This is a genomic window from Roseateles chitinivorans, from assembly GCF_002761755.1.
Lineage (GTDB): Bacteria > Pseudomonadota > Gammaproteobacteria > Burkholderiales > Burkholderiaceae_C > Roseateles > Roseateles chitinivorans.
In genome coordinates, this window is the sequence record NZ_PEOG01000024.1 from 1 (window position 1) to 56,364 (window position 56,364).

The 56,364-nt window shown below is 68.6% G+C and carries 55 protein-coding genes (1 of these 55 only partly in view); 30 read left to right on the top strand and 25 right to left on the bottom strand.

Going from position 1 to position 56,364, the window contains the following annotated elements:
• Window positions 1–81: 81 nt before the first annotated feature.
• From CS062_RS10615 to CS062_RS10670, 12 genes are all read right to left on the bottom strand, one after another.
• Complete coding sequence (locus CS062_RS10615) at window positions 82–1,278, bottom strand: EscU/YscU/HrcU family type III secretion system export apparatus switch protein (RefSeq protein ID WP_099861624.1); 1,197 nt, start codon at window positions 1,276–1,278, stop codon at window positions 82–84.
• Window positions 1,279–1,461: 183 nt separating this feature from the next.
• Window positions 1,462–2,097, bottom strand: coding sequence for a protein phosphatase CheZ (locus CS062_RS10620; RefSeq protein WP_099861625.1), 636 nt, complete (start codon window positions 2,095–2,097; stop codon window positions 1,462–1,464).
• Between the two features lie 16 nt (window positions 2,098–2,113).
• Window positions 2,114–2,506 carry a chemotaxis response regulator CheY gene (cheY, locus tag CS062_RS10625; RefSeq protein ID WP_058934552.1) on the bottom strand — a complete coding sequence of 131 codons (393 nt, stop codon included), beginning with the start codon at window positions 2,504–2,506 and terminating at the stop codon, window positions 2,114–2,116.
• A gap of 56 nt (window positions 2,507–2,562) precedes the next feature.
• Window positions 2,563–3,510, bottom strand: a complete 948-nt coding sequence (gene motB / locus CS062_RS10630; protein WP_091722421.1) for a flagellar motor protein MotB — start codon at window positions 3,508–3,510, stop codon at window positions 2,563–2,565.
• A gap of 15 nt (window positions 3,511–3,525) precedes the next feature.
• Window positions 3,526–4,383, bottom strand: a complete 858-nt coding sequence (gene motA / locus CS062_RS10635) for a flagellar motor stator protein MotA (protein ID WP_091722416.1) — start codon at window positions 4,381–4,383, stop codon at window positions 3,526–3,528.
• A gap of 179 nt (window positions 4,384–4,562) precedes the next feature.
• Complete coding sequence (locus CS062_RS10640) at window positions 4,563–5,324, bottom strand: class I SAM-dependent methyltransferase (RefSeq protein ID WP_099861626.1); 762 nt, start codon at window positions 5,322–5,324, stop codon at window positions 4,563–4,565.
• A gap of 10 nt (window positions 5,325–5,334) precedes the next feature.
• Window positions 5,335–5,871 carry a flagellar transcriptional regulator FlhC gene (gene flhC / locus CS062_RS10645; RefSeq protein WP_091722407.1) on the bottom strand — a complete coding sequence of 179 codons (537 nt, stop codon included), beginning with the start codon at window positions 5,869–5,871 and terminating at the stop codon, window positions 5,335–5,337.
• A gap of 48 nt (window positions 5,872–5,919) precedes the next feature.
• Complete coding sequence (gene flhD / locus CS062_RS10650; RefSeq protein ID WP_099861627.1) at window positions 5,920–6,243, bottom strand: flagellar transcriptional regulator FlhD; 324 nt, start codon at window positions 6,241–6,243, stop codon at window positions 5,920–5,922.
• 222 nt (window positions 6,244–6,465) lie between these two features.
• On the bottom strand, window positions 6,466–7,482 hold the full coding sequence (locus CS062_RS10655) for a glycosyltransferase (protein WP_158238744.1): 1,017 nt from the start codon (window positions 7,480–7,482) through the stop codon (window positions 6,466–6,468).
• A gap of 10 nt (window positions 7,483–7,492) precedes the next feature.
• Window positions 7,493–8,029 carry a flagellar transcriptional regulator FlhC gene (flhC, locus tag CS062_RS10660; RefSeq protein ID WP_099861629.1) on the bottom strand — a complete coding sequence of 179 codons (537 nt, stop codon included), beginning with the start codon at window positions 8,027–8,029 and terminating at the stop codon, window positions 7,493–7,495.
• Between the two features lie 62 nt (window positions 8,030–8,091).
• Window positions 8,092–8,415 carry a flagellar transcriptional regulator FlhD gene (gene flhD, locus CS062_RS10665; RefSeq protein ID WP_091722388.1) on the bottom strand — a complete coding sequence of 108 codons (324 nt, stop codon included), beginning with the start codon at window positions 8,413–8,415 and terminating at the stop codon, window positions 8,092–8,094.
• A 250-nt stretch (window positions 8,416–8,665) separates the two neighbouring features.
• Complete coding sequence (locus CS062_RS10670; RefSeq protein WP_099861630.1) at window positions 8,666–9,157, bottom strand: tetratricopeptide repeat protein; 492 nt, start codon at window positions 9,155–9,157, stop codon at window positions 8,666–8,668.
• Window positions 9,158–9,814: 657 nt separating this feature from the next.
• Between CS062_RS10670 and CS062_RS10675 the strand changes: the two genes are divergently transcribed.
• The 7 genes from CS062_RS10675 (at window position 9,815) to CS062_RS10705 (ending at window position 16,580) form a co-directional block, all read left to right on the top strand.
• A complete protein-coding gene (locus CS062_RS10675) occupies window positions 9,815–10,654 on the top strand; it encodes a flagellin N-terminal helical domain-containing protein (protein ID WP_099861631.1) in 840 nt (279 codons plus the stop codon).
• Window positions 10,655–10,946: 292 nt separating this feature from the next.
• Complete coding sequence (locus CS062_RS10680) at window positions 10,947–11,789, top strand: flagellin N-terminal helical domain-containing protein (protein ID WP_099861632.1); 843 nt, start codon at window positions 10,947–10,949, stop codon at window positions 11,787–11,789.
• Between the two features lie 348 nt (window positions 11,790–12,137).
• Complete coding sequence (locus CS062_RS10685) at window positions 12,138–13,007, top strand: flagellin N-terminal helical domain-containing protein (protein WP_099861633.1); 870 nt, start codon at window positions 12,138–12,140, stop codon at window positions 13,005–13,007.
• Window positions 13,008–13,162: 155 nt separating this feature from the next.
• Window positions 13,163–14,590 (top strand): flagellar filament capping protein FliD, encoded by a 1,428-nt coding sequence (gene fliD / locus CS062_RS10690; RefSeq protein ID WP_099861634.1) that lies wholly within the window; start codon window positions 13,163–13,165, stop codon window positions 14,588–14,590.
• A gap of 228 nt (window positions 14,591–14,818) precedes the next feature.
• On the top strand, window positions 14,819–15,253 hold the full coding sequence (gene fliS, locus CS062_RS10695) for a flagellar export chaperone FliS (RefSeq protein WP_091722364.1): 435 nt from the start codon (window positions 14,819–14,821) through the stop codon (window positions 15,251–15,253).
• 111 nt (window positions 15,254–15,364) lie between these two features.
• Window positions 15,365–15,664 (top strand): flagellar protein FliT, encoded by a 300-nt coding sequence (locus CS062_RS10700; protein ID WP_091725004.1) that lies wholly within the window; start codon window positions 15,365–15,367, stop codon window positions 15,662–15,664.
• 178 nt (window positions 15,665–15,842) lie between these two features.
• Complete coding sequence (locus CS062_RS10705) at window positions 15,843–16,580, top strand: flagellar brake protein (RefSeq protein ID WP_158238745.1); 738 nt, start codon at window positions 15,843–15,845, stop codon at window positions 16,578–16,580.
• 126 nt (window positions 16,581–16,706) lie between these two features.
• Here CS062_RS10705 and fliE read toward each other — a convergent pair whose 3' ends face one another.
• A complete protein-coding gene (gene fliE / locus CS062_RS10710) occupies window positions 16,707–17,027 on the bottom strand; it encodes a flagellar hook-basal body complex protein FliE (protein ID WP_254783195.1) in 321 nt (106 codons plus the stop codon).
• A gap of 169 nt (window positions 17,028–17,196) precedes the next feature.
• On the opposite strand from fliE, the gene fliF reads away from it, so the two are divergent.
• From fliF to CS062_RS10785, 15 genes are all read left to right on the top strand, one after another.
• Window positions 17,197–18,918, top strand: coding sequence for a flagellar basal-body MS-ring/collar protein FliF (gene fliF, locus CS062_RS10715; RefSeq protein ID WP_099861636.1), 1,722 nt, complete (start codon window positions 17,197–17,199; stop codon window positions 18,916–18,918).
• A 48-nt stretch (window positions 18,919–18,966) separates the two neighbouring features.
• A complete protein-coding gene (gene fliG, locus CS062_RS10720; RefSeq protein ID WP_099861637.1) occupies window positions 18,967–19,962 on the top strand; it encodes a flagellar motor switch protein FliG in 996 nt (331 codons plus the stop codon).
• Between the two features lie 50 nt (window positions 19,963–20,012).
• A complete protein-coding gene (locus tag CS062_RS10725; protein WP_099861638.1) occupies window positions 20,013–20,870 on the top strand; it encodes a FliH/SctL family protein in 858 nt (285 codons plus the stop codon).
• Window positions 20,867–22,291 carry a flagellar protein export ATPase FliI gene (gene fliI / locus CS062_RS10730; protein ID WP_099861639.1) on the top strand — a complete coding sequence of 475 codons (1,425 nt, stop codon included), beginning with the start codon at window positions 20,867–20,869 and terminating at the stop codon, window positions 22,289–22,291. The genes CS062_RS10725 and fliI overlap by 4 nt, the downstream gene beginning before the upstream one ends.
• 34 nt (window positions 22,292–22,325) lie before the next feature.
• Window positions 22,326–22,796, top strand: a complete 471-nt coding sequence (gene fliJ, locus CS062_RS10735) for a flagellar export protein FliJ (protein ID WP_099861640.1) — start codon at window positions 22,326–22,328, stop codon at window positions 22,794–22,796.
• 34 nt (window positions 22,797–22,830) lie between these two features.
• Window positions 22,831–24,300 (top strand): flagellar hook-length control protein FliK, encoded by a 1,470-nt coding sequence (locus CS062_RS10740; protein ID WP_099861641.1) that lies wholly within the window; start codon window positions 22,831–22,833, stop codon window positions 24,298–24,300.
• A 136-nt stretch (window positions 24,301–24,436) separates the two neighbouring features.
• Window positions 24,437–25,015 (top strand): flagellar basal body-associated FliL family protein, encoded by a 579-nt coding sequence (locus CS062_RS10745; protein WP_099861642.1) that lies wholly within the window; start codon window positions 24,437–24,439, stop codon window positions 25,013–25,015.
• Between the two features lie 25 nt (window positions 25,016–25,040).
• Window positions 25,041–26,042: a flagellar motor switch protein FliM gene (fliM, locus tag CS062_RS10750; RefSeq protein ID WP_091722333.1), complete on the top strand. Its 1,002-nt coding sequence runs from the start codon at window positions 25,041–25,043 to the stop codon at window positions 26,040–26,042.
• Window positions 26,035–26,478 carry a flagellar motor switch protein FliN gene (gene fliN / locus CS062_RS10755; RefSeq protein ID WP_091722331.1) on the top strand — a complete coding sequence of 148 codons (444 nt, stop codon included), beginning with the start codon at window positions 26,035–26,037 and terminating at the stop codon, window positions 26,476–26,478. Before fliM ends, fliN begins: the two co-directional genes overlap by 8 nt.
• Window positions 26,479–26,640: 162 nt before the next feature.
• On the top strand, window positions 26,641–27,006 hold the full coding sequence (locus CS062_RS10760; protein WP_099861643.1) for a FliO/MopB family protein: 366 nt from the start codon (window positions 26,641–26,643) through the stop codon (window positions 27,004–27,006).
• Window positions 27,007–27,019: 13 nt separating this feature from the next.
• Window positions 27,020–27,808 carry a flagellar type III secretion system pore protein FliP gene (gene fliP / locus CS062_RS10765; protein WP_099861644.1) on the top strand — a complete coding sequence of 263 codons (789 nt, stop codon included), beginning with the start codon at window positions 27,020–27,022 and terminating at the stop codon, window positions 27,806–27,808.
• Between the two features lie 29 nt (window positions 27,809–27,837).
• Window positions 27,838–28,107: a flagellar biosynthesis protein FliQ gene (gene fliQ, locus CS062_RS10770; RefSeq protein WP_091722320.1), complete on the top strand. Its 270-nt coding sequence runs from the start codon at window positions 27,838–27,840 to the stop codon at window positions 28,105–28,107.
• Window positions 28,108–28,141: 34 nt separating this feature from the next.
• Complete coding sequence (fliR, locus tag CS062_RS10775; RefSeq protein ID WP_099861645.1) at window positions 28,142–28,906, top strand: flagellar biosynthetic protein FliR; 765 nt, start codon at window positions 28,142–28,144, stop codon at window positions 28,904–28,906.
• Window positions 28,907–29,058: 152 nt separating this feature from the next.
• A complete protein-coding gene (locus CS062_RS10780) occupies window positions 29,059–29,577 on the top strand; it encodes a hypothetical protein (RefSeq protein ID WP_099861646.1) in 519 nt (172 codons plus the stop codon).
• Complete coding sequence (locus tag CS062_RS10785) at window positions 29,561–29,926, top strand: hypothetical protein (protein WP_099861647.1); 366 nt, start codon at window positions 29,561–29,563, stop codon at window positions 29,924–29,926. The genes CS062_RS10780 and CS062_RS10785 overlap by 17 nt, the downstream gene beginning before the upstream one ends.
• A gap of 53 nt (window positions 29,927–29,979) precedes the next feature.
• On the opposite strand, the gene CS062_RS10790 is transcribed toward CS062_RS10785, so the two are convergent.
• The 6 genes from CS062_RS10790 to CS062_RS10815 form a co-directional block, all read right to left on the bottom strand.
• Window positions 29,980–31,296, bottom strand: a complete 1,317-nt coding sequence (locus tag CS062_RS10790; RefSeq protein ID WP_099861648.1) for an ABC transporter permease — start codon at window positions 31,294–31,296, stop codon at window positions 29,980–29,982.
• A gap of 2 nt (window positions 31,297–31,298) precedes the next feature.
• Entirely contained in the window at window positions 31,299–32,468 is a 1,170-nt protein-coding gene (locus tag CS062_RS10795; RefSeq protein WP_099861649.1) for an ABC transporter permease, read from the bottom strand.
• A gap of 34 nt (window positions 32,469–32,502) precedes the next feature.
• Window positions 32,503–33,198, bottom strand: coding sequence for an ABC transporter ATP-binding protein (locus tag CS062_RS10800; protein WP_099861650.1), 696 nt, complete (start codon window positions 33,196–33,198; stop codon window positions 32,503–32,505).
• 35 nt (window positions 33,199–33,233) lie between these two features.
• A complete protein-coding gene (locus CS062_RS10805; RefSeq protein ID WP_199174221.1) occupies window positions 33,234–34,454 on the bottom strand; it encodes an efflux RND transporter periplasmic adaptor subunit in 1,221 nt (406 codons plus the stop codon).
• A 292-nt stretch (window positions 34,455–34,746) separates the two neighbouring features.
• Entirely contained in the window at window positions 34,747–35,394 is a 648-nt protein-coding gene (locus CS062_RS10810; protein WP_099861652.1) for a response regulator, read from the bottom strand.
• Window positions 35,391–36,551, bottom strand: a complete 1,161-nt coding sequence (locus tag CS062_RS10815; RefSeq protein WP_099861653.1) for a hybrid sensor histidine kinase/response regulator — start codon at window positions 36,549–36,551, stop codon at window positions 35,391–35,393. Before CS062_RS10815 ends, CS062_RS10810 begins: the two co-directional genes overlap by 4 nt.
• Before the next feature lie 271 nt (window positions 36,552–36,822).
• Here CS062_RS10815 and CS062_RS10820 point away from each other — a divergent pair, with 271 nt between their 5' ends.
• The 7 genes from CS062_RS10820 (at window position 36,823) to CS062_RS10850 (ending at window position 46,914) form a co-directional block, all read left to right on the top strand.
• The gene (locus CS062_RS10820) at window positions 36,823–37,281 is read left to right on the top strand and encodes a hypothetical protein (RefSeq protein WP_099861654.1); all 459 of its coding nucleotides are present in this window, start codon (window positions 36,823–36,825) and stop codon (window positions 37,279–37,281) included.
• 123 nt (window positions 37,282–37,404) lie between these two features.
• Window positions 37,405–37,767: a response regulator gene (locus tag CS062_RS10825; RefSeq protein ID WP_067068294.1), complete on the top strand. Its 363-nt coding sequence runs from the start codon at window positions 37,405–37,407 to the stop codon at window positions 37,765–37,767.
• Window positions 37,768–37,786: 19 nt separating this feature from the next.
• Window positions 37,787–39,934, top strand: a complete 2,148-nt coding sequence (locus tag CS062_RS10830; protein WP_099861655.1) for a chemotaxis protein CheA — start codon at window positions 37,787–37,789, stop codon at window positions 39,932–39,934.
• 62 nt (window positions 39,935–39,996) lie between these two features.
• A complete protein-coding gene (locus CS062_RS27275; RefSeq protein WP_099861656.1) occupies window positions 39,997–41,901 on the top strand; it encodes a methyl-accepting chemotaxis protein in 1,905 nt (634 codons plus the stop codon).
• 21 nt (window positions 41,902–41,922) lie between these two features.
• A complete protein-coding gene (locus tag CS062_RS10840) occupies window positions 41,923–42,465 on the top strand; it encodes a chemotaxis protein CheW (RefSeq protein ID WP_099861657.1) in 543 nt (180 codons plus the stop codon).
• A gap of 150 nt (window positions 42,466–42,615) precedes the next feature.
• Entirely contained in the window at window positions 42,616–44,718 is a 2,103-nt protein-coding gene (locus tag CS062_RS10845) for a methyl-accepting chemotaxis protein (RefSeq protein ID WP_099861658.1), read from the top strand.
• Window positions 44,719–44,862: 144 nt separating this feature from the next.
• A complete protein-coding gene (locus CS062_RS10850) occupies window positions 44,863–46,914 on the top strand; it encodes a M3 family metallopeptidase (protein ID WP_099861659.1) in 2,052 nt (683 codons plus the stop codon).
• A gap of 81 nt (window positions 46,915–46,995) precedes the next feature.
• Here the strand turns inward: CS062_RS10850 and CS062_RS10855 are convergent, their stop codons facing one another.
• Window positions 46,996–50,367 (bottom strand): EAL domain-containing protein, encoded by a 3,372-nt coding sequence (locus tag CS062_RS10855; RefSeq protein ID WP_158238746.1) that lies wholly within the window; start codon window positions 50,365–50,367, stop codon window positions 46,996–46,998.
• 340 nt (window positions 50,368–50,707) lie between these two features.
• On the opposite strand from CS062_RS10855, the gene CS062_RS10860 reads away from it, so the two are divergent.
• Complete coding sequence (locus CS062_RS10860; protein WP_143742310.1) at window positions 50,708–51,667, top strand: hypothetical protein; 960 nt, start codon at window positions 50,708–50,710, stop codon at window positions 51,665–51,667.
• Window positions 51,668–51,715: 48 nt separating this feature from the next.
• On the opposite strand, the gene CS062_RS10865 is transcribed toward CS062_RS10860, so the two are convergent.
• From CS062_RS10865 to CS062_RS10885, 5 genes are all read right to left on the bottom strand, one after another.
• A complete protein-coding gene (locus CS062_RS10865; protein WP_099861662.1) occupies window positions 51,716–52,921 on the bottom strand; it encodes an MFS transporter in 1,206 nt (401 codons plus the stop codon).
• Window positions 52,918–54,384 (bottom strand): DNA recombination protein RmuC, encoded by a 1,467-nt coding sequence (locus tag CS062_RS10870; RefSeq protein ID WP_099861663.1) that lies wholly within the window; start codon window positions 54,382–54,384, stop codon window positions 52,918–52,920. The genes CS062_RS10865 and CS062_RS10870 overlap by 4 nt, the downstream gene beginning before the upstream one ends.
• Before the next feature lie 41 nt (window positions 54,385–54,425).
• Window positions 54,426–55,409 carry a 2-hydroxyacid dehydrogenase gene (locus CS062_RS10875; RefSeq protein WP_099861664.1) on the bottom strand — a complete coding sequence of 328 codons (984 nt, stop codon included), beginning with the start codon at window positions 55,407–55,409 and terminating at the stop codon, window positions 54,426–54,428.
• A gap of 155 nt (window positions 55,410–55,564) precedes the next feature.
• On the bottom strand, window positions 55,565–56,296 hold the full coding sequence (locus tag CS062_RS10880; RefSeq protein ID WP_099861665.1) for a nitroreductase: 732 nt from the start codon (window positions 56,294–56,296) through the stop codon (window positions 55,565–55,567).
• Window positions 56,293–56,364, bottom strand: partial view of an acyl-CoA thioesterase gene (locus CS062_RS10885; RefSeq protein WP_099861666.1) — the 3' portion only. It continues 384 nt past the right edge of the window; only the last 72 of its 456 coding nucleotides appear in the window; its start codon lies off the right edge, out of view — the gene reads right to left on this strand; it ends in the stop codon at window positions 56,293–56,295. Before CS062_RS10885 ends, CS062_RS10880 begins: the two co-directional genes overlap by 4 nt.

Consider the following 56,364-nt stretch of genomic DNA (forward strand, 5'->3'; position numbering starts at 1 on the left):
CCCCTTGAAGCGAATGCCGAGCGTGCGGAGGCGATTGAGCGGAAAGGGGGCACCGGCCTGGGCCCCGTCGCTCGGTCCCGATCAGGCCGGACGCCCGTCGGCGAAGTGGTCTTCGAGCTCGTCTTCCGGCGGCGTCCACCCTGGCTTCTTGTGCGGATCGAGTTCGTCCGGCACTGCCGGATTCGGCGCGGCCTGCGGCGCCATGCCCTGCCCCTTCAGCGCGGCCTTGAGCTGGTAGACGTAGGCCAGCACCTGCGCCACCGCGCCGAACAGCGCGCCGGGGATTTCACGGTCCAGTTCGGCATGGGCGTACAGGGCGCGGGCCAGCGCTGGCGCCTGCAGCACCGGCACCTTGCTCTCCTTGGCGATGTCGCGGATCTTGAAGGCCAGCAGGTCCAGGCCCTTGGCCACCACTCGCGGCGCGCCGAACTTGGTTTCGTCGTAGGCGATCGCGACCGCATAGTGGGTGGGGTTCATCACCACCAGGTCCGCCTTGGGCACTGCCGCCAGCATGCGGCGCTTCACGAGTTCGCGGGCCTTGTGGCGCATTTTGTGCTTCATCTCGAGGTTGCCTTCGGCTTCCTTGAGTTCGTTCTTGGCCTCCTCGCGGGACATTTTGAGCCGCTTCAGGTAGAGGTGGCGCTGCAGCGGCACGTCGATGACGGCGAACAGCGCCAGGCAGAGGCCCAGCATCATCAGCCCGCCCATCAGTTGCTTGCCCGCGAAGGCGAGCGCGGATGGCAGCGGCACGGACATGATTCCGACGAAGCCTGCGATGCGGTCCTTCAGCGCGATCGCGCCGACGATGCCCAGCACCAGCGACAGCAGCACGGCCTTCAGCGCGGTGGTCAGGTTCTGCCACTGGAACAGCCGGCCGAAGCCGGTCACCGGGTTCAGGTGGGTGAACTTCGGGGTCAGCGGCTTCATCGTGAAGTTCCAGCCGCCCGAGGCGATGTGGGCCGCGATCGCGGCCATCGCCAGGATGAGCATCGCCGGCAGGCCCAGCAGGAAGCCTTGCCAGGTCAGCGAGGACAGCCGCTCGGTCATCATGCCGGCGGCGCGCAGTTGTTCGGCATCGAAACGCAGCGCCCCTTCGAGCATGTGCTGCAGCGTGTCGACCGCATACGGCGTCGATGTGGCGAACAAGGCGGCCCCCGTGGCCATGACCGCGAAATGCGGCAGGTCCCGGGAACGCGGCAGCTGGCCCTCCTTGCGCGATCGTTCGATCTTTTTCTGCGAGGCGGGTAAGTTGCGGTCTTGTGCGTCTGAATCGGCCATGTGCGCAATGAGGAAGCCACGGCCCCATGCCGCAGCGTCGCCATTGTTCGGCCGCGAGCCGCCTGGCCTTGGCCCGATAAGCGGCGGAAATCAGCCGGTCTTCTCGGCCGCGCAGAAAGCAGAAACCCGCGCCAGGGCGCGGGTTTCGTGGGGGCGGCGCCGGCTCTCGGCCGGCCCGGGCGGTCAGAAGCCCAGCGAAGCCAGCAGATCGTCCACTTCGGACTGGTTGGCCACCACGTCGGTGCGGCCTTCGTGGCTGACGACCGGACCCTGCAGGATGCTCGGGTCGACCTTCTCGCGCTGCTCCGGCGGCACCACCGAGACCAGCAGCTTCACCAGCGAATCTTCCAGGTCGTTGGCCAGGGTCACGACCTTGGCGACCACCTGACCGGTCAGGTCATGGAAGTCCTGCGACAGCATGATGTCGGTCAGGTGGGTGTCGATCTTGGAGGTCGAGGACTCGACCTCCTTGACGAAGTTCAACACCGCGCCCGAGGCCACCGCGCGGACCGGGTCCGCTGTGATCGCCTGGGCCATCGCATTGGCGGCCTCGGTGATCTTGGCGTGTTCGGCCTTCGCCTGGTCGACCGAGTTCAGCACCTTGTTGGCGGCGTCGGCGGTCTTGTTGGCGATGTAGGTCAGGCGGCTGCGCGCGTCGGGCAGGCCGTCGGTGGCGACCTGCAGCTTGGGCATCACGCCCAGCTGCTGCATCGTGTCGTGCAGCACCCGGGTGATCGTGCCGATCTGCTGGAACACCTCGGGAGAGACGATCAGCGGTTCGTTGCTCTGCGACAGTTTGGCCAGTTCTTCCATCTGCATGGTGGACTCCCCAGCATCAGGCCGCAGCGGCCAGCTTCTGCATGATCTTCTGGACCTTTTCCTCCAGCGTGGCCTTCGTGAACGGCTTCACGATGTAGCCCGCCGCGCCGCTCTGGGCGGCCAGGACGATGTCTTCCTTGCGGGCCTCCGCCGTCACCATCAGCACCGGCAGGTGCTTCAGCGAGGCATCTTCCTTGATGGCCTTGAGCAGCTCGAAGCCATTCATGTTGGGCATGTTGATGTCGCTGACGACGAAATCGTATTTCGCCTGTTTCAGCATGCTCAGGGCCTCGACGCCATCTTCCGCCTCTTCGGCGTTGTTGTAGCCGATCTCCTTCAGCAGACCGCGCACGATCCGGCGCATGGTCGAGAAGTCGTCGACGATCAAGAATTTCATGTCAGTGCTCATGGCGTTCCTCTGAGGGGACTGGAGGGCTTTGTTCGGGCTTGTTCGAATTCGGACCGTTATCGGCCGGAGGGCGCGGAACTTGAGGCCTGCGGCGCGCTCGCCGCGGGATTCGCAGTGTCCTCGTCCTCATCGGGCAGGTTCTTCAGCACCGCATCTTCGGCATCGCGATTCATCACGATGATGCTGATGCGGCGATTGACCTGGGCATTGGGGTCTTTCGTGTCCAGCAGCTTGCTCGACGCCAACCCCTGCACGCGAAGGACCCGGGCATCCGGCAAACCGCCTGCCACCAGCTCGCGCCGCGAGGCATTGGCCCGGTCCGCCGACAGTTCCCAGTTGCTGTATCCGCGCTCGCCCGCAGAAAACGGCTGTGCATCCGTATGACCCTCCAGCGTGAGCCGGTTGGGCACCTCGGACAACACATTGCCGAGTTCCTGCAGCAATTCGCGCATATACGGCTTCACCACCGCGCTGCCGCTGTCAAACATCGGACGATTATTCTCGTCCACGATTTGGATCCGCAAGCCCTCGCGGGTCATGTCGAGCCGGATTTGCCCACCTAATGCCGCAATTCGGGGGTTGTCCGCGATGATTTTCTCGACCTTGTCCTTCAATTGCTGCAGGCGCACCCGCTCGGCGCGGCGCTGCTCTTCCTTGAGGGCCTTCAGGTTGATGGTTTTCCGAGGGGATTCGACGTCGCCGGCCTTGACCTGGCCGGTCTGGCGGGTCAGGTCCTGACCGCCGCCCTTGATGATGTGCGAGGCGTCGCCCGAGCCCGAGCCGCCGAACATCGCCACCTTCAGCGGCGAAGCGAAATAGTCCGCGATGCCCTTCTTGTCGCCCTCGGTCGTGGAGCCGAGCAGCCACATCAGCAGGAAGAACGCCATCATCGCCGTCACGAAGTCCGCGTACGCGATCTTCCACGCGCCGCCGTGGGCGGCATGGCCGCCCTTCTTGACGCGCTTGATGATGATGGGCTGGAGTTTCTTGGCGTCACCGGCCATGGCGAATCACTCCGATCACTTCTTCTTCACGTGGCCTTCGAGCTCCGCGAAGGTCGGGCGCTCGGTCGAGTACAGCACCTTGCGGCCGAATTCGATCGCCACCTGCGGCGCGTAGCCCTGCATCGAGGCCAGCAGCGTGGTCTTGATGCACTGCAGTTCCTTGCCAGCTTCGTCGACCTTGGCTTCCAGCGCACCGGCCAGCGGCTCGGCGAACGCGTACGCCAGCAGGATGCCCAGGAAGGTGCCGACCAGCGCCGAGCCGATCATTCCGCCCAGCACCGCCGGCGGCTGGCCGACCGAGCCCATCGTGTTCACCACGCCGAGCACCGCCGCGACGATGCCGAAGGCCGGCAGGCCGCCCGCCAGGCGCTGCAGCGCGATCACCGCAAGGAAGGCCTCGTGGTGGTGGGTGTCGATCTCGGCGTCCATCAGGGACTCGATCTCGTGCGCGTTCAGGTTGCCGGAGACCATCATCCGAAGATAGTCGGTGATGAACTCGGCCACATGGTGGTCGTTGCCCACCGTCGGGTATTTCTGGAACAGCGGCGAGCTGTGCGGATCCTCGACGTCCTTTTCGATCGACATCAGGCCTTCCTTGCGGGCCTTCTGCAGGATGTCGTAGAGCAGCGCCAGCAGCTCCATGTAGCGGGCCTTGGTGTACTTGCTGCCCTTGAAGCAGTCGCCCAGGCCCTTGAGCGTGGCTTTCATGACCTTGGGCGGATTGGTGGCCAGCATGCCGCCGATCGCCGCGCCGAAGATGGTCGTCATCTCGAAGGGCAACGCATGCAGCACCACGCCGATGTTGCCCCCGTGCGCGATGAACACGCCGAAGATGCAAGCCAGGGCCAGCAGCCAACCGATGATGACAAACATGGAATTCGTTCCGTCCTGAAGTAACCGCCGCGTCCCCTCGCGGTCCGGGCCATCTCATCCCTTATCGACCGGCTCCCCGTCCGCTTGAGCCCCGGCCTGTGACGACCGGTGTGCCGCGCGGACGCCGGTCGGGCGTCGCTGACTGATTGCGTTCGATGTGGGCGGCGTGTTCCGGGCGCTCAGGCCTGGAGTTCACGCACCCGGTAGACATACAGCCGGTGGCGGGTGCCGGTGTCCAGCTGGGCGAAGACCGGCTGGCCCGGCAGCGGGAAGTCCAGGCTCGCCAGCCAGGCGCCCGGCCGCATCTCGGTGCGCGCCTTGTCGAGCGCGCGCGGCATCGATTCGGGTCGCTGGAACAGGTAGACCAGGTCCATCTCGCGCCACGACTGGGCCCACAGGTCGCCCCGGGTGATCTCGGCCCAGGGGCAGCGCAGGCGGGCCAGCAGCCACAGGACGCCACTGTATTCAATGCCCGAGAAGCGCAGGCCCGGATAAGCGCGGCGAAGAGCCACCAATCCATCGCCCAGTCCGCAGCCGGCGTCCAGGACGCGCGCGCCTTCGTGCAGCTTCACACGCTCGGGGAGCGCACGCAGCGCGTCGTGGGGCGTCGGGTACAGCGGCGCATCGTTCCAGCCGCGCCGCGGATAGGCCAGCACCAGCACGGCCAGCGGTATGAGCCAGATCCAGGCCGGCAGGTCGGTCCCGGTGAACAGCAGCGCCAGTGGAAAACCGGACGCCACGATCAGCCGGCGCCAGGCCTGGCGGTGGAGTCCGGCGAGGATCAGGCCCAGGCCCGAGGCGACGATCGCCGCCGGCCAGTCCGGGCCGAACAGACGCCAGACGGCGAAGCAGGCCGCCCAGCTCAGCAGCGCCAGCGCCGGCCAGCGCAGGCCGCCTGGGGCGGCGTCGCCGGAGGCGGCATGAGGAAGTCGCGCGCCCATGGTGGCGACCTCAATGCATCTGGATGCCGCCGGCCGCCTTGCCCTTGCCGGCACGCGCCGGCGGGTTGCACAGGCCGCAGACGTAATGCTTGGCCACTTCATGCGGATGGGTCACGAAATGGCCGCCGCACTTGCTGCACTTGGTCATCGTCAGCATGCCGTTGTCGACGAACTTCACCAGGCGCCAGGCGCGGGTGACCGACAGCAACTGCTCCAGGTTCTGGGCTGCGGTCTGCTCCTGGTACAGCTGGTAGGCCTTGATGACGACATCGATCTCGTCCATCTCGGCGACCTTGTTCAGGTACTCGTGGATGTTGAGGAACAGGCTGGCGTGGATGTTGGGCTGCCAGGTCATGAACCAGTCGGTCGAGAACGGCAGCTGGCCCTTGCTGGGGCTCTTGCCCGAGACTTCCTTGTACAGGCGCAGCAAACGCTCGTAGCTCAGGTCCGTCTCCGATTCCAGCACCTGCAGGCGGGCGCCCAGGTGGATCAGCGTCACGGCGCGCTCGATCTGCTTGGCTTCGGTCAGGATGGACTTGGTGCGCATGGCGGTGTCTCCGGGCTTCAGTTCTGCGGTCTGGCGTCGATATCGAACTCAGGCGGCTTCCTGATGGCGGCCGGCCAGCAGGATGGAAGCATGCAGGCGGGACACGCTGTCGTTCGCGGCCGGCTTGCCGTGCGAGGTCAGCAGGCCCCACACCAGATCGTCGTCCATGCGGAAGCGGCACAGCAGCGTGTTGCCCGAGGCAATCTTCAGCATCTGCGCGGCGCTCAGCGTGTTCAGCAGCGTCGCGGTCTCTTCCGAGATGCCCAGACGATACAGCGCCTGTTCACGGTCCGCGCGGATCAGGCTCTGAGCCAGCATCAGGTACGACAGGTTGGCTTCGCGGATCTCGGCGAGGATTTGGTCGGCGTTCATCGTTCGGCTCCTGGGGTGTGGGGTGCTGATGTCGTTTCGTTTCAGCGTGAGACGAACTGTAGAGATCCCGACACGCAACCAACATCAGGTCGCTTCCATGTAAAGGTTAGGGAGCGCGCCGACGCGTTTGTCAGATCAATTCCTACAAGATGCCGGATCAGCGCCATGGCTCGGGCGCTTTTTCCTTGTTTGCTGGGGACTTCTGCCCTCCGACGCTCTTCTCTACCGAGGACTTGGCGGGAAGGCGGCGCGGAGCAACTCAAGGTTGTAGGCGGCAAGGTGGCTGCCTCGCCCAGCGACGGCGCCCGGCTGGTCCGGACGCTCGCCAATTTCAAGGCATCGCGTCCAAGCGTCGTCGATCATCGGAACCAGGACCTCCGCCTGCTCCGGCTGGTCCGCCGCCCAATCCAGCAGCAGATCGCCCAGCGCGAAGAAGAAGTCCGGCGACTCTGCACATAGCTGCAGTTGCGTTTCGGCGAAAACCATGCCGTCGGCATGGCGCTTGAGGGATTTCAAGCCGAACAGTCGGCGGGCCACCAAATCGGGCCACCACGCCGGCATCAGGGGCATGTCCGCAAGACGATCCGAAGCGGTGGCGAAGGCGGTTTCGGCATCGGCGAAGCGCGCGTAGACCGACAAGTCCTTGCCCAGCTGATACCAGAGATAAGGGTTGCTCGGCGCCTCGTCGATCGCCGCTCGGAGCAGTTCCTCGTTGCGGCCCTGCTTCACCTGAAGCCGTTCCGGCAGATAGCCGTCGTGCGCGACCTGGAGTTCCAGCGGCCGTACCGGCAGCGCATGCGCCGGCTGCTCGTGAATTCGTCCGGTGTAGCGGACGGTCCCGGGCAGCACGCGGCTCAAGCGCGATCGGGCGGTGCCGCCGTCGAAGTGGTCCTGCAGGACGATCGTGCCGACGAACTCCGGCGGCGTGGCGCGCAGCGCCTCGAGCGCCGCGCCACTGCCCTCCCCGATCAGCCATTCGTCGGCGTCCAGCACCAGGTGCCAGTCCGCGCCCGCGGCATCGAGCGCCGCATTGCGCGCGGCGGAGAAGTCGTCGATCCAGGGGAAATGCGCGACGCGCGCCCCGGCGGCCTGCGCCAGGCGGACGGTGTCGTCGGTGGAGCCGGTGTCCAGCACCAGCGCGTCGTCCACGAAGGGACGGACGCTGTCGAGCAGGCGGCCGATGGTCGCCGCTTCATCGCGGGCGATGACGACCAGGCAGGTGCGCCAGCGCGAGGCCATGCCGCGCCGCTCAGTGCATCTGGATGCCGCCGGCCGCCTTGCCCTTGCCGGCACGCGCCGGCGGGTTGCACAGGCCGCAGACGTAATGCTTGGCCACCTCATGCGGATGGGTCACGAAGTGACCGCCGCACTTGCTGCACCGGGTCATCGTCAGCATGCCGTTGTCCACGAACTTCACCAGGCGCCAGGCGCGGGTGACCGACAGCAGCTGCTCCAGGTTCTGGGCCGCGGTCTGCTCCTGGTACAGCTGGTAGGCCTTGATGACGACATCGATCTCGTCCATCTCGGCGACCTTGTTCAGGTACTCGTGGATGTTGAGGAACAGGCTGGCGTGGATGTTGGGCTGCCAGGTCATGAACCAGTCGGTCGAGAACGGCAGCTGGCCCTTGCTGGGACTCTTGCCCGAGACTTCCTTGTACAGGCGCAGCAAACGCTCGTAGCTCAGGTCGGTTTCCGATTCCAGCACCTGCAGGCGCGCGCCCAGCTTGATCAGCGTCACCGCGCGTTCGATCTGCTTGGCTTCGGTCAGGATGGACTTGGTGCGCATGGGGGCTCCGGAAAGCGTGTCGGATGGTCTCGGGCGGCAATCGCGTTGCCTGGATCCTGGGATCAGGCGGCTTCCTGGTGGCGGCCGGCCATCAGGATGGAGGCGTGCAGGCGGGAGACGCTGTCGTTGGCGGCCGGCTTGCCGTGCGAGGTCAGCAGGCCCCACACCAGGTCGTCGTCCATGCGGAAGCGGCACAGCAGCGTGTTGCCGGAGGCCATCTTCATCATCTGGGCCGGGCTCAGCGTGTTCAGCAGCGTCGCGGTCTCTTCCGAGATGCCCAGGCGGTACAGGGCCTGCTCGCGGTCGGCGCGGATGAGGCTCTGGGCCAGCATCAGGTACGACAGGTTGGCTTCACGGATCTCGGCAAGGATCTGGTCGCTGTTCATCTCTGGGCTCCTGGGCGGTTGCGTTGCTGCGATGGAATGAATTCTGAAGAAACCCCTTTTTTCGCGACATCAGGTTGCTGGCATACATGAGCTACGAAGGCCGCCGACCGTCTTGTCAGACAGATTCCTACACGCTGACAGGCTCCCAAAGGAAAACCGCCGGACGAGGTCCCGTGAACACGGGCTCGGCGGCGGTTTCTGGCGGAGACAGCCTGTCAGGCCGCCCCCGCGAGCGGGATGTCGGGACGCCTCAGGCGGCTCGCAGGCGCAGCAGCTCGGACTCGACGATCGCCATCAGTTCCGGCGAATCGCGGCGCAGCATTTCCAGCGCCTGACCTTCATTGAGGATGGACAACACCTCGATGGCGGCCTTGACCTCGCCCAGTCCGGACAGTGCGAAGCCCAGCGTGTAGAGCGACGGCGCATGCTGCGGCGACAGCTCGACGGCGCGATGCGCATACAGGGCCGCCTCGCGCAACTGACCCGAGGCCAGCAGCAGCGCGCCGACGTCGGACAGCAGGTCCACGCTCATCGGCGCCATCTCCAGCGCATTGCACAGCAGCGCGACGCCGTCGCCGATGCGCCCCTGCGCGGCCTGCGCATACGCGGCGTTGCGCGCCTGGGCCAGCAGCAGGCGAGCCTCGCCCGAGCCCGGACGGATGCGTCCGTGAATTTGTTCCTCGATCGACGCGTCGATCATCGACACGGCGGACCGTGCCTCGGTTTGCGATTGCAGCGGCATAGATCTCTCCATGGTCGTTGGGACTCGTCGATCGAGTCCGATCTCGATGCCGAGACCGGTCCCGGCGAAGGTGGCGGATGCGGCGCCGCGCCTTGTCGGCCGCGCCGGAAGGCACTTTAGGGCGGCACCCCCGTGATCGAGCGCACGAAAAGCGCCGCCATTCCCCCTCAATCCCGCCGTGGAGCGGCCGTTAACCCCTTCATGTCCGTCGCCAGACCGACACCCGGGCACGAGTCCGGGTCGAAGTCAAACGACAAACAACGCGTTGCAAGACCTGCTTATCTCCGGATCGAAAGTCTTGACAAATTGCCCTTAAGTTCTAAGGCGCGGGGGCCGATAACCAAAACAACGGGGCTGCTGAACGCAGCGACAAGCCAGCAAGGACCAGGAGTCCAACGGCAAGTCGAAGCAGGCAGGCGGCACGTGGTCCGGTTAGAAGGCCTGACGTTCTTGGCAACCCGATGAGGGGGTGGGACGGCAACGGTTGACTAGCGTCGGACTGGGACCGAACCGGGAAATGGCCCGGCAGGTTCAGCAGGAGCATCCGAGATCCTCGGCCGGTTCGCCTCACGGCGGGCTGGAGGATCGGAGGACTCAGGCGCTCATGTGTGGTTCGGCGCTTTTGCCGGTATTTACGTATAGCTGTTAGGAGCAATCATGGCCCAAGTCATCAACACCAACCTGCTGTCGCTCAACGCCCAGCGCAACACCAGCACGAGCGCCAGCTCGCTGGCCGTCTCCATGCAGCGCCTGTCCTCGGGCCTGCGTGTCAACTCCGCCAAGGACGACGCCGCCGGCCTGGCGATCGCCGACCGCATGAACGCGCAAGTCCGCGGCATGAACGTGGCCCAGCGCAACGCCAACGACGGCATCTCGCTGTCGCAGACGGCCGAAGGCGCGCTGTCCAAGGTGGGCGACTCGCTGCAGCGCATGCGTGAACTGGCGGTGCAGGCCCGCAACGCGACCAACACGACGTCCGACCTGGACTCGATCGGTCAGGAATATGCGCAGCTGGGCTCGGAAATCCAGCGCGTGCTGGGCGGCACGACCTTCAACGGCCGCGCCATCCTGGCCGGCGATTCGGGCACGCAGACCTTCCAGATCGGCGCCAACACGACGGCCAACGACTCGGTCGACGTCACGACGACCAACATGACCACGGACACGACCATCACCGGCGTGACCGGCGGCGCGATCACCAACGCGTCGACGACGGCCGACCTGGCCACCGTGATCGACAACATCGACGCGGCGATCAAGACGGTGTCCGGCGAGCGTTCGAAGCTGGGTGCCTCGCAGAACCGCTTCGACGCGATCGTGTCGAACCTGCAGATCTCGGTCGAGAACCAGACCGCGGCCCGCAGCCGGATCATGGACGCCGACTTCGCCTCGGAAACCGCCAACCTGAGCCGCGCGCAGATCCTGCAGCAGGCCGGCAACGCGATGATCGCCCAGGCCAACCAGGCGCCCCAGCAAGTGCTGGCCCTGCTGCGCTGATCCTCGTCAGCCAGACGCCCGCGAGGGGGACTGCGGTCCCCCTTCTCTTTCCCCATCCCGCGCGGGTGGTGAAAGAGAAGTGCTCGCCCGCCATGGCACAACTTCACGCCCGGGACGGGCGGTTACACGCTTTCTTTTCAAGAAGGCCTCAAGTCCATTCCCTGCCGGCCCGATAACTGCATCAACGGGTCCGCAAATCAACAGCAAGGGCCACGTGGTCCGGCTCAGTCGGACAGTTTTTCAAACGTCCGACCGAGACCGCGAAGGTCTTTGAATTCGAAAGGAATGGATCATGGCTCAGATCATCAACACCAACCTGCAATCGCTGAACGCCCAGCGCAACCTGTCGTCCTCGCAGTCCTCGCTGTCGGTGTCGATGCAGCGCCTGTCTTCCGGCCTGCGCGTCAACTCCGCCAAGGACGACGCCGCTGGCCTGGCGATCGCCGAACGCATGAACGCGCAAGTGCGCGGCATGAACGTGGCGGTGCGCAATGCCAACGACGGCATCTCGCTGGCGCAGACGGCCGAAGGCGCGCTGTCCAAGGTGGGCGACTCGCTGCAGCGCATGCGTGAACTGGCGGTGCAGGCCCGCAACGCGACCAACACCACCTCCGACCTGGACTCGATCGGCAAGGAATACGCCCAGCTGGGCCAGGAAATCGGCCGCGTCATCGGCGGCACGACCTTCAACGGCAAGGCCATCCTGGGCGCCGATGCCGGCACGCAGACCTTCCAGATCGGCGCCAACACCAGCGCGAACGACTCGGTGGACGTGGTCACGAACAACATGACCAACGACGCGACGATCACCGCCGTCACCGCTGGCGTGATCGACAACGCCTCGACGCCGGACTCGCTCAAGACGGTGATCGACAACATCGACGCGGCCATCACCACCGTCAGCGGCCAGCGCGCGATCCTGGGCGCCTCCCAGAACCGCTTCGACGCGATCATCTCCAACCTGCAGGTCTCGGTGGAGAACCAGACCGCCGCCCGCAGCCGGATCATGGACGCCGACTTCGCCGCGGAAACCGCCAACCTGAGCCGCTCGCAGATCCTGCAGCAGGCCGGCAACACGATGGTGGCGCAGGCCAACCAGCTCCCGCAGCAGGTGCTGTCGCTGCTGCGCAGCTGATCCCGGCGCCGGCCACCGCTGGCCGGCCCCTCCCCGGTTGACTCCTCAAGCGCCGGTCCTCGAGGCCGGCCTTCCCAAGGCTCCGCAACCGTCCCCCGGGACGGCTGCGGGGCCTTCTTTCATTGGCTTCGTAATGGACGGTTTTCCGCCCGTTAATCGGCCAATCGGCGTTGCAGCACCTTTCGCACAATGGCACCCATCGAGCATGAAGTACCGCTCGACCACCGGTCCAACCGGCAGATCCGAACAATGACTGCGATGGCGCAGCGAGGATCGGCAGGCGAGGTCGGGAACCGACCCACCTAACCGGGATCGCAGCCAGGACAGGATCTCCGCAGGAGTGCATCAATGCCACAGACCATCAACACCAACATTGCTTCGCTGAACGCGCAACGCAATCTGAATTCGTCGCAGTCGTCGCTGGCGACCTCGATGCAGCGCCTGTCGTCAGGCCTGCGGGTGAACTCCGCCAAGGACGACGCGGCCGGCCTGGCCATCGCCGAACGGATGAACGCGCAAGCCCGCGGCATGTCGGTCGCGATGCGCAATGCCAACGACGGCATCTCGCTGGCGCAGACCGCCGAAGGCGCGCTGGGCAAGGTGGCCGATTCGCTGCAGCGGATGCGCGAACTGGCGATCCAGGCCCGCAACGCGACCAACGCGGACAGCGACAAGGATTCGCTGGACAAGGAATTCGGCGAGCTGGCCAAGGAAATCCAGCGGGTCACCGCCGGCACGACCTTCAACGGCAAGTACATCCTGGGCCAGGACGCGGCGCTGCCGCAGACCTTCCAGGTCGGGCCGAACACGACGTCCAACGACGAGATCACCGTCACGACGCCCAACATGTCGGCCGACGCCACGATCACCCAGGTCTCCGGCTCGGACACCAGCGGCGCCGGCCGCGCGGTGATCGACCGCACCGCGGACGCGGCGGCGATCGCCACCGTGGTGGCCAACATCGACACGGCGCTGGATACCGTCAACAGCCAGCGCGCAACGCTGGGCGCGACGCAGAACCGCTTCGACGCGGTGATCTCCAACCTGCAGGTGGCCTATGAGAACCAGACCGCCGCCCGCAGCCGGATCATGGACGCCGACTTCGCGGTCGAGACCTCCAACCTGAGCCGGGCGCAGATCCTGCAGCAGGCCGGCAACGCGATGGTCGCGCAAGCCAACCAGCTGCCGCAGCAAGTGCTGTCGCTGCTCAAGGGTTGATAGAAAAACGCAATCAGGGCGCCAGGCCTCCGTCCTAAAGTCGGATCGCCTGACGCCGATATGCAAGACAGGGCCTCACGCAAGTCACGCGAGGCCCTGTCGCGCATGGGGCTTCCGGCCAGGGAGCCGGAACACGGTCACAGGGAGTTCGAACGATGGCAAGCATCACCTCCGCCGGTCTGGGCAGCGGTCTGGACGTCGAGAGCATCGTCACGAAGCTGGTGTCGCTGGAAAAGCAGCCGATCACCGACCTCCAGGCGCGCACCGACACCATCAAGACGCAGATCTCCGAGTACGGCAAGATCAAGAGCGCCTTCAGCGCGATGCGCGACGCGGCCGCCAAGCTGGCCAATCCGACGACCTGGTCCGCGCTGACCGCCACCTCCTCCGACACGACGATGGCCACCGTCATCGCCGGGGCCGGCTCGGGCGCCGGCTCCTACGCGCTGGACGTGGCCAACCTCGCCTCGGCGCAGTCGCTCTCGAGCAAGGGCTTCGCCAACAACGCGACGGTGGGCTCCGGCTCGATGACCATCGAGCTCGGCCAGTGGAGCGGCACCAACAACTCGACCTTCACCAGCAAGAACGGCGCGACCCCGGTCAGCATCTCGATCGCGTCGACCGACACGCTGGCCAACATCCGCGACAAGATCAATGCCTCGGGCGCCGGCGTGCTGGCCTCGGTCGTCACCGACGCGACCGGCTCGCGCCTGGTGATCCGCTCCCGCGACACCGGCGAGGCCAACGGCTTCCGCATCACCACCGCCGATGACGACGGCAACGGCTCCGACGCCGACGGCCTGTCCGCGCTGGCCTACGACCCGACCGCCTCGATCTCGTCGATGACGCAGAACACCGCGGCCAGGAACGCCAATCTGACGATCAACGGCCTGGCGATCAGCTCCGCCTCCAACAACATCGAGGGCGCCGTCGACGGCCTGACGATCAACCTGCTCAAGACCGGGCAGTCCACCGTCACCGTCGGCCAGGACAAGGACAGCGTCAAGAAGGCGATCAACGACTTCGTCACGTCGTACAACAGCCTGATGACGCTGATGCGCAACGACACCAAGTACGACGACGCCAACAAGACCGCCGGCGCGCTGCAGGGCGACAGCACCGCGGTCGGCCTGCAGAGCCAGCTGCGCAACATCACCGCCGCGGGCAGCACGCTGGGCGGCAAGTTCGGCCGCCTGTCCGACCTGGGTCTGGACATCGGCGCCGACGGCACCATCAAGGTCAACGACACCAAGCTGACCAGCGCGCTGGGCAGCATGAGCGACCTGAAGAACCTGTTCATGGGCGTCGACACCGCCAACCCGAACAACAACGGCATCGCCACCCGCTGGCGCGCCTTCGCCGACCAGGTCACCGGCTTCGACGGCTCGATCACCACCCGCACCACCGGCCTGCAGTCGCGGGTGACGGCCAACAACAAGCGGGTGGACGAGCTCAACGACCGCGCCGCGGCCTACGAGAAGCGGGTACGCGCCCAGTACACGGCACTGGACACGCAGATGGCCAAGCTCAACGACATGCAGAGCTACGTCAACAAGATCACCAGCATGCTGGGCAGCAGCTGAGGCCGGGGGGGCGCGGTGTCCCGGGGAGCGTCGCCCTCGGAACTGGACCGTCGCCGCCGCCCTTCTCCGGCGCTTCGAAAAGACCGCCGACAAGCCTCCTCACGGAGGCTTTTGTTTTTCTTCATCCGGGCAGAATTTCGAGACAAATTCGACACGGGGGAGGCTCAAGTTGGGCCGGCGGGGGCCGAAAACTGATTCAAGCACTACAGCACACCCCAGCAGCACATCATGTACGGCAACTCCTCCCCCTTCGCTTCCCACGGTCAGCGCGCCAGCAGCATGTACAACCGCGTCGGCGTGGAAACGGACGTGATGACCGCGTCGCCGCACCGCCTGGTCACCCTGCTGCTGGACGGCGCCTTCGATTCGATGACGCAAGCCATCGGCGCGATCCGCACCGGCAATGTCGACGCCAAGAACCGCAGCCTGAGCCGCGCGGTCCGCATCCTGGACGAGGGCCTGAAGGCGGCCCTGAACCTGGAGTCGGGCGAGCTGGCCATGGACCTGCGCGACCTGTATGCCTACATCTGCATGCGGCTGACCCATGCCAACCTGCGCAGCGACGATGTCGCCGTCGAGGAATGCGTGAAGCTGCTGCAACCGATCCGCGAAGCCTGGGCCAGCATCGCCCCGGCCGCTGCCGAACAACGCGTCGCGGCCTGATCCCGGCCCCGCCCCCACCCGCCTGACGACTTGAGAAGTTCCATGTCCAAGTACACCGCCAAGCCCCAATCCCCCGCCGCCCACGCCGCCCCGACGACCCCGGACCGCATCATGAGCACCCAACTGTTGAGCTACTACGAAGCCATCGAGCAAGCCAGCGCCGACATGCTGAGCGCCGCCCGCTCGGGCAACTGGGACGAGGTGGTCAAGCTCGAAGGCGCCTGCGTGCTGCTGATCTCGCAACTCAAGCACGCCGCCGGCAGCCAGCAACTGGGCCCGGACGAGGCGCAGCTGAAGACGCGCATCATGCAGCGCATCCTGGTCAACGACGCGGAGATCCGCCACCTGGCCGAGCCGTGGCTGGAGGACCTGGACCAGCTGATGAAGGGCAAGTCGAAGACGGTGCACTGACCGGCCCGACGATCGACCCGCGATCGACCGCCCCGGCGATTCGAGACTTCGGTCACGCGACCGGCACCGGATCGTCCGCCAGCGCCGCGATCGGCCCCTCGAACGGATGGGGTCGGCGCGGCGTTTGCCTTGGGGATGCGGGAGAATTTTTTCGAACGATTGCAGCCGGAAGCTGGCCTTGAGCGACCTGAAAGTCCCTGCCCCTCCCGCCGATGCCGCCGACGCCGATTACCGGCTGGACGCGCCCGGCGAGATCATGAACTGGCTGCGCGAGCTGCTGCAGTCGCAGGCGCGCCTGCAGCTGTCCACCCCGGCGGGCGAGGCGATCCACACGGTGCTGCGCGCGCTCGATACGCCACGGGGCATGCTGACGATGGAGGCGCCGCAGTCCGGCGACACCCTGGCGCCGGTGCTGGCGAGCGATGAACTGGTGGCCACCGCCTACCTGGACCGGATCAAGCTGCAGTTCGATCTCTCCGGGCTGGTGGCGATCCGCGGCGACGGCGCCGAGGTGCTGCGCGCACCGGTGCCGCTGCGGCTCTACCGATTCCAGCGGCGTCAGGCCTACCGGGTGGCCTCGGCCGGGCAGCTCTATCCGGCGCTGAAGCTGGCCAATGCCGACCTGCCCCGGATCCGCGTGGTGAACGTGAGCGCCGGCGGCGTCGCGCTGCATTGGCCGGCCAACGTGGTCCCGGTGCCACGGGCGGGCGAGGAGATCGCCGGCACGCTGGAACTGGAGCGCGAGGTCAGCTTCGCGACGCTGCTGCGGGTCCAGCATCTGACGGAAGGCGAACAAGGCGGCCCGCACCAGGCGGGCTGCGCCTTCGTCTCGCTGGCCCCGACCGCCGCCCGCGCGCTGCAGGTCTTCATCGACCAGGCGCAGAAACGCGAACGGCTGATGCGACGCAGCAGCTGAGGGCGGCCGCAAGAACCGGACCTTGATGACGCCGTTGGGTCGGCAGATCCGGCCCGGCGGAATGACAAAAGCCGCCCTTGGGCGGCTTTTTTCGTCCGATCGGCGCTGATGCGCGCCGTCAGGGCGTCAGACCTGCATGTTCATGATTTCCGAGTACGCCGACACCAGCCGGTTGCGGACCTGCAGCGTCGCCTGGAAGCCGATCTGGGCCTTCTGCATGGCGACCATGGTTTCCTCCAGGCTGACGGTGGGGTTGTCCAGCTGGACCTCCCGCTGCAGTCGCGACGCCTCGTTCTGCTGCGTGCTGACCGACTTCAACGCCGAACTCATCGCGTCGGCGAAGCTCGTGCCGCCCGGCGCGGCCTTGGCCACCGGCTGACCCTGGGGGGTCAATCCGGCACGGGCCACCGCGCTGGCGAAGTCGAAGGGTTTGAGTTTCAGGTCCACGGCATGCATCGTACGGAAGCCGCCGCCGGCCATAGCTCCGAACTGGGGGGGCTTCTTCGGCCTGTTCCGAACATTCTTGAGGGCACCGATCGAAATAATCCTGACCTGTGCCGAGGCGTCCGCCTGGGCGCGCCCCGCCGATCGTTCGACCCCAGCCGTACACCGCCCCATGGACAACGCCCTGAGCAGCCCCGCCGCCGCACTTCCCGAGGTGCAGCAGACCGCCAAGCCGGCCGGCCTGCCCCAGCGCCTGGCCGCGATGCCCACCAAGAGCAAGCTGATGCTGGGCGGCGGCGTCGCCGCGCTGCTCGCGGTGATCGTGGCGATGTCGATGATGACGGCCAAGCCCGACTTCCGCCCGCTGTTCTCCGGCCTGTCCGACAAGGACGGCGGCGCCGTCATCGCGCAGCTGGCGCAGATGAATGTGCCCTACCGCAACGAGCCGGGCGGCACCATCATGGTCCCCGCCAACCAGGTCTACGACCTGCGGATGAAGCTGGCCTCGGCTGGCCTGCCCAAGGGCGGCATTGTCGGCTTCGAGCTGATGGACAAGCAGTCCATCGGCCAGACCGCGTTCAACGAACGCCTGAACTTCCAGCGCGCCCTCGAGGGCGAGCTGACCCGCACCATCACCGCCATGGCCGACGTCGCCGATGCGCGCGTCCACTTGGCCATGCCGCAGCAGAACGGCTTCTTCCGCGAACAGCAGAAGCCCAGCGCCTCGGTCATGCTGACCCTGCGCGGCGGTCGCACCCTGGACCGCGCCCAGATCGCCGGCATCGTCCACCTGGTGTCGTCGTCGGTGCCGGAACTGAATCCCAAGGCGGTCAGCGTGCTGGACAGCACCGGCGCCCTGCTCTCGCAGAACCCGGACGGCAATGCCACCGGCCTGGACAGCCAGCAGCTGCAGTACAAGCAACAGGTCGAAGCCAACCTGAACAAGCGGATCGCCGAGCTGCTGGAGCCGGTGGTCGGCCGTGACAACCTGCGCTCGACGGTCACCGCCGACGTCGACTTCAACCAGGTCGAGTCCACTGCCGAGGAGTACCGCCCCAACCAGGGCCCGAACACCCAGAGCGCGGTGCGCCGCCTGACCTCGGAAGAACAGTCCGGCGGCACCGCCGGCGTGCCCACCGGCGTGCCGGGCGCCACCACCAACCAGGTGCCGCCGCAGGCCGCCGCGCCGATCAACGGCCAGGCCCAGCCGCTGCAGCCGGCCGGTCAATCCGGCGGCACGCAGAACATGCGCCGCAACAACGACACCCAGTTCGAGCTGGACCGCACCGTGCGCGTCACCCGCAATGCGATCGGTCAGGTCCGCCGGCTGAACGCGGCCGTCGTCGTCAACCAGAAGACGGTCACCGACAAGAACGGCAAGACCTCCAGCCAGCCGCTGTCCGAGAACGAGATCCAGAAGCTGGATTCGCTGGTCAAGGAAGCGCTGGGCTTCTCGCAGGAGCGCGGTGACTCGGTCAAGGTGATCAGCGCCCCGTTCGTGTCGGACAAGGTCGAGCCCGCCGACGTGCCGCTGTGGCAGCAGCCCTGGCTGCGCGACATGGCCCGCGACGCCACCGTCCCCGCCGCCCTGGTGCTGATCGCGCTGATCGCCGTGTTCGGACTGGTTCGCCCTGCTCTCAAGGCGGCTTTCCCGCCGCCCGCCGAACAGAAGGACGACACTGCCGGGAACAACGCGCTCAACGTGGTCGAGAACGAGCAACTGGCGCTGGGCGGTCCCGGCGGCCTGCCGGCCCTGGAGGCGCCGATCTCCAACGACAAGCTGGAGCGGGCCCGCCTGCTGGCCAAGGAAAACCCGGTCGCGGTGGCCAACATCATGCGCGCCTGGGTCAACGGCGAAGAGCTGGAAACCTCCCCGGCCGGCGGCCGCCGCTGAGCGGCTTCGCCGGGAACCCCGCCTCAGGATCGATAGAGAGACATCACCATGGACGACAAAGGCGTCGAAGACGCGGCCATCCTGCTCATGTCCCTCGGCGAGGAGGAGGCCTCCGAGGTCTTCAAGCACCTGTCGCCGAAGGAAGTCCAGAAGCTCGGCGAGACCATCGCCAAGATGAAGGTCGTGCCGCGCGACCGCGTCGAGAAGGTGCTGGACAAGTTCGACCTGGTCGCCGAGTCGCAGAGCACCCTGGTCAGCGACACCGACGAGTACGTCCGCGCCGTCCTTCGCAAGGCGCTGGGCGACGACAAGGCCAACCTGCTGCTGGACCGGATCCTGCAGGGCTCGGACGTCTCCTCGATCGAGTCGCTGAAGTGGATGGACCCGGGCTCGGTCGCCGAACTGCTGCGCAACGAGCATCCGCAGATCGTCGCGGCCATCCTGTCGCACCTGGACTTCGACCAGAGCAGCTCGGTGCTGCGTGTCTTCACCGAGCGCCAGCGCAACGAGGTGCTGATCCGCATCGCCACGCTGGACGGCATCCAGCCGATGGCACTGAAGGACCTCAACGAGGTCATGGGCCAGATCCTGGCCGGCGGCGAGCGCATGAAGAAGTCCAACCTGGGCGGCGTCAAGACCGCGGCCGAGATCATCAACATGATGGGCACCAGCGTCGAGGCCTCGGTGCTGGACTACATCCGCGAAGCCGACTCCGACCTCGCCCAGAAGATCATGGACAACATGTTCACCTTCGACGACGTGGAGAAGATCGACGACCGCGGCATCCAGGCGGTGCTCAAGGAAGTGCAGTCGGAATCCCTCATCGTCGCGCTCAAGGGCGCCGGCCCGGAACTGCGCGAGAAGATCTTCCGCAACATGTCCTCCCGCGCCGCCGAGACGCTGCGCGAGGACCTGGAATCGCGCGGCCCGGTGCGCCTGTCCGAGGTCGAGGCCGAGCAGAAGGAAATCCTCAAGGTGGTCCGCCGCCTCGTCGACGAAGGCCAGATCGTGCTGGCCGGCGGCGGCGACGACCAGTTCCTGTGATCCCGGCGCCCCGTCCCCCACGCCCTCGATAGCGACCGACACCCGAACCGATGGTCACCCGCCCGCCCCGCCAGGTCCCGCCGCCGCCCCGCCCCGAGGGCGACGCGCCGCGTGGCAACACCTACAGCCGCATCATTCCGCGCGAGGAGCTGTCCGGCTTCGCCGCCTGGAACCCGGGCACGCTGGACGGCGCCGCGCCGCCGCGCAAGCCGTCCGTCAGCGCGCCCGCGCCGGTCGAGCCGCCGCCGCCCCCGCCGCCGCCCGGTCCGAGCGTCGAGGAACTGATGCAGCAGGCCCGCCAGGCCGGCTACCAGGATGGCTACCGCGACGGCATGGCCGCGCTGGACGCGTTCAAGCAGAGCTTCGCCAAGCAGATCAGCGCGCAGGTCGGGCAGCTGGTGGCCAGCTTCGACCAGGACCTGACCGCGATCGAGCAGGACATGGCCGAGGCGCTGGCCCGCACCGCCGTCGAGCTGGCCCGCCAGGTCGTGCGCAGCGAGCTGTCGACCGCGCCGGAACTCGTGTCCAAGGTCGCGCACGACGCCGTCGAGGCGCTGCTGATCAATGCGCGCCATGTCCGCGTGCGCGTGCATCCGGACGACCTGCCGCTGGTGCTGGACGGCGCCGGCCAGGAACTGCGCGCCCGCGAGGCGCAGGTCATTCCCGATCCCTCCATCGCCCGGGGCGGCGTCAAGGTCGATGCCGACATCTGCAGCGTCGACGCCTCGCTGCCGGCGCGCTGGCAGGCCGCCGTCGGCGCGCTGGGCCAGGCCTCCGTCTGGGAGGACCGCCGCAGCGCCGCCGAGGTGGCCCAGGAATCGCGCCTGGACTTCCGGACCGACCCGACCCCCAGCCAGTACGGCGGCCTGCCGCACGGCTACCAGAACAGCGGGGACCGCGAGCCATGAGCAGCCGCACCGACCGCTGGGCCCAGTATTTCGACGACCTGCAGGCCTTCGCCGGCAACGCCCCCGCGCTGGAGCCGCAGGGCAAGCTGGTGCGCGTGGCCGGCTTGGTGCTGGAGGCCACCGGCGTGAAGGTGCCCGTCGGATCGGTGTGCGAGATCCACATGCCCTCCACCGCCGCGGCGCCGCGCCGGGGCCAGCGACCGGTCACCGCCGAGGTGGTCGGTTTCTCCGGCGACCGGGCCTACCTGATGCCCACCGACGAGATCCAGGGTCTGGCCAGCGGCGCCATGGTGCTGCCGCGCCCCGCCGCCCTTCATGGGCCGGTGCTCGGCGAGGAACGTCATCCCTGGCGCCGCGACGAGGATCGCGGACTGCACTTGCCGATGGGCGACGGGTTGCTGGGACGCGTCGTCGACCCGCAAGGGCACCCGCTGGACCGCGGCGGCCCGCTGGTCGACGTCCGCGATGAACCGATGGTGCGTCGCCCGATCAACGCGATGGACCGGGACCCGGTCCGCCGCCCGCTGGACACCGGCGTGCGCGCGATCAACTCGCTGCTGACCGTCGGCCGTGGCCAGCGCCTGGGCCTGTTCGCCGGCACCGGCGTCGGCAAGTCGGTGCTGCTCGGGATGATGGCCCGCTACACGCAGGCGGACGTCATCGTCGTCGGCCTGATCGGCGAGCGCGGCCGCGAAGTGAAGGAATTCATCGAGGACATCCTGGGCGAGGAAGGCCTGCGCCGCAGCGTCGTCGTCGCCGCGCCGGCCGACGCGCCGCCGCTGCTGCGGATGCAGGGCGCGACCTATGCGACCGCGGTCGCCGAGCATTTCCGCGACCGCGGCCAGCATGTGCTGCTGCTGATGGATTCGCTGACCCGCTACGCGATGGCGCAGCGGGAAATCGCGCTCGCCATCGGCGAACCGCCGGCAACCAAGGGCTATCCGCCCTCTTGTTTCGCCAAATTGCCGCAACTGGTCGAACGCAGCGGCAACGGCCTGGCGGGCGAGGGGTCGATCACCGCCTTCTACACGGTGCTGTCGGAGGGCGATGACCAGCAGGACCCGATCGCCGACGCCGCCCGCGGCATCCTGGACGGCCACATCGTGCTGAGCCGCGAGCTGGCCGAGAGTGGGCACTACCCCGCGATCGACGTCGAACGCTCGATCTCCCGCGTCATGACCAGCGTCGCCGACAAGCGGCATGTCGAACTGGCACGCCGATTCCGGCAATTGCTCGCGAAATACAACAAGGCGCGCGACCTGATCCAGCTCGGCGCCTATCAGCCGGGGCACGATCCGGAACTCGACCTGGCGGTGCGCCTGCATGGCGACATGGACCGATTGCTCCAACAAGACATGCATTCCCCCGCTTCTTTGAACGATTGCCTCAACCAGTTGACCGCCACACTCAACTTTGCGTGATAGCTGCCGACATCCGTGAAGCGAGGTCATCGACATGAGTAGTTCCAACTTGCAGGCCCTGACCGTTCTCCTCGAACGCGCGGAGGCCGAGCGCGATGAAGCGTTGCGTCATCTGCAGGAGGCGCAGGCGCGTGCCAACGCCGCCCGCAACCAGCATGACCAGTTGGCGCAATACCGCACGGACTACCGCAGCCGCTGGTCGCAGGAATTCGCACAGCGGACTACGGTCCAGTTGCTGGGCTGCTATCAGAACTTCGGCCAACGGCTGGATCAGGCGATCGGCCAGCAGAGCGGCATCGCCGACTACGCCGACCAGCGCCTGACCGCCGCCCGCGACACGCTGCGCGAGCGCGAACTGCGGGTCGCCTCGGTCCGCAAGCTGATCGAGCGCCGTCGCGCCGAGACGCTGCGCACCCAGCTGCGCCAGGAACAACGCGCCACCGACGAACAGGCCGCCCGTGCGGCCTCGCGCGGCGGCAACCCGATGTCGCGCCTGGTCGCCTGAGCGCGATCCGGTCGCCGGAACTCCTTTCCCCGTCATGACGCAGATCCAGAACACCCCCGCGATGCCGGGCGGGCTCGGCGCGATGCCGTCCGCCCCCGCCGGCCGCAAGGATGGCGGCTCGGCCGACTTCTCGCGCCTGCTGAACCAGAGCAACCAGCAGTTGCAGCAGCAGTCCGCGCAATCCGCCCGGTCGACCATGGCCCAGTTGCAATCGCAGCAACTGGCAACCCAGCAGGCCCAGTCGCAGCAGCAGGCCCGCCAGCTGGAAGCCCAGCAGCTCGACGCCCGCCAGCAGGCGCAGCGTCAGGACGCGGCGCCCGCACCGAAGCCGGCCGGCCCGCCCGCCCGCTCGCCGGAGAACACGGCGGCGAAGGAAGAGAACAAGCTGGCGGCCCGCAATGCCGCCGCCCGCCAAAGCGCGAACAAGGCCGAGGACGCGAAGGCGCCGGCCCGCGCGAATGCGGCGAATCGCGCCGATGCGTCGGCCGCCGCGGATCAGGCCGATGCGGCCGATGCCAGCGACGCGACGGACGCCACGGCGACCCACGCCGCCGACGCCCCGCGCTCGGAGCGCGTGGAGGGCCAGGACGCCGAAGGCCAGGACCGGAAGGTCGCCAAGGACACCAAGGACAGCGGCGCCGCTTCCGCCGAGCAGATCCTGGCGATGCTGCGCGGCGACGCGCCGGCCGAACCGAAGGCGGCGCGCGGCGTCGCCTCCGGCGACGAGGCCGGCAGCGAGGCCCTGACGGGCGGCGCGCATGGCCACGGCAAGCCGCTCACCACCGGCGACGCGCTGCGCGAGCGCCAGCAGCTCCAGCGCGAGCTGAGCCAGGCCGCGGCCGGCCAGGCGGGCACCGGCGACGGCAAGGACGCGTCGACCCGCACCGAGGCCCTGCAGGCCGCCGCCGGCGGCGCTCATGAGATCGCGATGGCCGATGGCGCCGCCAAGGGCCCGACCCCGAGCTTCGAGGCCTTGCTCGCGGCGGCGCAGCAGGCCGCGCCGGCCGCCGGCACCGCGGGTGCCGACGCTGCGGCGGCGGCCCCGGCCCCCAGCGTGCCGCTGAGCCAGCCGATGGACAGCCCCGACTTCGCGCCGGAACTCTCCGCCAGCGTCAGCCTGCTGATCCAGGACGGCATCCACGAGGCCCAGCTCCAGCTGAACCCGGTCGAGATGGGCCCGGTGTCGATCAACATCCAGCTGGACGGCCAGCAGGCGCAGGTGAATTTCCATGCGCAGCAGGCAGCCACCCGGGAGGTCCTGGAACGCAGCCTGCCCGATCTGGCGGCCGCGCTGCAGGCCCAGGGACTGACCCTGAGCGGTGGCGGGGTGTTCGCCCAGACCTCCTCCCAGGGCGGACAGAATCGCGGTGACGGCAGCCCGGACGGCGCGTCGAACGGCAACGGTCGCCGCGGCGGCCGCGGTGAGGACGACGGCGCCCTCGCCGCCGCCGGCCGGAGCGAACGGCGCACCGCGCCGCGCGGGCTGGTCGACCTGTACGCCTGACGGTCCGCGAGTCTGACCGGAATCCGCCGCCTTTTCGCGCGTTGAGCGCGGGGGCGGCGCTTCACAATGGGAGCCATTGCCGGATCGTCAGGTCCGGTTCCCCGCCAGATCCATTTTTTTCATCATCGGAGCGCCCATGGCCACAGCCGCCGCAGGCAACGACGCCGCCGTCAAGGGTGGCGGCAAGAAGAAGCTGATCATCATCATCGCCATCGTCCTGGTGGTGGTGCTGGTGGGCGTCGCCGCGTTGCTGATGATGAAGAAGAAGTCCCATGCCGAGGACGAGGAAGGCGCCGCCGAGGAAAAGCCCGCGGCCACCGCCCACGTCAAGCCCGGCACGCCGCCGACCTTCGTCCCGCTGGACCCGTTCACCGTGAACCTGGCCGACAAGGAAGTCGACCGCTTCGCGCAGATCGGCATCACGCTGGAGGTGGCCGATCCCAAGTTCGCCGACCAGCTCAAGGCCTACATGCCGGCGATCCGCAACAACGTGCTGATCGTGCTGTCCCACAAGACCTCGGCCGAGCTGCTCAGCGGCGAAGGCAAGGAGAAGCTGGCCCGCGAGATCCGCCGCGAGTCGGTGCGTCCGATGGGCATCGAGCTCGACGACGAGGAAGAGGACGAAGACGCCGCGCCGAAGAAAAAGAAGAAAAAGAAGCGCCCGGTCGAGAGCCCGGTGACGCAGGTGCTTTTCTCCACCTTCATCGTGCAGTGAGCGGACCTCCCGAAGGGATCAGGCGATGAATCAGCAAATCCTGTCGCAAGACGAAGTCGATGCCCTGCTCCAGGGCATCACCGGCGAGAGCCAGAAGCTCGAGGCCGAGGAGGTCCAGACCGGCGGCATCCGCGAGTACAACCTCGCCAGCCAGGAACGGATCGTCCGTGGGCGCATGCCCACGATGGAGATCATCAACGAGCGCTTCGCGCGCAACATCCGCATCGGGCTGTTCAACTTCATCCGCAAGAGCCCGGAAGTCGCCATCGGCGGCATCAAGGTGCAGAAGTACAGCGCCTTCCTGCGCGAGATCGTGGTGCCGACCAACTTCAACATCGTGTCGGTCAAGCCGCTGCGCGGCAGCGGCCTGATCGTCTGCGACCCGACGCTGGTGTTCGCGGTGATCGACTCGCTGTTCGGCGGCATCGGCAAGTTCCACACCCGCATCGAGGGCCGCGACTTCTCCGCCACCGAGCAGCGGGTGATCCTGCGCCTGGTGGAAGTGATCATCCAGGAGTACCTCAAGGCCTGGAAGGGCATCTACCCGCTGGAGCTGGAGTACCAGCGCTCGGAGATGCAGCCGCAGTTCGCCAACATCGCCACGCCCAGCGAGATCGTCGTGTCGACCTCGTTCACGCTGGAGATCGGCGAGACCAGCGGCACGGTGTACTTCTGCATTCCGTACTCGACGCTGGAGCCGATCCGCGACGTGCTGTACAGCACCACGCAGGGCGACTCGAGCGAACCCGACCGCCGCTGGGTCAACCTGCTCAAGCACCAGATCCAGTCGGCCGAGGTCGAACTGGTGGCGGAGCTGGCCAAGGCGCCCGCGACGGTGGAACAGCTGCTGGCCTTCAAGCCGGGCGACTTCATCGAGCTGGACCTGGAGCAGATCATCCAGGCCAAGGTGGACGGCGTGCCGGTGTTCGACTGCCATTACGGCACCTCGAACGGCAAGTATTCGATCAAGATTGAAAAGATGCTGACCGGCCCGGACGCCGGCTGGCTGGGAGCCCGCAATGGCTGACAACACCCCGATGGACGAACAGGACGCGATGGCCGCCGAATGGGCGGCGGCGCTGGCGGAAGCCGGCGGTGGCGGCGGCAGCGAGGTCGCGGCGGAAGTGCAGCCGGTGGCCGAGCAGGTCGCGCCGGCGGCCTTCACCAACTTCGCGCCGACCCCGGGCAACCTGCCGGGCAGCGACATCAACATGATCCTGGACATTCCCGTCCAGCTGACCGTGGAACTGGGCCGCACCCGCATCCCGATCAAGAACATCCTGCAGCTGGCGCAGGGCTCGGTGGTCGAGCTCGACGCGCTGGCCGGCGAGCCGATGGACGTGCTGGTCAACGGCTACCTGATCGCGCAGGGCGAGGTCGTGGTCGTCAACGACAAGTTCGGCATCCGCCTGACCGACATCGTGACGCCTTCGGAACGGATGCGCCGCCTCAGCAAGGCCTGACCCTCCGAAGCTGCTCAAACGAAAGGGCTCGGCGAGCGAGCAGACGGTGTGCTGGCTAGGCGCCGCGCGGAGCCGGACTTCCTGTCCGGCGAGCAGCGGCAACAACGCCAGCGCGCCGTCTGCGACGCTCGCCGGGTCCTTTCGTCGTCATAATTCGCGACCATGAACAATAGCCTCGTCCCGTTGCTCTGGTTCCTGGCCATCCTGGCCTTGATTCCAGTCGTGCTGTGGCTGCTCAAGCGCACGCCGCTGGGCGGTGCCGCATTGGGCGGGCAGTTGCGCACCGTGGCGCAGCTGGTGATCGCGCCGAGCCAGCGCATCGTGATCGTCGAGGTCGGCCAGGACGAGGACCGCCAGTGGCTGGTCCTGGGCATCACCGGCCAGCAGATCCGCACGCTGCATGTGATGCCGCCGCAGGCGGACGCTGGCGCCGCGCTGCAGGCGGCGCAGCCGTCGTTCTCCTCGCTGCTGAAGCGCAACCTCGGCGGCAGGCACGCCGATGGCCCCGGCCCTCACACCTCGACCTGATCGGGCACGGCGCATGACGGTCTCGAACTCCCCTTCCCCGGCACGGCGCAAGTTGCGCGCGCTGGCGCTGCTCGCCGCGCTCGGCGGCCTGGGCGCCGCCGCATGGGCGCAGCAAGGCGGCGGCGCGCCGGCCAGCGTGCCGCTGATCATTGGCCAGGGCGCAGGCGGCAACAGCTACTCGGTGCCGATCCAGACGCTGCTGTTCTTCACCGCGCTGGGCTTCCTGCCCGCGGTGCTGCTGATGATGACCGGCTTCACCCGGATCGTGATCGTGCTGTCGCTGCTGCGCCAGGCCCTGGGCACCCAGGCAGCGCCGCCGAACCAGGTGATCGTCGGGCTGTCGCTGTTCCTGACCTTCTTCGTGATGAGCCCGACGCTGGACCGCGTCTATGCCGAAGCCTGGCAGCCCTATCAGAGCGGCCAGATCGGCTTCGAGGTGGCGCTGGACCGCGCGCAGGTGCCGATGCGGTCCTTCATGCTGAAGCAGACGCGCCAGTCCGATGTCGCGCTGTTCGCGCGGCTCGCCAAGCTCGAGCCGAATATCGCCCCCGAGAACGTGCCCTTCCGCGTGCTGGTCCCCGCCTTCGTCACCAGCGAGTTGAAGTCGGCGTTCCAGATCGCGTTCCTGATCTTCATCCCCTTCCTGGTGATCGACATGATCGTCTCCAGCGTGCTGATGAGCCTGGGGATGATGATGCTGTCGCCGGTGCTGGTGTCGCTGCCCTTCAAGCTGATGCTGTTCGTGCTGGCGGACGGCTGGAACCTGCTGCTGGGCTCGCTGGCGGCCTCGTTCGCGCAATAGCGGCGATCCGAGATCCGGAGGACAAGGACATGGATGCTCAACAGGTCTTCACCATCGGCCAGCAGGGCCTATATGTGCTGCTGATGGTGGCGGCGCCGATCCTGCTGACGGTGCTGGCCGTCGGCGTGCTGGTGTCGGTGTTCCAGGCGGCGACGCAGATCAATGAATCGACGCTGTCCTTCGTGCCGAAGATCGTCGCCGCGGTGCTGGTGCTGGCGATCGCCGGGCCCTGGATGATCACGACGCTGGTCGAATACATCCAGCGCACGCTGCAGAGCATCCCGCAGGCGCTGGGCTGAGGCGCTCGCCGACGCGCGTACTTCGCCGTTCCCGATGATCTCCTTCAGCGAAGCGCAGCTGCTGGCCTGGATCAATCCGATCCTGTGGCCCTTCATTCGCACGCTGGCGCTGTTCGCCGGCATGCCGGTCTTCAGCCAGCGCCAGGTGCCGACGCGGGTGCGCATCGGCCTGGCGCTGTTCATCGCGGTGGCGGCGCAGCCGTCGCTGCCGGCCATGCCGGTGATCCCGCTCGACTCGCTGCCGCAGCTGCTGACGGTGGTGGCGCAGCAGTTGCTGATCGGCCTGGCGATGGGCTTCGCGGTGCGGGTGGTCTTCGCCGCGCTGGAATTCGCCGGGGAGCTGATCGGGCTGCAGATGGGGCTGAACTTCGCCGGCTTCTTCGACCCCTCGACCGGCTCGCAGGGCACGTCCTCGTCGCGATTCCTGGGCTCGATGGTCGCGTTCCTGTTCGTGGCGATCAACGGGCACCTGATGCTGATCAATTCGCTGGTGGAGAGCTTCCAGGCGTTCCCGGTCGGCGAGGAACCGTTCCGCTTCCTGCGCGTGGCGCAGCCCCAGGTATGGGGCGCGGAGATCTTCCGCATGGGCCTGTGGATCGCGCTGCCGCTGATCACGATGCTGATGTTCGTGAACCTGGTGCTGGGCATCATCTCGCGGGTGGCACCGCAGCTGAACGTGTTCTCGGTGGGTTTCCCGCTGACGGTCAGCATCGGCCTGGTCGGGCTGGTGGCGACGCTGCCGCTGATGCATCAGCCGTTCATGGTCGCGCTGGAGCGGATGCTGGCGGCGTTCAATTGATCCGCCCTTCCGGGGCGCCTCCTTCGAGGGCCCCACTTCTTGCTTGTCATCCCCCCGTTTTCGACTTGTCCGAGTCATGACGCACGCCGGGCGTGTTTCGAGAATGGCCGCCTTCTCAACGACTGGCGGATCGATCCGCCCAAGGAAGGCTCATGTTGACCATGCAAGAGCGACCCGTGCCCGCTGAGGCCGGGCCCACCCTGAAGGTGCCGGAAGGTTGCTGGGTGTACGAGGACGACTGGACCCGATGGCCCAGCTCGATCTATGAATGCAATCCCAACGAGTGGCCGTACAACCTCGAGGCGCCGAAGGGCACCCCGACGTTTCACGAGATCATCGGATGGTTCCTCGGACGGCGTCCGCAGATCTCGCCACCGGACCTCTCCGCGCTCCTGTCCGGCATCGAGCAGTGCGCGGCCGACAAGACGCTCACCGCTCAGGTGGAGATGGATCCAGAGTCCGGCGACTATCAGCTGCGACTCGCGCTCTACGCATGCCCGCGGCGCAAAGGTCACCTGCTTGCCCCCATGCTGGAGCAGATCTGGTCCGTCGACGGACTGGGGCCGGTGCGCGACGCGCTCTTTCCCTACGTTCGGCTGGTCGCGGAGGACGGCAACTTTCCACCCCTGCCGGACTCCGAGGAAGGAGCGCCCGATGATCTTTCAGCCTGAAGCCCTTCTGAAGCTCGCCGACGAACTCGCGCTGCGCCCCGACGAGGCCAGTCTGCGGAGCGCAGCGTCTCGCGCCTACTACGCCGTGTTCCTGATCGGCCGGGCCATTGCCAACATTCACTCCCGATCGCCGGATGTGCATGCGAAGACACAGGATCACTTTCACCAGATCGGCTGCAAGTCGATCGCCGATCTGCTGGGAGAACTTCGACAACGGCGCAATGCGGCGGACTATCGCGTCCACCGCCGGTTCACGCGAGAACAGGCGTTCGTCGCATTGGCGGACGCGCATGAAGCACATCGGGCCCTGCAGTCGCTTCCAGCCACCCGGCGACCAGCCCGCCCCTGATGCCCGCCGGGCCAAGCCGGCCGATGCTTCCCAGCACCGACCGGCGCGTCAGGTCACAGCTCGCGCAGCGCCGTCGTCACCGGCACGCTCGCGGCGCGCACCGCCGGGAACAGCCCGCCGATGAAACCGATGGCCAAGGCCCACTTCAGGCCTTCCCACAACAGCTGCCCCGATACCCGCAGCTCGAAGCTCAGCTTCCCGACTGAACCCGCCGCCATCGTCGACGCCGCATGGCCGTTGAACAGCAGGTAGGCAATCCCGCCGCCGATCAATCCGCCCAGCGCCGCCAGCAGCATCGTCTCCAGCATCACCGCCACCACCACCGGCAAGCCGGGGAAGCCGATCGCGCGCAGCGTGGCGATCTCGCGGGCGCGCGTGGCGACCGCCGCGAACATGGTGTTCAGCGCACCAAACACCGCGCCCACCGCCATGATGCTGCCCACCACGATGCCGATGATCCGCAGGATCTTCGTCATCTGCTCCGACTGCTTGGCGAAGAAGGCCAGCGTCGTCGTCGCATCCACCTTCAGCTGCGGATTGGCCTCCAGCGCGGCCTTGAAGTCCTTGAACGCCGCCGCATCGGTCAGCTTCACCGTCACCGAATTGCGGCTCGCGCCGCGGCGGTAGGTCTCGGCCACCACCGGCGCATCGGCCCACAGTTCCGACTCCATCGAGTCGCCCGACGCGAACACGCCGGTCACCGTCCACATCTGGCTGCCCAGCCGCAGTTGCTTGCCCGGTTCCAGGCCCTCGAACTGCCGCGCCGCGCCCTGCCCGACGATCAACTCCTTGAGTCCGGGCTGGAACTTGCGCCCGCTGATGATCTTGACCTGCGGCCGCACCGCGAAGGCTTCGTCGCCCACGCCGCGCATCTGCACGCTGCCTTCTTCGTCCGTCTTGGTGCCCTTGACCGGCAGGTTGGCCGCGACCACCGTCTCGGCCGACACCAGCGGCTCGCCCTTGGCGCTCTTGGCCACGCCCGGCGCCTGCGCGATCTGCGTGATGTCGTCGCGCGACATCACCGACGCCACCTCGGCCGCCGAGGCGCCGCGCAGCACGATCGCCGTGTCCTCGCTGCCGGACTTGCGCAAGGTCTCGGCATAGCCTTCGGCCATCGCCAGCAGCGCCACCAGCACGCCGACGACGCCGGCGATGCCCACGACGATCACCGCCGACGAGCCCAGCCGCTGCGGCAGCGTGCTCACGCCGACGCTGGTCACCGATCGCGCCTGCGCGCCCCGCCGCGTCAGCAGCATCCACAGCGCCAGCAGCACGGCCAGCGCCAGGGCGCCGAACCACGGCAGCATCACCCACGCGGCCAGCACCAAGGCCAGCAGCAGCACCAGTCCCAGGTTCTTCAGGAATTTCATGCTCAGGCCCTCCTCGCCAGCGCGTCGGTGATGTTCAGCCGCATCGCGTTGAGCGCCGGCAACGCGCCGACGATCACCCCGAACAGCACCATGAAGCCCACGCCCATGGCCCAGCTGTTCAGCCCGGCCGCCGGCAGGTTCAAGGAACCGCCGCTGCCCGCGCTGATGATCGGCCCCAGCACGCTGGCCAGTCCCAGGCCGATCACACCGCCGATGACCAGCAGCAGGATGGACTCCGCCAGCACCATCGCCAGCACGCTGTGCCCCGAGAAGCCGATCGTCTTGAGCACCGCGATCTCGCTGGTGCGCTCGCGCACCGCCTGCATCATCGTGTTGCCCGACAGCAGCAGCAGCGTGAAGAACACCGCGCCCATGATCGAGCTGACGATGAGCCCGATGTCGGCGACCTGCTTCATCCACGAGGCCATCGCCGCCTGCTCGGTCTGGGTGCGGGTCTCATGGTCCGAGTTGGCCGAGATCGCGTCGATCGCCTTGGCCACCCGATCCGCCTGATTCGCGTCGGCGACCCGCGTCACATACCAGCCGACCGATCCCTGGTTGTAGGGTGTCGTGTCGTCGAAGTACTTCCAGTTCAGCAGGAACATCTGGTCGTACCAGCCGCCGGACTTCTTGTCCGCCGCGTGGATCAGGCCGACGATCTCGAACTGCCAGTTCTTGCTGCCGTTGCGGTCCGGAAAGATCGTCGACTGCAGCGGGATCTTGTCCCCGACCTTCCAGTTGAAGCGCCTGGCCAGGCCCTCGCCGACCAGCGCGCCGATGCGGGTCGAGGCGAAGGCCTGCTTGGCCTGATCGGTGACGACCATCTCCGGATAGGCGTCCAGGTAATTGGGCGCCACCGCGAAGCTGAAGACCTGGTTGTGCGGGTCCTGGTAGGCGCCGCCGAACCAGTTCGCGTAGGTGACCATCTTGACGCCGTCCACCGCCTGGATGCGCTGGGTCAGCGCCATCGGCAGCGTCTGGATGAAGGACAGCCGCGAGCCGGTCTGCAGCCGCGACGCGCCATTGGCCGACTGGCCGGCCTGGTCGAACGAGGTGCGGACCGCGTCCAGCAGCCCGAACAGCAGGAACGCGGTGATGATGGACACCAGCGTCAGCACCGTCCGCAGCTTGCGCCGGAACAGCGCCGCCCAGATGAGATGAAGGTATTTCATGACGACCCCTTGTCGTTGCCGTGCCGCGGCGGGCTCAGGCCACCGCGTGGGCGACCTGCTCGACCAGCGTGCCCTTGTCCAGGTGCAGCGTCTGGCGCGCACGCTCGGCGGCCTTCGGGTCGTGGGTGACCATCACGATGGTCTTGCCGTGGTCGCGGTTGAGCGCCTGGAGCAGCGCCAGCACGTCCTCGGCGGACTGGCGGTCCAGGTCGCCGGTCGGTTCGTCGCAGACCAGCAGCGTCGGGTCGGACACGATCGCCCGGGCGATCGACACCCGCTGCTGCTGGCCGCCCGACAGCTCGGTCGGCTTGTGGCTGGCGCGGTCCGACAGGCCCACCAGCGCCAGCGCGATCGCGGCGCGCTTCTTGCGCTCCGCCGCCGACAGCTTGGTCAGCAGCAGCGGCAGCTCGACGTTGCGCTGGGCGGACAGGGTGGGCATCAGGTTGTAGAACTGGAACACGAAGCCGACCTTGGCCGCGCGCCACTTGGACAGCTTGGCGGCGCTGAGCTGGTCGATGCGCTCGCCGCCGATGGCGATGCTGCCGCCGCTGGGCTGGTCCAGGCCACCGATCAGGTTCAGCAGCGTCGTCTTGCCGGAGCCCGACGGGCCCATCAACGCCAGGAAGTCGCCCTGGGCGACGTCCAGGTCGATGTGGTGCAGCACCTCCACCTTCTGCTTGCCGCGGGTGTAGACCTTGGACAGGTCACGGATCTCGATCAGGTTGCTCACGGTGACTCCTCGCTTCAACGGTTCATGCACTTCGTTCACTTGGCGGCGGTCAGCTTGATCGCGCCACCATCCCGCAACTGCTCCGGCGGATTCAGCACCAGGGGCTCGCCGGCCTTCAGGCCCTCGAGCACCACCGCCTGATCGCCCACCGGCGTTCCCTGCTTCACCTTGCGCGCCGCGGCCTTCTGGCCGACGACGACGAACACCACGTCCGCGCCGTCCCGCGTCACGACCGCGGACCGCGGCACCAGCACGCCCGGCGGCGGTGCGGCCTGCGCCTGGGTCTTGCCGGCGAGGAAGGAGACCCGCACGCCCATGTCGGGCACGACGCGCTGGTCCTTCTTCTCCAGCGCCACCCGCACCTTGACGGTCGCCTTGCCGCGATCCGCCGACGGCACCACCGCGATCACATGCGCGGGGATGCGCCAGTCGGGATAGGCATCCAGCACCGCCTCGGCCGGCATGTCGGACTTGACCTGGCCGATGTAGGCCTCGTTGACGTCGACGTCGACCTCCAGCGAATCCATGTCGACGATGGTGCCGACCCCGGTGCGGGTGAAGCCGCCGCCGGCGGACAGCGGCGAGACGATCTCGCCCACCTGCGCCGCCTTGGCGGTGATGACGCCGGAGAACGGCGCCTTGACCACCGTGTAGTCGAAGTTGACCTGCGCCTGCGCCGCCTGCGCGGCGGCGGCGTCGGCCTCGCGGCGGCGCGCCTCCAGCTGCGCCGCGGTCGCGGTCACCGCGGTGCGCGCCTGCTCGGCCAGTTGCCGGGTCGTCATGCCGCTCAGGGCCAGCTCGTCCTGGCGCCTGAGGTCGGACTGCGCCTGGACCAGCTGCGCCCGCGTCGCCTCGATGTTGGCCTGGGCGCTCTTGACGTTCGCCCGCGCCATGTCCAGCGCCGCGCGCAGCGCATGGTCCTCGAGCCGGGCCAGCACCTGGCCCTTCTGGACCTTGTCGCCCTCCTCGAACAGCACCTCGGTCAGCGTGCCGGTGATCTGCGTCGAGACGGTGGCCGCGCGCCGCGCCGTCACATAGCCGGTGGCCTGCAGCACCGCGTTGCCCCCCGCCCCGCCGCGCGCCTGCGCGTTCGCGGTCTGGACCTCGGGCACCTGGGACTGCGTCCACCACCACCAGCCGCCAGCGCCCAGCAGCGCCAGCACGATCAGCACCGCCCCCAGGATCCAGACCCAGCGCGGCGGCCCGCCGTCATGGTCCTCTCGCTCGTTGCCCTGGATGCGCAGCTCTTTCAACAATGCGGTATCGATGACGGCCCCCTGTGTTCAATCCGGGGCGCATTCTCCGAGGCGCCCCCGCCTCGTCAAGACTCGCTTGCGATGAATGGCGGCTGGCGGGCGCGAATGTCCCCTGAAGACGACGAACGGGACGCGCCGGTTTCGACGGGTGCGTCCGTCTTGGACTTCGGATCGCCAGGCGCGGGCTCTCCACGGGGCATGGGGGATCCCTCCTGGACCCCCAAGCCCCATGCCGGCCCCACGCTCGCTCGTTGACTTCCCCCTATTTGGGCCACCGGGCGATGCGGGGGGATCAGCTCTCGACCAGTCCGTTGCGGATGGCGTAGACGGTCAGCTCCGAGTTGTTGGACAGCGCCAGCTTCTCCAGGACCCGGGCACGGTAGACGCTGACGGTCTTGGGGCTGAGCATCAGCTCCTCGGCGATGTCGGACAGGCGCTTGCCCGAGGCGATCATCACCAGCGTCTGCAACTCGCGGTCCGACAGCTTCTGGTGGGCCTGCTCCGGCGCCGGCGCCGTCAGGCTCTCGACCAGCATCTGCGCGATCTCCGGCGTCACATACTTGCGACCCTGCGCCACCGTGCGCACCGCCTGCACCAGCAGCTGCGGGTCGCCGCCCTTGTTCACATAGCCGAAGGCGCCCGCGCGCAGCGCGCGGATCGCGTACTGGTCCTCGGGATACATCGACACGATCAGCACCCGCGTCGTGGTGCCCTCGTCCTTGAGCACATGCAGCACGTCCAGGCCGCTGCGGCCCGGCATGTTGATGTCCAGCACCAGCACGTCGCACTGCTTGTCGGCCGGCAGGGTGCGCATCAGGCTTCGCAGCTCGCCGTAGTCGCCGGCCTCGCCGACGACCTCGATGTCGGGCGCGTCGGACAGCGTGTCGCGGATGCCGCGGCGGATCAGCGCGTGGTCGTCGCAGAGGATGACTTTGATCATAGGGCGCCCCAGGAGGAGGGGTCATGGCCGGTACCGACGGAGAGCGGCTCGCCGTCCTCGTCGAACTCGAAGTCGCCGATGACGCCGCGCAGCGGCACCGACAGGATCAGGGCCGTGCCATGGAGGCCGCTGCTGAGGTCGACCCAGCCACCCACCGTGGCGGCGCGCTCGCGCAGGCCGCGGATGCCGAAGCTGCGGGCCTTGCTCAGGTCACCCGGCGCGATCCCGTGGCCGTTGTCCTTGATCTCCAGCGTCAGCACGCCGCCCTCCATGCTCAACTCCACCTCGACCCGGGTCGCGCCGGCATGCTTGGACACATTGGTCAGGGCCTCCTGCGCGCAGCGGTAGGCCACCAGCGGCACGCCGGCCGGCAGCTGGAACTGGTCGCCCACATGCCGCACCGAGGTCGCGATGCCGGTGCGGCGCTCGAAGCGGGCCGCCAGCCACTGCACCGCTGCCAGCAATCCTTGTTCCAGGATCGCCGGACGCAAGTTGTGCATGATGCGCTGGCTCGATTCGATGGCGCTGGTGACCGTCTCCAGCGCCGACTGCACCCGCTGCTGCACGTCCTCGTCCTTGCTGTGGCGGGCGATCCACGCCAGGTCGAACTTCAGCGCCGTCAGCGAGCCCCCCACGTCGTCGTGGATTTCGCGCGCGATCGCCGCCCGCTCCATCTCGACGCTGGTCTGCAGGTGCCCCGCCAGCTCGTGCAACTGCTGCTTGGACTTGAGCAGCTCGCGGTCGGCCTCCTGGCGGGCGAGTTGCGCCTCGCAGGACTCGATCGCATGCAGCAGCGCCGGCGCCAGCCGCGCCAGGTTGTTCTTGAGCAGGTAGTCCGACGCCCCGGTCCGCATCGCCGCAACGGCAGTGTCCTCGCCGATCTCGCCGGACACCAGCACGAACGGGAGCACCAGTTGCCGCTGCTTGATCATGTCCAGCACGACGAGCCCCGAAAACCCCGGCAGGTTGTAATCGGAAATCACCGCATCCCAGGTCCGGTCGAGGGCGGCCTCGATATCAGGCAGCGTGTCCAGCCGCGTGACTTCGAAGCGCAATCCGGCCCGTTGCAACTGGGCCAGGATCAGCTGGTGATCCAGGTCGGAATCCTCGATATGCAGCAGGCGCAGACAGCGCTCGGCCAGGGGGAGAGTCGGCATGGGCGCGAGTATGCCAAGTTTGTCGCGCATCCCTCATCTGCGCAGGAGACCCCTAGGTTTTATTCATCTGGAAACCGTAGAGTCTTGGGTTTACCCTTATCGAGATTTGTCAGCGTCCAGTCGATCAGAGCTAATGGGGCTACTTTGCACGGTTAGTCCCGTCGACAGATGCGTGGCAAAAGCCGAAGATTCTTGCCAGCCGACAAGTCCGGGCGCATGTTTGAGTTGGGCAGACATGACGACGCACCAGGACGCCCTATGTGGAGCCAAGATGCATATCGATGAGACGTCGGTCGAGCCGGAAGGCAGCGGACTGATGCCGCTGCTGGCCGCTGCCGAGCTGCAGGACCATCTGATGACGGTCAACAACGATCTGGAGCGCCTGCAGCGTCTGCTGGACGATGCCTGCGAAGCCCTGTCGACGCATTTCTTCGGCGCGTCGGGCCTGGTCGACCAGATGCGCGAGCGTCTGCCCGACGCCCGGGACCAGGACGCGCTGCAGCAGCTGATGCTGCATCTGGCCGGCGCGATCACCGCGCTGCAGTTCCAGGACATGTCGACCCAGCTGATCGCGCACACCAGCCAGCGGCTGCGCAATTGCTCGGACCAGTTGGCCCGCGACACCTTCGGGGAGGACGAGGACGGCATGGCCGTCGTCGAGACCGCCCCGCTGCGTCCCAATCCCGTCACCCAGGACGAGATGGACGCGGGATCGATCGAGTTGTTCTGACGATGTTCCGTCGTTCCGTCCGTTAGGTCACGAAAACACCGGCCGCTGTCGGCAGACCGCCGTCAAGGTCCTCAAGAATCTTCAGGTCCACCCGAAAACCGCTTGTCATCCGGAGAACCAAAAATGCCCTCGATCCTCGCCGTAGACGATTCGGCCTCCATGCGCCAGATGGTCTCGTTCACCCTCAAGAATGCGGGTTTCAACGTCGTGGAGGCGGTGGACGGGCAGGACGCCTGGGAGAAGTCGTCGCAACGCGATTTCGACCTGGTGCTGACCGACCAGAACATGCCCCGGATGGACGGGATCAGCCTCACCAAGAAGCTGCGCGACAACCCCAAGTTCAAGACCACGCCGATCCTGATCCTGACCACCGAGTCCAGCGACCAGATGAAGCAGGCCGGCCGCGCCGCCGGTGCCACCGGCTGGCTGGTCAAGCCTTTCGACCCGGCCAAGCTGATCGAGGTGATCGGCAAGGTGATCCGCTGAAGGCGAGCTGGAGAGATTCATGGGAGATATGACCTCCGAAGGCGCAAATCTCGGCGCGGGCATCGACCTGAGCCAGTTCTACCAGGTCTTCTTCGAGGAGGCCGGCGAGAACCTCGACAACATGGAACAGCTGCTGCTGAACCTGGACATCGAGAACCCGGACGATGAGCAGATGAATGCCATCTTCCGCTGCGCCCACTCGATCAAGGGGGGCGCGGCGACGTTCGGCTTCAACGACGTGGCCGAGCTGACGCACCAGATGGAGACGCTGCTGGACAAGCTGCGGCGTCATGAACTGGCCCCGACCTCGCAGATGGTGGACGTGCTGCTGCAGTCGGGCGACGCGCTCAAGGCGCAGCTGGCCCGTCATCAGGGCTCGGGCGCCGACGCGGTGGACACCTCGGACCTGCTGAGCAGCATCCGCACGCTGGTCGAAGGCGGCACGCTGGACGGCTCCCGCGCGCCCGCGGCCGCGCCGGCCCCGGTGGCCGCGCCCGCCCCGGCCCCCGCCGCGGCGGCCCCCGCGCCGCTGAAGTCCACCGTGCGCCAGCTCGAGCTGCTGGTCGGCCCGCTGAACAACACGGCGCAGGCCGACAACCTGGTCGAACTGTTCAAGGAAATCACCGACCTGGGCACGATCGAGCCGCTGGACGGCGGCATTCCGGCCGACGGCATGCGCCGCTTCAAGGTCCTGACCAGCAGCACCGACAACGACCTGCTGGACCTGTTCACCTTCCACGTCTCGCGCGAGCAGGTCAAGCTGATGCCGCTGACCGAGGGCTTCGGCTTCCACGAAGGCGCGCCCGGCGCGCCGGTGGAGACCAAGAAGGACGAGGACCCCGGCTACGGCTTCTTCGACGACGCCCCCGGCGTGCCCGAGGCCACCGCCGCCGAGTCCAAGGCCGCCGAAGCCGCCAAGGCCAACGTGCCGGTCCCGGCCGCCAAGCCGGCGGCCCCGGCCCGCACCGACGTCGCCCCGCGCGCCGGCGGCGGCGCCAGCCCGGACCAGTCCACGCTGCGCGTGTCGGTCGAGAAGGTCGACCAGCTGATCAACCTGGTCGGCGAGCTGGTGATCACCCAGGCGATGCTGGCGCAGAACAGCCGCAACCTGGACCCCGGCCTGTACCAGCAGCTGGCCTCCGGCCTGGCCGACCTGGAGCGCAACACCCGCGACCTCCAGGAATCGGTCATGTCGATCCGCATGATCCCGATGTCGGTCGTGTTCAACCGCTTCCCGCGCATGCTGCGCGACCTGGCGGCCAAGCTCGGCAAGAAGGTCGAGCTGGTCACCCAGGGTGAGGCCACCGAGCTGGACAAGGGCCTGGTCGAGAAGATCACCGACCCGCTGACCCACCTGGTGCGCAACAGCTGCGACCACGGCATCGAGTCGCCGGCCGACCGGCTGGCCAAGGGCAAGCCCGAGCAGGGCACGATCACGCTGGTCGCCTCGCACCAGGGCGGCTCGATCGTGATCGAGGTCCGCGACGACGGCCGCGGCCTGAATCGCGAGAAGCTCATCAAGAAGGCCCGCGAGAAAGGCATCGACGCGCCCGACACCATGACCGACCAGGAAGTGTGGGGCCTGATCTTCGCGCCGGGCTTCTCGACCGCGGACCAGGTCACCGATGTCTCGGGCCGCGGTGTCGGCATGGACGTGGTGAAGAAGAACATCACCTCGCTGGGCGGCACGGTGGAGATTGACTCCGCCGAGGGCTACGGGATGAAGGTCTCGGTGCGGCTGCCGCTGACGCTGGCCATCATGGACGGCATGAGCGTCGGTGTCGGCGAAGAGGTCTACATCCTGCCGCTGTCGTCGGTGGTCGAGTCCTTCCAGGTGCAGGCCGACACGATCAAGACCGTCGGCGGCTCCGGCCGCGTGGTCGAGGTCCGCGACGAGTACATGCCGGTGGTCGAGCTGGAGCAGGTGTTCAACGTGCCGCGCTTCGACTTCGAGCATGTGAGTTCGATCATGGTCGTCGTGGAAGCCGAAGGCGGCCGCGTCGCGCTGCTGGTGGACGAGCTGCTCGGCCAGCAGCAGGTGGTGGTCAAGAACCTGGAGGCGAACTACCGCAAGGTCACCGACGTCTCCGGCGCGACCATCATGGGCGACGGCCGCGTCGCGCTGATCCTGGACGTGGGCAGCCTGGTGCGCCGCTCGCGCCATTGAGCGCCATTGAAAGAACGTGGGCGTCGGCCAGGCGGCCGATGCCGAACGCATAAGAGGTAGACATGAATTTCAGCGCGTTGATGCGTCAATTCAGCATCCGGACCCGCATGATCGGCGCGATCGGCATCGTGCTGGCGCTGCTGATGGTGGTCGGCAGCGTCGGCCTTTTCGGCATGCAGTCGATGCGGGGCCAGACCCAGGAGTTCCTGGAGAAATCCGCGACCCGCGGCCAGCGCGTGGGCGCCCTTCACGGCGCGATGGGAGAAATCCGTCGCTACGAGAAGGACATGATCATCAACTACGAGAAGCCCGAGGTGGTGAAGCAGGCTCACGCGGCCTGGGACAAGTCGCGCAAGGCCGCGGCCGAGCACCTCGATGCCATCGCCGCGCTCAGCCCGGAAGACGACAAGGCGGTGCTGCTGCAGATCAAGGCCTCGCTGGAGACCTACGCGCAGAAGGCGGCCAACGTGGTGTCGCAGCTGGAAGCCGGCGCCTATGACCACGCTGCGGTGGCGGACCGGCTGCTCGGCCCCGCCAAGGACCAGGTCGCGCAGGCCGAGAAGCAACTCGAGGATGTCGAGAAGCGCATGCAGGCGCAGGCCGAGGACATGCGCGCCGGCATCGAGAAGACCCAGGGCGGCGTGCTCTGGACCTTCGGCCTGGTGCTGGTGTTCGCCGCGATCGTCGTGGTGCCGCTGACGCTGCTGAACATGCAGACCATCTGCACGCCGCTCGCCGAGGCCGAGGCCCTGGCCGAAGCCATCGCCGAGGGCGACCTGTCCCGCGCGATGAAGCCGGTCGAGGGCGTGGACGAGGCCTCCAAGCTGATGCGCTCGCTGCACCACATGCAGGAAGCGCTGCAGGCGATGGTCGGCCAGCTGCGCACCGCGGCCGATTCGATCCGCACCGCCTCGGTGGAGATCGCCTCCGGCAACCAGGACCTTTCCAGCCGCACCGAGCAGACCGCGTCCAACCTGCAGGAAGCTGCGTCCTCGCTGGTGCAGCTGACCGGCACCGTGAAGCAGACCGCCGACTCGGCGCGCACCGCCAACCAGCTGGCCTCCTCCGCCTCGGGCGCGGCGGCCAAGGGCGGCGAGGTGGTGAGCCAGGTGGTCTCGACGATGGACGAGATCAACGCCAGCTCCAAGCGCATCAGCGACATCATCGGCACGATCGACGGCATCGCCTTCCAGACCAACATCCTGGCGCTGAACGCGGCGGTGGAAGCCGCCCGCGCCGGCGAGCAGGGTCGCGGCTTCGCGGTGGTGGCGGGCGAGGTCCGCTCGCTGGCCCAGCGCAGCGCCGAGGCCGCGCGCGAGATCAAGACCCTGATCGGCGCCAGCGTCGAGCGCGTCGAGACCGGCTCGCGCCTGGTCCAGGAAGCGGGCTCGACGATGAGCGACATCGTCTCCAGCGTGCAGCGGGTGACGGACATCATCGGCGAGATCACCGCCGCGTCCAGCGAGCAGAGCGACGGCATCAGCCAGGTCAACCAGGGCGTGAGCAACCTGGACCAGATGACGCAGCAGAACGCCGCGCTGGTGGAGCAGTCCGCCGCTGCCGCCGAGAGCCTGAAGGACCAGGCCGAGCGCCTGGGCGCCGTGGTGGACCGCTTCCGCGTGTCGGGCAGCACCGGCGCGCTGTCGGCGATCGCCTTCACCGCGAAGTCGTCGCCCTCTTCGTCGTCTTCGTCGACGTCCTCGTCTTCGGGCGCCACGGCCCCGTCGACGACGTTCACCGCCAAGCCGGCCCCGTCGTTCAGCGCCGCTCCGGTGCCGGCCGTCAAGCCGGCGGCGGCCGCGAAGCCGCTGTCCTCGCCGGTCAAGGCCGCCGCCAAGCCGGCCCGGGCCGCGCTCAAGCCCGCCGCTCCGAAGCCCGTGGCGCCGAAGTCGGCGCCCGCCCCGTTCACTCCGCCGCCGGCTGTGCCGGCCACCACCGCCGCCGACGGCGACTGGGAAACCTTCTAATCCGCTGCACGAGGTCAACACATGGAAATCGTCCAACAAACCGGCACGCAAGTCGTGCAAGCGAACTCCGGCGCGCTGGTCCCGCAAGGCGCCAGCGCCGCGCCCGCCAGCGGCGAGTACCTGACCTTCCGCCTGGGTCAGGAGGAGTACGGCATCGACATCCTGAAGGTGCAGGAAATCCGCTCCTACGAGCAGCCGACCCGCATCGCCAACGCGCCCGACTTCATCAAGGGCGTGGTGAACCTGCGCGGCGTGATCGTGCCGATCGTCGACCTGCGCCTGAAGCTGGGCTGCGCCACGGCCGAGTACAACAGCTTCACCGTCGTCATCGTGCTGAACGTCAAGAACCGCGTCGTCGGCGCGGTGGTCGACTCGGTGTCTGACGTGCTGGAACTGAACCGCGACGTGATCCGTCCGGCGCCCGAGCTGAGCTCCAGCGCCGTCAACACCAGCTTCATCATGGGCATCGGCGCGGTCGCCGAGCGCATGCTGATCCTGATCGACATCGAGGGCCTGATGTCCAGCGCGGACATGGGCCTGATGGATGCGATGACCACCGCCTGATCGAACGAACGCCCGGCACCGACCGGGCGTTTTTCCAGGTCGGCACGCGTCCTGCCCTTGCAGGGCAAGCGACGCGCGAGAGAGCGAATCGTGGAGGCACGCGCCAGAGAGCGGGACACGCCCGGCGCCGACGAGCCAAGGAGCCCGTTCATGTTCGACTCGATCAAGACCCGACTGATCTCGCTGGGCGTGGGCATCGTCGCCCTGACGCTGCTGGCGATCACCGTCGCCAACTACCTGACCGTGCGCGGCCACACCCGCCAGCAGGTGTCCCAGGCCCTGGATGAGCTGGCCGCGGCGCGCGGCGACGCGATCCGGCAATGGGTGCGGGCCCAGCGCGACATCGTGGCCTCGCTGCAGCCGGCGGTCGGCGCCGCCGACCCGGTGCCGTTGCTGCAGCAGGCGGCCCGGTCCGGACGGCTGGAGGCGGCCTACGTCGGCTTCGCCGACAAGAAGATCGTCTTCAACACGCCGCAGAACCTCCCCGCGGACTACGACCCCACCGGCCGCCCCTGGTACACCGGCGCCGCCTCCGCCTCGGGCACCATCCTGACGGCACCCTACATGGACGCGTCCAAGGGGCGGCTGGTGGTGACCTTCGCGGCCGCGGACAAGACCGGCGGCAGCCCCCGGGCGGTCGTCGCCACCGATGTGTTCCTCGACGATGTCGTCGCCACGGTCCAGGCGATCAAGCCGACGCCGGGCGGCTTCGCCTTCCTGATGTCCAAGGACGGGAAGATCGTCGCGCACCCGGATGCCCAGCTGGCGCTGAAGCCGGCCACGGCGATCTCCGAGCAGTTGACGCCGCAAGCGCTGGCGACCGCGCTGGACCCGCAGGCCGGCTGGGCCGAGGCGCGGGTCGCCGGGGACGCCTTCCTGATCAGCGGCACGCCGATCGCGGACACCGACTGGCAGCTCTTCGTCGCGGCGAAGGAGGACGAGGCGCTGGCCTCGCTGGGCGCGCTGCTGCGCACCGCGGTGATCACGGCGCTGGTCATGATGGCGATCGCCGCGCTGGCGATGACCGGCACGATCAGCGCGATGCTGCGCGGCGTGGACCGCGTGCGCGCCGCGCTGGACGACATCAGCGCCGGCGACGGCGATCTGACCCAGCGCCTGCCCGCGGGCGGCCGGGACGAGGTCGGCCGCATCGCCTCGTCCTTCAACCTGTTCGCCGAGAAGATCCAGCGCATCCTGCTGGACGTGCGGGCGGCCAGCAACTCGATCACCACCGCGTCCAGCGAGATCGCGATCGGCTCGCAGGACCTGTCGCAGCGCACCGAGGAAACCGCCTCCAACCTGCAGCAGGCGGCTTCGTCGATGGAGGAGCTGACCGCGACGGTGCGCCAGACCGCCGACGCGGCGCAGACGGCCAATCAGCTGGCGTCCAGCGCCTCGAGCGCGGCGGCCCGCGGCGGCGAGGTGGTCGGCCAGGTCGTCTCGACGATGGACGAGATCAACGCCAGCTCCAAGAAGATCAACGACATCATCGGCGTCATCGACGGCATCGCCTTCCAGACCAACATCCTGGCCCTGAACGCGGCGGTCGAGGCCGCGCGTGCGGGCGAGCAGGGACGCGGCTTCGCGGTCGTGGCCAGCGAGGTGCGCTCGCTGGCGCAGCGCAGCGCCGAGGCCGCCAAGGAGATCAAGGCGCTGATCGGCGCGAGCGTGACCAGCGTCGAAGCCGGGTCGCGGCTGGTGCAGGCGGCGGGCGCGTCGATGAACGACATCGTGCACAGCGTGCAGCGGGTGACGGACATCATCGGCGAGATCACCGCGGCGTCGACCGAGCAGAGCGCCGGCATCGCGCAGGTCAATGACGCGGTCGTGCAGCTGGACCGGATGACGCAGCAGAACGCGGCGCTGGTGGAGGAATCGGCAGCGGCGGCCGAGAGCCTCAAGGACCAGGCGCACCGGCTGACCGAGATCGTGTCGGTGTTCCGGCTGGGGCAGGAGACGATGGAGGGGGTGAAGCGGGCGGCGCCGGCTCAGGCGGCGGCGCGCGCTCCGGCGGCGAGACCGGCCCCATCGGTCACGTCGCTCCCCTCGGCATCGACCGTGCCGGGCGCGGTGGCGAAGACGGCCTCGCCGCAGCCCGCGCCGATGAAGACGGTCCGGCCTGGGGCGAATGGTGCCGCACATGGCGCCGTCAAGCCGCCGGCGTCGAAGCCGACGGCTGCGGCTCCGGCGGTCGCGACGCCCGCGCCGCGTCCGGCGCCAGCCGCCGACGACGGCGACTGGGAAACCTTCTGACCGCGGACGACAATCCCGCCTCGTGATGGGGAAGCCCCGGACTTGATAGTCCGGGCCCTGTCCCCACGATAGAAAGCTCCCGCGCTCACGCGCGCGAAAGGCTGAGACACTGTCCCGGACTTTCGCCAGATTCACGAGGCCTGCATGACCGACACCTCCGCCGCAGCGAACCCGCTGCTCTCCCAAGCGTCGCTGCCCGACTTCGCCGCGATCGACCCGTCCCACATCCAGCCGGCCATCACCGAACTGCTCGCCCAGGCCCAGCAGGCGCTCGAGCAGGTCACGGCGCCCGGCGCGCCGGCCGACTACGAACGCCTGTCCCGTACCCTGAACGTCGCCACCGAGCGGCTGGGCACCGCCTGGGGCGCCGTCGGCCACTTGAACGCGGTCGCCAACACGCCGGCGCTGCGCGAGGCCTACAACGCGATGCTGCCGGCGGTCACCGAATTCCACACCGCGCTGGGCGCCAACGAGGCGCTGTACGCCCTCTACAAGGCGATCGCCGCCCAGCCCGGCCTGACGCCCGAGCGCGCCCAGCTGCTCAAGCACGCGATGCGCGACTTCGTGCTCTCCGGCGCCGAGCTGCAGGGCGAGGCCAAGGAGCGTTTCGCCAAGATCCAGGAACGCAGCGCCGAACTGGGCCAGGCCTTCTCCGAGCACGTCATGGACGCCACCGACGGCTGGAGCTACCTGGCCACCGCCGCGGAGCTCAAGGGCGTGCCGGCCGACGTCGTCGCCAATGCGCGCGCCGCGGCCGAGAAGGACGGCAACACCGATCCCGACGCGCACAAGCTGACGCTGCACTTCCCGGTCTACATGCCGGTGATGCAGTACGCCGAGGACCGCGCGCTGCGCGAGCGCCTGTACCGGGCCTACGTGACGCGCGCCAGCGAGCTCGGCGACAAGTGCGACTGGGACAACGGCCCGCTGATGCAGGAACTGCTGATGCTGCGCCAGGAGGAGGCGAAGCTGCTGGGCTTCGCCAACTTCGCCGAGGCCTCGCTGGTGCCCAAGATGGCGACGTCGCCGGCGCAGGTGATGAGCTTCCTGCGCGACCTGGCGAGCCGCGCCCGCCCCTACGCGCAGCGCGACCTGGACGAACTGCGCGACTTCGCCAAGGCCGCGCTGCGCCTGGACGATCCTCAGGCCTGGGACCTGCCCTATGTCTCCGAGAAGCTGAAGGAGGCGCGCTACGCCTTCTCCGACCAGGAGGTGCGTCAATACCTGACCCTCCCGCGGGTGCTGGACGGGCTGTTCCGCATCGTCGACCGGCTCTTCGGCGTGCAGCTGGTGCCGGCCAAGGCCTCGGTCTGGCACGAGTCGGTGCAGTTCTGCGAGCTGCGCCGCGATGGCCAGTTGATCGGCCAGGTCTACCTGGACCTGTATGCGCGCCAGGGCAAGCGGCCCGGCGCCTGGATGGACGAAGTGCGCAGCCGCTGGGCGCGGCCGGACCTGGCCGGCACCGGCGCCGAGCAGATCCCGGTGGCGCACCTGGTCTGCAACTTCCCCCAGGGCGCGGACGGCAAGCCGGCGCTGCTCACCCACGATGACGTGACGACGCTGTTCCATGAATGCGGCCACGGACTGCACCACCTGCTCACCCGCGTGGCGGAACTGGGCGTGTCGGGCATCTCCGGCGTCGAGTGGGACGCGGTGGAGCTCCCCAGCCAGTTCATGGAGAACTTCTGCTGGGAGTGGGAAGTGATCCAGCAGCTGTCGGCGCATGTGGACACCGGCGAGCCGCTGCCGCGCGCGCTGTTCGACAAGATGCTGGCGGCCAAGAACTTCCAGGCCGGCCTGCAGACGCTGCGCCAGATCGAGTTCGCGCTCTTCGACATGCGCCTGCATGCGGAGCCCGGCGCCGAGACCCGGGTGCAGGAAGTGCTGGACGAGGTGCGGGCCGAAGTGGCGGTGCTGCCGCCGCCGGCGTTCAACCGCTTCCAGCACAGCTTCTCGCACATCTTCGCGGGCGGCTACGCGGCGGGGTACTACAGCTACAAGTGGGCCGAGGTGCTGTCGGCCGATTGCTGGAGCGCGTTCGAGGAGGAAGGCGTGTTCAACCCGGCGACAGGCCGGCGCTATCTGGACGAGATCCTGTCCATGGGCAGCGTCCGCGACGCGATGGACAACTTCAAGGCCTTCCGCGGCCGGGAGCCGCAGATCGACGCGCTGCTGCGGCATCAAGGCATGGCCTGAGGTCGCGGCCGGCCGCGCCGCCACGCCTTCCGGCACGGCAACGGCTTCCGCGAGGGGCCGTTGTCGCGGTGCGCTCGCGATCTATGCCGGCCGGGTCGTCGGCTTTTTCCAAGGCACGGTCTGGATGAGGCGCTTCGCCCCCTCCGCCGGCAGCGCCTGCGCGAACAGCCAGCCCTGCGCCATCTGCACGCCGAGCGATGCCAGCAGGGCGGCCTGGGCCTCGTCCTCGACGCCTTCGGCCAGCGTCTGGCGGCCCAGTGCGCCGGCCAGGCCGACGATGGTGCGCACCACCTCGCGCGCCTCGCCGCCCTCGCCCAGCCGCAGAACGAAGCTTCGGTCGATCTTCAGCGTGTCGGCGGGGAAGCGGTGCAGATGGGCCAGCGAGGACTGCCCGGTCCCGACGTCGTCGATCGATAGCCGCAAGCCCAGGCGCGCCAGCGCCTGCAGCACCTCGCCATGGCGCTGCGGCCACGCCATCGCGACGCGCTCGGGGACCTCCAGGCGAAGTTGCGCCGGTGGTCCGTCGCCAAGCGCCTTGAGCGCCTCACGTGCATCGGCGAGGAGTTCGTCGCCCCGCGCGAGCTGCACGCCCGACAGATTGACCGCGACTTCGCCCTTGAAGCCGATCTCGCGCCAGCGACGCAGTTGCAGCGCCGCCTCGATCAGCGTCCAGCGGCCGATGTCCATGAGGTGGCCGCTCTCCTCCGCCGCAGGGATGAAGTCGTCGGGCAGGATCCGGCCGCGCGTCGGATGACGCCATCGGATCAGCGCCTCGAAGCCGAGCAGCGCGCGATCCGACAGCCTGACGATGGGCTGATAGTCCAACTGGAACTCGCCCGCCTGCAGGCCCCGCGCCAGGTCCTCGCGCAGGGCGCGCCTCGACGCCTCGGCCCGGGGCTGCGACGGATCGAACAGGCGCGCCTGGCCCGTGCCGGCCGCCTTGGCGCGAGCCAACGCGCTTTCAGCCGCGGCGAGCAGGTCGTCCGGGCTGAAGTTGCCCTGCCCGGTGAACGCCCAGCCCGCGCAGGCGGTGAGGCGGTGCGCGCCCCGGCCCTCCTCGATCGTGTCGGGCAGGAACGGCTCCTCGATGCGTGCCAGCGCCCATTCAGGCACGCGGTCGACCAGCGCGCCGGCCTCGATGCGGGCCTCGAAGAGCACGCCGAACCGGTCCGCACCGAGTCGCGCGACCACGCGGCCCGAGCGCGTCGCCCGACCCGTGCCGCCGGCCAGGCGCCGTGCGCACTCGACCAGCACCGCGTCGCCGGCGACCGACCCGTGCCGCTCGTTGAAGGTGCGGAAATCGTCCAGGCCCAGCAGCACCAGGCCGATCGGCACGCCGGGCGTCGGATGCGCCAGGCGCTGGGCGATCAGCTCCATGAACAGCGCGCGGTTCGGCAAGCCAGTCAACCGGTCGTGCAGCGCGTCGTGCGCGGTCTGCTCGTGCAGCCGCTCCTGCTCGCTGAGGTCGGTGAGCGCGCCCGCCATGCGCACCGGCTTGCCGTCGCGTCGCACCGCCACGCCACGCGCCAGCAACGCGCGCCGCTGGCCGCCCTGCTCGAAGCGCAGCACATGGTGGAACTGGAGGCTGCGGCCCTGCAGGTGCGCGTCGAGCTCGGCGCGGAACAGACCGGCCGCCGCCGGATCCAAGGGACGCGTGAACCGGGCGATGCCATCCGCCCCCTCGTCCGGCCGATCGCCTGATCGAACGCCTGACCGGTCACCTGCATCGGCCCTCGCGCCCTTGCCCTTGCCCTTGCCCTTGCCCTTGCCCTTGCCCTCGCCCTCGCCCTCGCCGGCATCGATCTCCGCATCGCCCATCAGCGCCCGCCAGCGGGCCGAGACCTCCAGGCGGTCCTCCGCGATGTCCCAGTCCCAGAGGCCATCGTTGGCGCCTTGCGCGGCCAGCACATGGCGCTCCTCGCTGACCACCAGGCGGCGGAACGCCGCGCGGCGTCGGACCCAGGCCGCGAGTGCACGCAGGGCCAGCGCCCCCGCGCTCGCCGCGGCGACCGCCAGCAGCGGATGACCGAGCGAAAGCACCAGCAGGTGTTCCTCGAATGCCCACTGCGCTGCCGCCAGCCCGCCGCCGACCAGCAGGGCGACGACGAGCATCCCGCGCCACAAGGCGCCACGCGCCAGCAGCGCCGCGCACAGCAGGGGCAGCGTCAGCAGCGCGGTCAGTTCCGCGATCGAGGCCCAGGCGGGCCGCGTCAGGGTCCGGCCGGTCAGGATGTTGTCGACGACGGTCGCGAGGCGCTCGGCGCCGGGCACCCTGGCGTCGAAGGCGTTGGCGACCGGGCCGTCGGCCGCGCGCGCCGACACGCCCAGGATCACGATGCGATTGCGCAGCGCCTCGTCCGGCACCTTGCCGTCGACGAGGTCGGCCAGCGTCACCGAGGGGAAGGTACCGGCCGGGCCATAGTCGTTCACGCCCTGGCGTGACAACAGGTCCAGCGGCACGCGCAGCGAGCCCCAGCGCAGGTCGCGGCTCCAGCGCAGCGTGGCCTCGGACCAGGGCTGGCGCATCGCGTCGCCGGCGATGCGCAGCGCCAGCGAGGGATAGACCGCGCCTTCCAGTGGCAACGCCGGCAGCGCATGGCGCACCGCACCGTCGGCCTCGCGGGTCTCCTGCACATGCCCCAGCGACTTCGCCGCCGACAGCAGGGGTTCCGGCGGCGCGACCGCGCGCTCCGGACGCAGCGCGCTGCGGGGCTCGCCCTCCACGTTGAGGAAGGCCTGCGCGCGCAGCGCCGGCGGCACGCCCGCGGCCGGACCGGGCACGGGCACGGGCGCGGCAGCCGGCGACGCGGTGGAGAGGGACGTCACGGAGGCGGTGGGAGACGACGTCGAGTCCGGGGACGACGTCGATTTCGGGGTCGAGGTCGAGGTCGAGGTCGAGGTCGCGGTCGCGGCTGAAGTCGCGGTCGCGGTCGCAATCGGCGTCAAGGTCGAGCCCTGCACGGCGCCGGCCAAGGCGCCATCGCTGGGCGGCAGGCCGAACGGCAGCAGCACCGGCGCGCCACCGCGCATGGCGCCCGCGAGCGCCGCGTCGCCCTCCGGTCGCGGGTCGATCATCAGCTGGTCGATCGCGATGAGGCGCGGCTGCGCGGCTTGCAGTCGCGTGATCGCCTCGGCAAGCAGCGGCCGCCCCGGCGTCATGCTGCCGAAGCGCGCGGCGCTGGCGTCGTCGAACTGCACCAGGGTGATCGGATAGGTGGTGCCGGGCGCGAGTCGGCCGCGCCATCGGGCTTGCGCGTCCTGCGCGAGGCCATCGAGCCGCGCCAGCGGTCCCGCCTGCGGGCGTGCGAACCACATCAGCGCGACGGTGGCCGTCACCGCCAGCGCCAGCACCAGGTGGGCCCAGTCCCAGCCCGAGGGCCATCGCAGCGCCCCGCGCTGCCGGGCCGGCGTGCCTCGCGGTCCGTTCGATCCCCCTCTCGTCTCGCGTGTCATCGTCCCTCGCTTCATGGCGTGCCCGTGGGCGGCTTCGTGGTGCCGGCCCCATCATCGCCGCGCCGCATCCTAGGCGAAGGACCCCCGGCTTCCCAACACCGCGTGCGCGGGGCGGGCAGGCGGGTCCAGGACGCTGTCGCGCACCTGGAGGCCCCAACCCCGCGCGCGCGGGGCGGGCCGCGAAGTGGCTCGGGATCTCGCCGCTCAGCACGGCCCTCCCCCGCGCGCGGGGCGGGCCCGGACCGGCCCGACGACGCGACGCGGCCTTGTCCGACAGACCGCCCCCCGCCCCGCCCTTAAGGTGGACTCACGACCCTTCAGTCGAGCGATGGAGTTCGCCATGCGTCCCCTTCCGTCCCTCTTCCATGCCGGACGTCCGCGACACGGTCGCCACGGCCCCAGCCATCACGGCGCGCTGTTCTGGCTCTCCCATGCGGCGGTGCTGCTGGCGCTGCTGCTACTTGCCACCGAAGTCTCCGCGCAGCAGGGCGCGGGCCTGCGCGCGCAGTACGAGCAGCTCGCGCCGCAGCTGGCGCGCAGCCCCTTCCAGCGGCCGATCGTCCTGAGCTCGGTGAACGACACCGAACGACCCACCGGCGAGATGCATGCCGTCGTCCAGCACGGCTTCGCGACGCTGGCCGGCGCGCTGCGAGACGCCGAGGCCTGGTGCGATGTGCTGACCCTGCCGGCCAACGTCAAGCGCTGCGCGGTCGAGGACGACGCCGCGCCGGGCGCGACGCTGCACATGGCGATCGGCCGCAAGTTCGACCAGCCGATCGAGGATGCTTACGCGCTCGACTTCCGCTTCCAGGTGCTGGCGGCGCAGCCGCAGTACCTGCTCGTCGAGATGAGCGCGAACAAGGGGCCGATGGGCACCAGCCACTACCGGCTGACGCTGGAGGCGGTGCCGCTGGACGCACGGCGCAGCTTCGTGCGGCTGCGCTATGCCTACATGAACAACTTCGCCGCGCGGGTCGCGACCAACGCCTACCTGGCGACCTCGGGCCGGGACAAGGTCGGCTTCACCGTGATCGGCCGTGACGATGACGGTCGGCCGCGCTATGTCGGCGGGATCCAGGGCATCGCGGAACGCAACACGATGCGCTACTTCCTCGCGATCGAGTCCTACCTCGACACGCTGGCCACGCCCGCCGATCAACGGCTGGATCGGCGGCTGCGCGACTGGTTCGCGGCGACCGAGCGCTATGCACGTCAGCTGCATGAGCAGTCGCTGGAAGAGTACGTGGCGATGAAGCACAAGGAGGCGCGCCGCCACGTCGCCATGGCCCCCGGGGAGTGAGCCGGCACGGCATCGAGCCTGCGCCGCTGACGGTCGGCAGCGCGGCGATCAGCGCGACGAGGTCCCCATCTGCCGGGCCGCGAACTGCGCCCCGACCAGCACCGACGCCATCAGCCACAGCGGCGCCGCCGCGACGCTGATCGCGGCCAGCGCGCCGAAGCCCAGCGGCATCGCCACCGTGGCCCCGTTCGAAGCCAGCATCCGCAGCCCCAGCGCCTGACCATGACGGTCCGGCGGCGTGACCTGGTGCATCGTGGCCAGCACCATCGGCTGCACCGCGCCGAGCGCCAGCCCCAGCACCGCCGAGCCCGCCATCAGCCCGAGCGTGCCCGGCAGCCAGGCATAGACGATCAAGGTCAGGGTCGCGACGGCCATCGCCGCGCGCAGCGCCTTGACCTCGTCGATGTGATGGGCCCAGCGCACGATGGCCAGCCGCACCAGCGTCGCCGCGGCGGCGAAGCTGCCCAGCACCAGGCCGATGCTCGAGGCCGACAGGCCCTTCGCATGGCCGACGACCGGGACGACGAAGCTGTGGGCGTCCCAGCAGGAGGACATCGCGACGTTCACGATCAGCAGGTTGCGCAGGCCGCGGTCCTTCAGCAGGTCCCAGGCGGGTCGCGGCTTGGCCCCTGCGGCCAGGGGCACCGGCGCCTGCCGTGGCACGCGCAGCGCGACCGCCCAGGCGGCCAGCGGCAGCAGCGTCGACAGCACCAGCGCGGCGCTGAAGCCGGCCAGGTCGATGACGATGCCGGTGATCACCGGCGCCAGCGCGTTGGACAGCGCCGGCCCGAGCGCCACCCAGCTGAACACGCGCTTGAGCTGCGAGGGATCGCGGGCCATCAGGCCGGCCTCGCGCTGGATCGCGACCGCGGACACGGCCACCGCGCCCCCGCACAGCAGGCAACCGAGCGCGAGCAGCCACAACCAGCCCAGCCATTGGGCGGCCAATGCGAGCACCGCGCCGGCGAAGGCCATCGTCACGCCGATGCCCACCGGTCGGTGAAAGCCATGTCGATCGGCCAGCCGGCCGGCCCACATCGACAGGCCCAGCGGCGCCACCGCGAACAGGCTCAGCAGCACGCCGACGAATCCGCCGCCGTAACCCTGGTGCAGGACCCACAGCGTCGCAGCGACCCGTGTGGTGGCCATGCAGGCATGCACCGCCACCAGCGATGCGATCACCGCCACGAAGCCGACGCTCAGGCCGGTGTAGCCCGCGTCGGGCGCTGACGCCGTCCCGGGCCCCTCGCTCATCCGGCGGTGCCTTCCTCGTCCTGCGCGTCCGCGGCGCCGAGCTGCAGCACGCGGGACATCTGATCCTCGGGCAGCGCCTCGACGGTCTTGAGCCGGCGCGTCATCGCCCGGGTGCGGACTTCGGCGGCATCGATGGTGTTGCTCGCTTCCTCGAGCTTCTTCTTCGTCTTGGCCAGCACATCGCCGAACTTGCCGAACTCGGTCTTCACCGCCGACAGCACCTCCCACACCTCGGCCGAGCGCTTCTCCAGCGCCAGCGTGCGGAAGCCCATCTGCAGGCTGGACAGGGTCGCCAGCAGCGTCGTCGGGCCGACCAGCATGACCTTGTGCTCGCGCTGCAGTGCCTCGCTCAGGCCGGGGCGACGCAGGGCCTCGGCATACAGGCCCTCGGTGGGCAGGAACAGCAGGGCGAAGTCGGTGGTGTGCGGCGGGCCGAGGTACTTCTCGCGGATGGTCTTGGCCTCCAGCCGCAACCGCGTCTCGATCGCCCGACCGGCCAGTTCCGCCGCCGGCGCGTCGGCGCGCTCCTGCGCCTCGAGCAGGCGCTCGTAGTCCTCGCGCGGGAACTTGGCGTCGATCGGCAGCCAGATCGGCTTGCCGTCGTCGCGCTGGCCGGGCAGCTTCAGCGCGAACTCGACACGCCCACCGCTGCCCGGCACCGTCTCTACGTTGGCCGCGTACTGCTCCGGCGTGAACACCTGCTCCAGCAGCGCCGCGAGCTGCACCTCGCCGAAGATGCCGCGTGTCTTGACGTTGGTCAGCACCCGGTTCAGCGAGCCGACATCGCGCGCCAGTGTCTGCATCTCGCCCAGGCCGCGATAGACCTGCTCGAGCCGCTCCGCGACCTGCTTGAAGCTCTCGCCCAGTCGCTGCTCCAGCGTGGCGTGCAGCTTCTCGTCGACGGTCGCCCGCATCTGCTCGAGCTTCTTCTCGTTGTCCTGCTGGATCGACTGCAACCGGGCCTCGACGGTGCGGCGGGTCTCCGCCAGGCCGGCCTCGTTGCGCTGGGCCAGCGCCTGGAGTTGCTCGGTCAGCACCGTGGTCATGCGCGCGGCGGCGGCATCCTGCGCCTCGCGCGCGGTCGCGGCCTGCTGCGCCAGCGACTGCTGCAGCTGCGCGAGCTGCACGCGGAAGGCGTCGATCTGCTCGTTCTGCGAGCGCGCCGTGTCGCCGCCCTGGGTCAGCAGCGCCTGCTGGAACTGGGTCAGCGTCGTCAGCGTCTCCTGGCGCAGGCCGGCGTTGCCGCGGCCGACCTCCTCCCGCAGGCCGGTGTTCACCCGACCCAGCTCGTCACGCAGCGCGCGTTCCAGGCGCTCGATGCGCTCGCCGGACTGCTGCAGCAGCGGGGCCATCGCCGCCGCCGGATCTCCGCCGGACTGCCGTCGCAGCGTGAGCCAGACAGCGATGAGGAGGATCACGATCACCCCGGAAAGGGCGAGATGCAGCAGGTCAGCGAAAGTCATCGAGTCATTCTCTCAGCGCCGGGCGTCGCCGGTGGGCGGTCTCACTTCCGCAGCACTTCCGGATTCAATGCCGTCGTCGGCGCCCCACCGGTCAACGCGGCGATCAGGTTGTCGACCGCCAGGTTGCTCATCGCCCGGCGAGTGGCGATGGTGGCGCTGGCGATATGGGGGGTGAGCACGACGTTCTCGCAGGCCAGCAGGTCCGGATGCACGGTCGGTTCGCCTTCGAACACGTCCAGGCCTGCCGCGGCGATCGTGCCGACCTTGAGTTCGGCCGCCAATGCGGCGTCGTCGACGACGCCGCCGCGCGCGATGTTGGTCAGCGTCGCCGTCTTCTTCATCAGCCGCAACTCGCGCTGTCCGATCAGGTGGTGCGACGACGCGCTGTAGGGCACGACGATGATCAGGTGGTCGGCGCGGCGCAGCAGCTCGTCCTTCTCCACCCATTGCGCGCCCAGCGGCGCTTCCTGATCGGCCGGCAGGCGCGAGCGGTTGTGATACAGCACCGGCATGCCGAAGCCCAGGTGGCCGCGCCGCGCGATCGCCGCGCCGATGCGCCCCATGCCCAGCACGCCCAGCGTCGCGCCATGCACATCGGCGCCGGCGAACATGGTCACCGACCACTGCTTCCACTCGCCGCGGCGCAGGAAGTGTTCGCTCTCGGTGATGCGGCGCGCGGTCGCCATCATCAGCGCGAAGCCGAAGTCGGCGGTCGTCTCGGTCAGCACGTCGGGCGCGTTGGTCACGACGACGCCACGCGCGGTGCAGGCCGCCACATCGATGTTGTTGTAGCCGACGGCCATCGTGCAGACGGCTTTCAGTTCGGGGCAGGCGTCGAGCAGCTTCGCGTCGATCCGGTCGCCGCCGGCGATGTATGCGCCGGCCTTGCCCTGCAGGCGGCGGATCAGCTCGTCCTGGGACCAGCCCGTGTCGCTGTCGTTGGCCTCGACCTCGAAATGCGGACGCAGCCGGTCGACGATGTCGTCGAAGGTCTTGCGGGCCACCAGGACGCTGGGCTTGCTCATGGACGCATCTCCGTGCAGGGAAGCGCCAACTGTAGGGCGCCCGCCCCGGGGCGCTGCACGCGGATCGCCCACGCCAGCGCCCACGTGTCCCTGCATCGCGGCGCGTCAGGTCGACGCGCCGTGCCGGTGGCCGCGCGATGCGTCCGCTCGGCCGCTCACTCCAGGAATCGGGTGAAGGTGGCCACCGGGTCGCGCTCGGTGACCAGCGTGTTCTCGATTGCCGCCGGATCCGCATACCCCAGCGACATCCCGCAGACCAGCTGCTGGTGGGGCGCCAGTTGCAGCTCCTCGGCGATCACGCGGTGGAACTGGGTGAAGGCGGCCTGCGGGCAGGTGTGCAGGCCGCGGCCGCGCGCCGCCACCATCAGGTTCTGCAGGAACATGCCGTAGTCCAGCCAGCTGCCCTGCTGCATCACCCGGTCGATGGTGAACATCAGGCCCACCGGCGCGTCGAAGAAGCGGTAGTTGCGGCCGTGCTGTTCATGCATCCGCAGCTTGTCGCCCTTGGTGATGCCCAGCAGCCCGTACAGGTCCCAGCCGACCTTGCGGCGGCGATCGATGTAGGGGGAGACCCACTCGCGCGGGTAGTAGGCGTACTCCTCGCTGTGGGTGGCCAGCTCCTCCGGATCGTCGTAGACCGCCTGGATGCGCGCCACCAGCCGGTCCTTGGCCGCGCCGGTGAGCACATGGACCTGCCATGGCTGGGTGTTGGTGCCCGAGGGCGCCCGCGCGGCGACGGCGAGCAGGTCCTCGATCAGCGCGCGCGGCACCGGCGTGGGCAGGAAGGCCCGCATCGAATGGCGGGTGACGATGGCGGCGTCGACCGCCGCGGACTGCTCCGGCGTGGGCGGGGTGAACGGATTCGGCAGCGGATCAGGGAGGGTCATGGCATCTCCAGCGCTCGCAGCGCTTGCTGGTAGGTCTCGGGCAGCGCGGCCACCGGGCGGCGCGTCTC

Coding starts and splice junctions, on each gene's coding strand:
- CS062_RS10815 (WP_099861653.1), bottom strand. CDS start 36,551: ATGCCGACTCTCCCCCTGGCCGAGCGCTGTCTGCGCCTGCTGCATATC.
- CS062_RS10675 (WP_099861631.1), top strand. CDS start 9,815: ATGGCCCAAGTCATCAACACCAACCTGCTGTCGCTCAACGCCCAGCGC.
- fliP (WP_099861644.1), top strand. CDS start 27,020: ATGACGGTCTCGAACTCCCCTTCCCCGGCACGGCGCAAGTTGCGCGCG.
- CS062_RS10820 (WP_099861654.1), top strand. CDS start 36,823: ATGCATATCGATGAGACGTCGGTCGAGCCGGAAGGCAGCGGACTGATG.
- motB (WP_091722421.1), bottom strand. CDS start 3,510: ATGGCCGGTGACGCCAAGAAACTCCAGCCCATCATCATCAAGCGCGTC.
- CS062_RS10620 (WP_099861625.1), bottom strand. CDS start 2,097: ATGCAGATGGAAGAACTGGCCAAACTGTCGCAGAGCAACGAACCGCTG.
- flhD (WP_091722388.1), bottom strand. CDS start 8,415: ATGAACAGCGACCAGATCCTTGCCGAGATCCGTGAAGCCAACCTGTCG.
- fliR (WP_099861645.1), top strand. CDS start 28,142: ATGATCTCCTTCAGCGAAGCGCAGCTGCTGGCCTGGATCAATCCGATC.
- fliJ (WP_099861640.1), top strand. CDS start 22,326: ATGAGTAGTTCCAACTTGCAGGCCCTGACCGTTCTCCTCGAACGCGCG.
- CS062_RS10850 (WP_099861659.1), top strand. CDS start 44,863: ATGACCGACACCTCCGCCGCAGCGAACCCGCTGCTCTCCCAAGCGTCG.
- CS062_RS10790 (WP_099861648.1), bottom strand. CDS start 31,296: ATGAAATTCCTGAAGAACCTGGGACTGGTGCTGCTGCTGGCCTTGGTG.
- CS062_RS10830 (WP_099861655.1), top strand. CDS start 37,787: ATGGGAGATATGACCTCCGAAGGCGCAAATCTCGGCGCGGGCATCGAC.
- CS062_RS10825 (WP_067068294.1), top strand. CDS start 37,405: ATGCCCTCGATCCTCGCCGTAGACGATTCGGCCTCCATGCGCCAGATG.
- CS062_RS10640 (WP_099861626.1), bottom strand. CDS start 5,324: ATGGGCGCGCGACTTCCTCATGCCGCCTCCGGCGACGCCGCCCCAGGC.
- CS062_RS10875 (WP_099861664.1), bottom strand. CDS start 55,409: ATGAGCAAGCCCAGCGTCCTGGTGGCCCGCAAGACCTTCGACGACATC.
- CS062_RS10840 (WP_099861657.1), top strand. CDS start 41,923: ATGGAAATCGTCCAACAAACCGGCACGCAAGTCGTGCAAGCGAACTCC.
- CS062_RS10795 (WP_099861649.1), bottom strand. CDS start 32,468: ATGAAATACCTTCATCTCATCTGGGCGGCGCTGTTCCGGCGCAAGCTG.
- CS062_RS10700 (WP_091725004.1), top strand. CDS start 15,365: ATGAGCACCCAACTGTTGAGCTACTACGAAGCCATCGAGCAAGCCAGC.
- CS062_RS10845 (WP_099861658.1), top strand. CDS start 42,616: ATGTTCGACTCGATCAAGACCCGACTGATCTCGCTGGGCGTGGGCATC.
- CS062_RS10870 (WP_099861663.1), bottom strand. CDS start 54,384: ATGACTTTCGCTGACCTGCTGCATCTCGCCCTTTCCGGGGTGATCGTG.
- CS062_RS27275 (WP_099861656.1), top strand. CDS start 39,997: ATGAATTTCAGCGCGTTGATGCGTCAATTCAGCATCCGGACCCGCATG.
- fliS (WP_091722364.1), top strand. CDS start 14,819: ATGTACGGCAACTCCTCCCCCTTCGCTTCCCACGGTCAGCGCGCCAGC.
- CS062_RS10760 (WP_099861643.1), top strand. CDS start 26,641: ATGAACAATAGCCTCGTCCCGTTGCTCTGGTTCCTGGCCATCCTGGCC.
- CS062_RS10745 (WP_099861642.1), top strand. CDS start 24,437: ATGGCCACAGCCGCCGCAGGCAACGACGCCGCCGTCAAGGGTGGCGGC.
- CS062_RS10810 (WP_099861652.1), bottom strand. CDS start 35,394: ATGATCAAAGTCATCCTCTGCGACGACCACGCGCTGATCCGCCGCGGC.
- cheY (WP_058934552.1), bottom strand. CDS start 2,506: ATGAGCACTGACATGAAATTCTTGATCGTCGACGACTTCTCGACCATG.
- CS062_RS10740 (WP_099861641.1), top strand. CDS start 22,831: ATGACGCAGATCCAGAACACCCCCGCGATGCCGGGCGGGCTCGGCGCG.
- CS062_RS10725 (WP_099861638.1), top strand. CDS start 20,013: ATGGTCACCCGCCCGCCCCGCCAGGTCCCGCCGCCGCCCCGCCCCGAG.
- CS062_RS10615 (WP_099861624.1), bottom strand. CDS start 1,278: ATGGCCGATTCAGACGCACAAGACCGCAACTTACCCGCCTCGCAGAAA.
- fliM (WP_091722333.1), top strand. CDS start 25,041: ATGAATCAGCAAATCCTGTCGCAAGACGAAGTCGATGCCCTGCTCCAG.
- motA (WP_091722416.1), bottom strand. CDS start 4,383: ATGTTTGTCATCATCGGTTGGCTGCTGGCCCTGGCTTGCATCTTCGGC.
- CS062_RS10865 (WP_099861662.1), bottom strand. CDS start 52,921: ATGAGCGAGGGGCCCGGGACGGCGTCAGCGCCCGACGCGGGCTACACC.
- flhC (WP_091722407.1), bottom strand. CDS start 5,871: ATGCGCACCAAGTCCATCCTGACCGAAGCCAAGCAGATCGAGCGCGCC.
- fliQ (WP_091722320.1), top strand. CDS start 27,838: ATGGATGCTCAACAGGTCTTCACCATCGGCCAGCAGGGCCTATATGTG.
- flhC (WP_099861629.1), bottom strand. CDS start 8,029: ATGCGCACCAAGTCCATCCTGACCGAAGCCAAGCAGATCGAACGCGCG.
- fliD (WP_099861634.1), top strand. CDS start 13,163: ATGGCAAGCATCACCTCCGCCGGTCTGGGCAGCGGTCTGGACGTCGAG.
- CS062_RS10685 (WP_099861633.1), top strand. CDS start 12,138: ATGCCACAGACCATCAACACCAACATTGCTTCGCTGAACGCGCAACGC.
- fliG (WP_099861637.1), top strand. CDS start 18,967: ATGGACGACAAAGGCGTCGAAGACGCGGCCATCCTGCTCATGTCCCTC.
- CS062_RS10855 (WP_158238746.1), bottom strand. CDS start 50,367: ATGACACGCGAGACGAGAGGGGGATCGAACGGACCGCGAGGCACGCCG.
- fliF (WP_099861636.1), top strand. CDS start 17,197: ATGGACAACGCCCTGAGCAGCCCCGCCGCCGCACTTCCCGAGGTGCAG.
- CS062_RS10670 (WP_099861630.1), bottom strand. CDS start 9,157: ATGCCGCTGCAATCGCAAACCGAGGCACGGTCCGCCGTGTCGATGATC.
- CS062_RS10780 (WP_099861646.1), top strand. CDS start 29,059: ATGTTGACCATGCAAGAGCGACCCGTGCCCGCTGAGGCCGGGCCCACC.
- flhD (WP_099861627.1), bottom strand. CDS start 6,243: ATGAACGCCGACCAAATCCTCGCCGAGATCCGCGAAGCCAACCTGTCG.
- CS062_RS10680 (WP_099861632.1), top strand. CDS start 10,947: ATGGCTCAGATCATCAACACCAACCTGCAATCGCTGAACGCCCAGCGC.
- CS062_RS10785 (WP_099861647.1), top strand. CDS start 29,561: ATGATCTTTCAGCCTGAAGCCCTTCTGAAGCTCGCCGACGAACTCGCG.
- fliN (WP_091722331.1), top strand. CDS start 26,035: ATGGCTGACAACACCCCGATGGACGAACAGGACGCGATGGCCGCCGAA.
- CS062_RS10860 (WP_143742310.1), top strand. CDS start 50,708: ATGCGTCCCCTTCCGTCCCTCTTCCATGCCGGACGTCCGCGACACGGT.
- CS062_RS10655 (WP_158238744.1), bottom strand. CDS start 7,482: ATGGCCTCGCGCTGGCGCACCTGCCTGGTCGTCATCGCCCGCGATGAA.
- CS062_RS10880 (WP_099861665.1), bottom strand. CDS start 56,296: ATGACCCTCCCTGATCCGCTGCCGAATCCGTTCACCCCGCCCACGCCG.
- fliI (WP_099861639.1), top strand. CDS start 20,867: ATGAGCAGCCGCACCGACCGCTGGGCCCAGTATTTCGACGACCTGCAG.